Origin of the sequence: Streptomyces sp. TLI_55, assembly GCF_900206255.1 — a bacterium.
In the GTDB taxonomy this organism is placed as follows: domain Bacteria; phylum Actinomycetota; class Actinomycetes; order Streptomycetales; family Streptomycetaceae; genus Streptomyces; species Streptomyces aquilus.
In genome coordinates this window covers 1-54,443 of record NZ_OAOJ01000003.1, presented here as the reverse complement: position 1 = coordinate 54,443, position 54,443 = coordinate 1, and the positions used below count along the sequence as shown (strand labels likewise).

At 68.5% G+C, this 54,443-nt stretch carries 61 protein-coding genes and 6 pseudogenes (1 of these 67 running past the window's edge); 39 read left to right on the top strand and 28 right to left on the bottom strand.

The features are described from left to right. The 3 genes from CRP56_RS45190 to CRP56_RS49190 all read left to right on the top strand — a co-directional run. On the top strand, positions 1 to 212 hold the 3' end of the coding sequence (locus CRP56_RS45190) for a toll/interleukin-1 receptor domain-containing protein (protein WP_179851410.1). 685 nt of this gene lie to the left of the window's left edge; 212 of the gene's 897 nt are visible here — the last part of the coding sequence; its start codon lies beyond the left edge, outside the window; it ends in the stop codon at positions 210 to 212. Between the two features lie 250 nt (positions 213 to 462). Then, positions 463 to 594 (top strand): hypothetical protein, encoded by a 132-nt coding sequence (locus tag CRP56_RS48915; protein ID WP_257042379.1) that lies wholly within the window; start codon positions 463 to 465, stop codon positions 592 to 594. A gap of 80 nt (positions 595 to 674) precedes the next feature. Continuing rightward, the gene (locus CRP56_RS49190) at positions 675 to 1,619 is read left to right on the top strand and encodes a tetratricopeptide repeat protein (RefSeq protein ID WP_097275890.1); all 945 of its coding nucleotides are present in this window, start codon (positions 675 to 677) and stop codon (positions 1,617 to 1,619) included. Positions 1,620 to 1,641: 22 nt separating this feature from the next. Here the strand turns inward: CRP56_RS49190 and CRP56_RS45180 are convergent, their stop codons facing one another. Both CRP56_RS45180 and CRP56_RS45175 read right to left on the bottom strand, forming a co-directional pair. Then, on the bottom strand, positions 1,642 to 1,770 hold the full coding sequence (locus CRP56_RS45180) for a helicase associated domain-containing protein (RefSeq protein WP_257042377.1): 129 nt from the start codon (positions 1,768 to 1,770) through the stop codon (positions 1,642 to 1,644). A 19-nt stretch (positions 1,771 to 1,789) separates the two neighbouring features. Then, the gene (locus CRP56_RS45175) at positions 1,790 to 2,242 is read right to left on the bottom strand and encodes a hypothetical protein (RefSeq protein WP_097276054.1); all 453 of its coding nucleotides are present in this window, start codon (positions 2,240 to 2,242) and stop codon (positions 1,790 to 1,792) included. Between the two features lie 191 nt (positions 2,243 to 2,433). On the opposite strand from CRP56_RS45175, the gene CRP56_RS45170 reads away from it, so the two are divergent. Continuing rightward, the gene (locus CRP56_RS45170; protein ID WP_097275888.1) at positions 2,434 to 2,967 is read left to right on the top strand and encodes a CbrC family protein; all 534 of its coding nucleotides are present in this window, start codon (positions 2,434 to 2,436) and stop codon (positions 2,965 to 2,967) included. Here CRP56_RS45170 and CRP56_RS45165 read toward each other — a convergent pair. Beyond that, positions 2,964 to 3,775: pseudogene (locus CRP56_RS45165) on the bottom strand (IS5 family transposase). The gene CRP56_RS45170 and the pseudogene CRP56_RS45165 sit on opposite strands and share 4 nt — an antisense overlap. 52 nt (positions 3,776 to 3,827) lie before the next feature. Beyond that, positions 3,828 to 4,376 carry a TetR/AcrR family transcriptional regulator gene (locus tag CRP56_RS45160; protein ID WP_306459484.1) on the bottom strand — a complete coding sequence of 183 codons (549 nt, stop codon included), beginning with the start codon at positions 4,374 to 4,376 and terminating at the stop codon, positions 3,828 to 3,830. Between the two features lie 117 nt (positions 4,377 to 4,493). On the opposite strand from CRP56_RS45160, the gene CRP56_RS45155 reads away from it, so the two are divergent. Next, positions 4,494 to 4,907, top strand: a complete 414-nt coding sequence (locus CRP56_RS45155; protein ID WP_257042373.1) for a VOC family protein — start codon at positions 4,494 to 4,496, stop codon at positions 4,905 to 4,907. Positions 4,908 to 4,938: 31 nt separating this feature from the next. Here CRP56_RS45155 and CRP56_RS45150 read toward each other — a convergent pair whose 3' ends face one another. Further along, positions 4,939 to 5,874, bottom strand: coding sequence for a LysR family transcriptional regulator (locus CRP56_RS45150; protein ID WP_097275882.1), 936 nt, complete (start codon positions 5,872 to 5,874; stop codon positions 4,939 to 4,941). Positions 5,875 to 5,944: 70 nt separating this feature from the next. Here CRP56_RS45150 and CRP56_RS45145 point away from each other — a divergent pair, with 70 nt between their 5' ends. After that, on the top strand, positions 5,945 to 6,832 hold the full coding sequence (locus CRP56_RS45145) for an SDR family NAD(P)-dependent oxidoreductase (RefSeq protein ID WP_097275880.1): 888 nt from the start codon (positions 5,945 to 5,947) through the stop codon (positions 6,830 to 6,832). Between the two features lie 74 nt (positions 6,833 to 6,906). Continuing rightward, on the top strand, positions 6,907 to 7,836 hold the full coding sequence (locus CRP56_RS45140; protein ID WP_097275878.1) for an SDR family NAD(P)-dependent oxidoreductase: 930 nt from the start codon (positions 6,907 to 6,909) through the stop codon (positions 7,834 to 7,836). A 16-nt stretch (positions 7,837 to 7,852) separates the two neighbouring features. Here the strand turns inward: CRP56_RS45140 and CRP56_RS45135 are convergent, their stop codons facing one another. Continuing rightward, on the bottom strand, positions 7,853 to 8,185 hold the full coding sequence (locus CRP56_RS45135) for an EthD domain-containing protein (protein ID WP_097275876.1): 333 nt from the start codon (positions 8,183 to 8,185) through the stop codon (positions 7,853 to 7,855). A gap of 65 nt (positions 8,186 to 8,250) precedes the next feature. Between CRP56_RS45135 and CRP56_RS45130 the strand changes: the two genes are divergently transcribed. Together CRP56_RS45130 and CRP56_RS45125 are read left to right on the top strand one after the other, a co-directional pair. Next, entirely contained in the window at positions 8,251 to 8,874 is a 624-nt protein-coding gene (locus CRP56_RS45130) for a TetR/AcrR family transcriptional regulator (protein WP_143665027.1), read from the top strand. Beyond that, on the top strand, positions 8,871 to 9,242 hold the full coding sequence (locus CRP56_RS45125) for a winged helix-turn-helix transcriptional regulator (protein WP_097275872.1): 372 nt from the start codon (positions 8,871 to 8,873) through the stop codon (positions 9,240 to 9,242). The genes CRP56_RS45130 and CRP56_RS45125 overlap by 4 nt, the downstream gene beginning before the upstream one ends. Positions 9,243 to 9,251: 9 nt before the next feature. On the opposite strand, the gene CRP56_RS45120 is transcribed toward CRP56_RS45125, so the two are convergent. Then, entirely contained in the window at positions 9,252 to 9,761 is a 510-nt protein-coding gene (locus CRP56_RS45120; protein WP_097275870.1) for a nuclear transport factor 2 family protein, read from the bottom strand. An 86-nt stretch (positions 9,762 to 9,847) separates the two neighbouring features. Next, positions 9,848 to 10,473, bottom strand: a pseudogene (locus tag CRP56_RS45115) (TetR/AcrR family transcriptional regulator). 91 nt (positions 10,474 to 10,564) lie between these two features. Here CRP56_RS45115 and CRP56_RS45110 point away from each other — a divergent pair. Next, positions 10,565 to 11,530 carry a quinone oxidoreductase family protein gene (locus CRP56_RS45110; protein ID WP_097275868.1) on the top strand — a complete coding sequence of 322 codons (966 nt, stop codon included), beginning with the start codon at positions 10,565 to 10,567 and terminating at the stop codon, positions 11,528 to 11,530. A 622-nt stretch (positions 11,531 to 12,152) separates the two neighbouring features. Here CRP56_RS45110 and CRP56_RS45105 read toward each other — a convergent pair. The 6 genes from CRP56_RS45105 to CRP56_RS45080 form a co-directional block, all read right to left on the bottom strand. After that, positions 12,153 to 12,443: a barstar family protein gene (locus tag CRP56_RS45105; protein ID WP_097275866.1), complete on the bottom strand. Its 291-nt coding sequence runs from the start codon at positions 12,441 to 12,443 to the stop codon at positions 12,153 to 12,155. Between the two features lie 504 nt (positions 12,444 to 12,947). After that, positions 12,948 to 13,418, bottom strand: a complete 471-nt coding sequence (locus CRP56_RS45100) for a DIP1984 family protein (RefSeq protein WP_097276052.1) — start codon at positions 13,416 to 13,418, stop codon at positions 12,948 to 12,950. Between the two features lie 731 nt (positions 13,419 to 14,149). Further along, positions 14,150 to 14,860, bottom strand: a complete 711-nt coding sequence (locus CRP56_RS45095; protein WP_097275864.1) for a type 1 glutamine amidotransferase domain-containing protein — start codon at positions 14,858 to 14,860, stop codon at positions 14,150 to 14,152. 63 nt (positions 14,861 to 14,923) lie between these two features. Then, positions 14,924 to 16,510: a succinic semialdehyde dehydrogenase gene (locus CRP56_RS45090; RefSeq protein WP_097275862.1), complete on the bottom strand. Its 1,587-nt coding sequence runs from the start codon at positions 16,508 to 16,510 to the stop codon at positions 14,924 to 14,926. A 7-nt stretch (positions 16,511 to 16,517) separates the two neighbouring features. Continuing rightward, positions 16,518 to 17,444 carry an acetoacetate decarboxylase family protein gene (locus CRP56_RS45085; RefSeq protein ID WP_097275860.1) on the bottom strand — a complete coding sequence of 309 codons (927 nt, stop codon included), beginning with the start codon at positions 17,442 to 17,444 and terminating at the stop codon, positions 16,518 to 16,520. A 95-nt stretch (positions 17,445 to 17,539) separates the two neighbouring features. After that, the gene (locus tag CRP56_RS45080) at positions 17,540 to 18,115 is read right to left on the bottom strand and encodes a TetR/AcrR family transcriptional regulator (protein ID WP_097275858.1); all 576 of its coding nucleotides are present in this window, start codon (positions 18,113 to 18,115) and stop codon (positions 17,540 to 17,542) included. A gap of 60 nt (positions 18,116 to 18,175) precedes the next feature. Between CRP56_RS45080 and CRP56_RS45075 the strand changes: the two genes are divergently transcribed. Next, positions 18,176 to 18,448: a hypothetical protein gene (locus CRP56_RS45075; protein WP_097275856.1), complete on the top strand. Its 273-nt coding sequence runs from the start codon at positions 18,176 to 18,178 to the stop codon at positions 18,446 to 18,448. A gap of 41 nt (positions 18,449 to 18,489) precedes the next feature. Next, on the top strand, positions 18,490 to 19,410 hold the full coding sequence (locus CRP56_RS45070) for an NAD-dependent epimerase/dehydratase family protein (RefSeq protein ID WP_097275854.1): 921 nt from the start codon (positions 18,490 to 18,492) through the stop codon (positions 19,408 to 19,410). Here CRP56_RS45070 and CRP56_RS45065 read toward each other — a convergent pair. Both CRP56_RS45065 and CRP56_RS48105 read right to left on the bottom strand, forming a co-directional pair. Beyond that, positions 19,374 to 19,748 carry a helix-turn-helix transcriptional regulator gene (locus tag CRP56_RS45065; RefSeq protein WP_257042366.1) on the bottom strand — a complete coding sequence of 125 codons (375 nt, stop codon included), beginning with the start codon at positions 19,746 to 19,748 and terminating at the stop codon, positions 19,374 to 19,376. The two genes, CRP56_RS45070 and CRP56_RS45065, sit on opposite strands and share 37 nt — an antisense overlap. A 1,002-nt stretch (positions 19,749 to 20,750) precedes the next feature. Continuing rightward, positions 20,751 to 20,945, bottom strand: a complete 195-nt coding sequence (locus CRP56_RS48105; RefSeq protein ID WP_218878143.1) for a ubiquitin-like domain-containing protein — start codon at positions 20,943 to 20,945, stop codon at positions 20,751 to 20,753. A gap of 83 nt (positions 20,946 to 21,028) precedes the next feature. Here CRP56_RS48105 and CRP56_RS45045 point away from each other — a divergent pair. Further along, a pseudogene (locus CRP56_RS45045) lies at positions 21,029 to 21,223 on the top strand (ATP-binding protein); the annotation flags it as partial. On the opposite strand, the gene CRP56_RS45040 reads toward CRP56_RS45045, so the two are convergent. Then, complete coding sequence (locus CRP56_RS45040) at positions 21,201 to 21,617, bottom strand: pyridoxamine 5'-phosphate oxidase family protein (protein WP_097275846.1); 417 nt, start codon at positions 21,615 to 21,617, stop codon at positions 21,201 to 21,203. The pseudogene CRP56_RS45045 and the gene CRP56_RS45040 sit on opposite strands and share 23 nt — an antisense overlap. A gap of 265 nt (positions 21,618 to 21,882) precedes the next feature. Between CRP56_RS45040 and CRP56_RS47945 the strand changes: the two genes are divergently transcribed. After that, the gene (locus tag CRP56_RS47945) at positions 21,883 to 22,053 is read left to right on the top strand and encodes a hypothetical protein (RefSeq protein WP_179851409.1); all 171 of its coding nucleotides are present in this window, start codon (positions 21,883 to 21,885) and stop codon (positions 22,051 to 22,053) included. 26 nt (positions 22,054 to 22,079) lie between these two features. Here CRP56_RS47945 and CRP56_RS45035 read toward each other — a convergent pair whose 3' ends face one another. Then, positions 22,080 to 23,006, bottom strand: coding sequence for a hypothetical protein (locus tag CRP56_RS45035; RefSeq protein ID WP_143665026.1), 927 nt, complete (start codon positions 23,004 to 23,006; stop codon positions 22,080 to 22,082). A gap of 289 nt (positions 23,007 to 23,295) precedes the next feature. Between CRP56_RS45035 and CRP56_RS45030 the strand changes: the two genes are divergently transcribed. Then, on the top strand, positions 23,296 to 23,664 hold the full coding sequence (locus CRP56_RS45030) for a hypothetical protein (protein WP_179851408.1): 369 nt from the start codon (positions 23,296 to 23,298) through the stop codon (positions 23,662 to 23,664). Positions 23,665 to 23,846: 182 nt separating this feature from the next. On the opposite strand, the gene CRP56_RS47940 is transcribed toward CRP56_RS45030, so the two are convergent. From CRP56_RS47940 to CRP56_RS45015, 3 genes are all read right to left on the bottom strand, one after another. Beyond that, complete coding sequence (locus CRP56_RS47940; protein ID WP_097275842.1) at positions 23,847 to 24,032, bottom strand: TylF/MycF/NovP-related O-methyltransferase; 186 nt, start codon at positions 24,030 to 24,032, stop codon at positions 23,847 to 23,849. Between the two features lie 319 nt (positions 24,033 to 24,351). Further along, positions 24,352 to 25,041, bottom strand: a complete 690-nt coding sequence (locus CRP56_RS45020; protein WP_097275840.1) for an HAD family hydrolase — start codon at positions 25,039 to 25,041, stop codon at positions 24,352 to 24,354. Further along, positions 25,038 to 25,976: an FkbM family methyltransferase gene (locus CRP56_RS45015; protein ID WP_097275838.1), complete on the bottom strand. Its 939-nt coding sequence runs from the start codon at positions 25,974 to 25,976 to the stop codon at positions 25,038 to 25,040. Before CRP56_RS45015 ends, CRP56_RS45020 begins: the two co-directional genes overlap by 4 nt. A 391-nt stretch (positions 25,977 to 26,367) precedes the next feature. Here CRP56_RS45015 and CRP56_RS49425 point away from each other — a divergent pair, with 391 nt between their 5' ends. The 5 genes and pseudogenes from CRP56_RS49425 (at position 26,368) to CRP56_RS44985 (ending at position 30,486) form a co-directional block, all read left to right on the top strand. After that, complete coding sequence (locus CRP56_RS49425) at positions 26,368 to 27,015, top strand: helix-turn-helix domain-containing protein (RefSeq protein ID WP_373559791.1); 648 nt, start codon at positions 26,368 to 26,370, stop codon at positions 27,013 to 27,015. Between the two features lie 117 nt (positions 27,016 to 27,132). After that, a complete protein-coding gene (locus tag CRP56_RS47355; RefSeq protein ID WP_143665025.1) occupies positions 27,133 to 27,330 on the top strand; it encodes a hypothetical protein in 198 nt (65 codons plus the stop codon). A 514-nt stretch (positions 27,331 to 27,844) separates the two neighbouring features. Beyond that, positions 27,845 to 28,978, top strand: a complete 1,134-nt coding sequence (locus CRP56_RS44995) for a DUF6192 family protein (protein ID WP_097275832.1) — start codon at positions 27,845 to 27,847, stop codon at positions 28,976 to 28,978. Positions 28,979 to 28,982: 4 nt separating this feature from the next. Then, positions 28,983 to 29,411, top strand: a complete 429-nt coding sequence (locus tag CRP56_RS44990) for a RacP protein (protein WP_097275830.1) — start codon at positions 28,983 to 28,985, stop codon at positions 29,409 to 29,411. Between the two features lie 63 nt (positions 29,412 to 29,474). After that, a pseudogene (locus CRP56_RS44985) lies at positions 29,475 to 30,486 on the top strand (IS5 family transposase). Between the two features lie 204 nt (positions 30,487 to 30,690). On the opposite strand, the pseudogene CRP56_RS48900 reads toward CRP56_RS44985, so the two are convergent. Continuing rightward, positions 30,691 to 30,894, bottom strand: a pseudogene (locus CRP56_RS48900) (NF041680 family putative transposase); the annotation flags it as partial. Positions 30,895 to 31,746: 852 nt separating this feature from the next. Here CRP56_RS48900 and CRP56_RS44975 point away from each other — a divergent pair. The 5 genes from CRP56_RS44975 (at position 31,747) to CRP56_RS44955 (ending at position 36,813) form a co-directional block, all read left to right on the top strand. Further along, entirely contained in the window at positions 31,747 to 33,819 is a 2,073-nt protein-coding gene (locus tag CRP56_RS44975; protein WP_097275828.1) for a hypothetical protein, read from the top strand. A gap of 124 nt (positions 33,820 to 33,943) precedes the next feature. After that, a complete protein-coding gene (locus tag CRP56_RS44970; RefSeq protein ID WP_097275825.1) occupies positions 33,944 to 34,378 on the top strand; it encodes a hypothetical protein in 435 nt (144 codons plus the stop codon). A gap of 413 nt (positions 34,379 to 34,791) precedes the next feature. Continuing rightward, positions 34,792 to 35,625, top strand: a complete 834-nt coding sequence (locus tag CRP56_RS44965) for a hypothetical protein (RefSeq protein WP_143665024.1) — start codon at positions 34,792 to 34,794, stop codon at positions 35,623 to 35,625. A 12-nt stretch (positions 35,626 to 35,637) separates the two neighbouring features. After that, positions 35,638 to 35,829: a hypothetical protein gene (locus CRP56_RS44960; protein ID WP_079310428.1), complete on the top strand. Its 192-nt coding sequence runs from the start codon at positions 35,638 to 35,640 to the stop codon at positions 35,827 to 35,829. A 201-nt stretch (positions 35,830 to 36,030) separates the two neighbouring features. Further along, positions 36,031 to 36,813, top strand: coding sequence for a hypothetical protein (locus CRP56_RS44955; protein WP_097275822.1), 783 nt, complete (start codon positions 36,031 to 36,033; stop codon positions 36,811 to 36,813). Here CRP56_RS44955 and CRP56_RS44950 read toward each other — a convergent pair. Further along, positions 36,803 to 37,620, bottom strand: a protein-coding gene (locus CRP56_RS44950; RefSeq protein WP_097275821.1) for an IS5 family transposase whose coding sequence is annotated in 2 segments (ribosomal slippage) — positions 36,803 to 37,278 and positions 37,278 to 37,620 — 819 coding nt in all. Because the reading frame shifts where the segments join, the coding sequence is not laid out codon by codon here. The genes CRP56_RS44955 and CRP56_RS44950 overlap by 11 nt on opposite strands. A 264-nt stretch (positions 37,621 to 37,884) precedes the next feature. On the opposite strand from CRP56_RS44950, the gene CRP56_RS44945 reads away from it, so the two are divergent. Further along, entirely contained in the window at positions 37,885 to 38,724 is an 840-nt protein-coding gene (locus CRP56_RS44945) for an IS5 family transposase (protein ID WP_097275820.1), read from the top strand. A gap of 91 nt (positions 38,725 to 38,815) precedes the next feature. Continuing rightward, the gene (locus CRP56_RS44940) at positions 38,816 to 39,085 is read left to right on the top strand and encodes a GH32 C-terminal domain-containing protein (RefSeq protein ID WP_097275818.1); all 270 of its coding nucleotides are present in this window, start codon (positions 38,816 to 38,818) and stop codon (positions 39,083 to 39,085) included. A gap of 182 nt (positions 39,086 to 39,267) precedes the next feature. Here the strand turns inward: CRP56_RS44940 and CRP56_RS44935 are convergent, their stop codons facing one another. The 3 genes from CRP56_RS44935 to CRP56_RS44925 all read right to left on the bottom strand — a co-directional run bounded on the left by CRP56_RS44935 (position 39,268) and on the right by CRP56_RS44925 (position 42,041). Next, positions 39,268 to 40,548: an MFS transporter gene (locus tag CRP56_RS44935; RefSeq protein WP_179851407.1), complete on the bottom strand. Its 1,281-nt coding sequence runs from the start codon at positions 40,546 to 40,548 to the stop codon at positions 39,268 to 39,270. Continuing rightward, positions 40,545 to 41,777, bottom strand: a complete 1,233-nt coding sequence (locus CRP56_RS44930) for an ATP-grasp domain-containing protein (protein WP_097275815.1) — start codon at positions 41,775 to 41,777, stop codon at positions 40,545 to 40,547. The genes CRP56_RS44935 and CRP56_RS44930 overlap by 4 nt, the downstream gene beginning before the upstream one ends. Positions 41,778 to 41,846: 69 nt before the next feature. Then, positions 41,847 to 42,041, bottom strand: coding sequence for a hypothetical protein (locus tag CRP56_RS44925; RefSeq protein ID WP_097275813.1), 195 nt, complete (start codon positions 42,039 to 42,041; stop codon positions 41,847 to 41,849). 226 nt (positions 42,042 to 42,267) lie between these two features. On the opposite strand from CRP56_RS44925, the gene CRP56_RS47935 reads away from it, so the two are divergent. From CRP56_RS47935 to CRP56_RS44895, 9 genes are all read left to right on the top strand, one after another. After that, positions 42,268 to 42,420 (top strand): hypothetical protein, encoded by a 153-nt coding sequence (locus tag CRP56_RS47935; protein WP_179851406.1) that lies wholly within the window; start codon positions 42,268 to 42,270, stop codon positions 42,418 to 42,420. Between the two features lie 95 nt (positions 42,421 to 42,515). After that, a complete protein-coding gene (locus tag CRP56_RS44920) occupies positions 42,516 to 43,727 on the top strand; it encodes a helix-turn-helix domain-containing protein (protein ID WP_097275811.1) in 1,212 nt (403 codons plus the stop codon). Positions 43,728 to 44,034: 307 nt separating this feature from the next. Then, complete coding sequence (locus CRP56_RS47930; RefSeq protein WP_179851405.1) at positions 44,035 to 44,874, top strand: HalD/BesD family halogenase; 840 nt, start codon at positions 44,035 to 44,037, stop codon at positions 44,872 to 44,874. Between the two features lie 11 nt (positions 44,875 to 44,885). Beyond that, entirely contained in the window at positions 44,886 to 46,196 is a 1,311-nt protein-coding gene (locus tag CRP56_RS44915; RefSeq protein ID WP_179851404.1) for a hypothetical protein, read from the top strand. Next, positions 46,196 to 47,410, top strand: coding sequence for an ATP-grasp domain-containing protein (locus tag CRP56_RS44910; RefSeq protein WP_097275807.1), 1,215 nt, complete (start codon positions 46,196 to 46,198; stop codon positions 47,408 to 47,410). The genes CRP56_RS44915 and CRP56_RS44910 overlap by 1 nt, the downstream gene beginning before the upstream one ends. Further along, the gene (locus tag CRP56_RS47050; RefSeq protein ID WP_107484064.1) at positions 47,407 to 48,651 is read left to right on the top strand and encodes an ATP-grasp domain-containing protein; all 1,245 of its coding nucleotides are present in this window, start codon (positions 47,407 to 47,409) and stop codon (positions 48,649 to 48,651) included. Before CRP56_RS44910 ends, CRP56_RS47050 begins: the two co-directional genes overlap by 4 nt. A gap of 122 nt (positions 48,652 to 48,773) precedes the next feature. Further along, positions 48,774 to 50,321, top strand: coding sequence for a peptide ABC transporter substrate-binding protein (locus CRP56_RS47045; RefSeq protein ID WP_107484063.1), 1,548 nt, complete (start codon positions 48,774 to 48,776; stop codon positions 50,319 to 50,321). Further along, positions 50,315 to 51,595, top strand: coding sequence for a cation:proton antiporter domain-containing protein (locus CRP56_RS44900; RefSeq protein WP_097275805.1), 1,281 nt, complete (start codon positions 50,315 to 50,317; stop codon positions 51,593 to 51,595). The genes CRP56_RS47045 and CRP56_RS44900 overlap by 7 nt, the downstream gene beginning before the upstream one ends. Further along, positions 51,592 to 52,443 carry an aminoglycoside N(3)-acetyltransferase gene (locus tag CRP56_RS44895; protein ID WP_097275803.1) on the top strand — a complete coding sequence of 284 codons (852 nt, stop codon included), beginning with the start codon at positions 51,592 to 51,594 and terminating at the stop codon, positions 52,441 to 52,443. The genes CRP56_RS44900 and CRP56_RS44895 overlap by 4 nt, the downstream gene beginning before the upstream one ends. 197 nt (positions 52,444 to 52,640) lie before the next feature. Here the strand turns inward: CRP56_RS44895 and CRP56_RS44890 are convergent. Then, positions 52,641 to 53,054: pseudogene (locus CRP56_RS44890) on the bottom strand (transposase); the annotation flags it as partial. A gap of 172 nt (positions 53,055 to 53,226) precedes the next feature. On the opposite strand from CRP56_RS44890, the gene CRP56_RS47925 reads away from it, so the two are divergent. The 3 genes from CRP56_RS47925 (at position 53,227) to CRP56_RS48895 (ending at position 54,261) form a co-directional block, all read left to right on the top strand. Then, positions 53,227 to 53,409 carry a hypothetical protein gene (locus tag CRP56_RS47925; RefSeq protein ID WP_179851403.1) on the top strand — a complete coding sequence of 61 codons (183 nt, stop codon included), beginning with the start codon at positions 53,227 to 53,229 and terminating at the stop codon, positions 53,407 to 53,409. A 2-nt stretch (positions 53,410 to 53,411) separates the two neighbouring features. Beyond that, complete coding sequence (locus tag CRP56_RS47920; RefSeq protein WP_179851402.1) at positions 53,412 to 53,561, top strand: hypothetical protein; 150 nt, start codon at positions 53,412 to 53,414, stop codon at positions 53,559 to 53,561. Between the two features lie 196 nt (positions 53,562 to 53,757). Next, entirely contained in the window at positions 53,758 to 54,261 is a 504-nt protein-coding gene (locus CRP56_RS48895; RefSeq protein WP_257042356.1) for a hypothetical protein, read from the top strand. On the opposite strand, the gene CRP56_RS48100 is transcribed toward CRP56_RS48895, so the two are convergent. Beyond that, positions 54,244 to 54,443, bottom strand: a 200-nt coding sequence (locus tag CRP56_RS48100; RefSeq protein ID WP_218878141.1) for a hypothetical protein, incomplete at its 5' end; no start/stop codon positions are given. The genes CRP56_RS48895 and CRP56_RS48100 overlap by 18 nt on opposite strands.

Here is a 54,443-nt window from a genome sequence, read left to right as displayed (position 1 = left end):
TCGCCGCGGAGGATGCCGCTCTGATCCCTGACCAGCTGGCTGCGCTTGCCGCCCGCATGAATCTCGTGCCCCCAGGTGCCTCGCCGGCCGATGCGGTGGAGCTGCTGCTGGGCGAGTTGGGGCGATGTCGCGCTGGCTGCTGGTGTTCGACAACGCCGAAGACCCCGCCGCCCTGGCCCGGTTCCTGCCGGGCGGGCCGGGGCATGTGCTGATCACTTCCCGCAACCCGAACTGGCGCACCCGCGCCGTCCCCGTCGACACCCTCACCCGCACCGAATCGGTCGCCCTGCTGCGCGCACAGGGTGCGGTGGTGTCCGATACGGAAGCCGACCGCCTCGCCCACCTCCTGGACGATCTGCCGTTGGCTCTTGTCCAGGCGGCAGCTCTGCTCACGCGGGGTCTGTCGGCGGCGGACCTGGAGGCCGAGCTGGCCCGCAGCATGCGGGAGGTGCTGGCGGAGGGATGTCGGATGACTACCCGGTGTCGCTGGCCGCGCAGGTCCGCCTCACCACCACCCGCCTGGACACCGACCAGCCGGCCGCGGCCGCGGTCCTGCGGCGCTGGCGCTGCTGGCTCCCGAACCCTTCCCCCTGACCTCCTGCGCCGGCCGACTGCCCGAGCAGATCTCGCCGCTGCTGAAAGAAGCGCTGCCATCGCGGTTGGGCGCTGGTGGCGTGGTGGAGGCGATCGCCCGGCACAGCCTGGCCCGCACCCAAAACGGCACCGTGCAACTGCACCGCCTGACCCAGGCGGTCGTGGCCGACCAGCTCACCGCGCCCCAGCGCGAGGACGCGGTGCGCCATGCCGAAGCCCTCCTGACCGCTGCCTACCCCGGCACCCCGGGGGAGCCGCGGTGGTGGTCGGCCTGGGAGGTGCCGATCCCGCACGCCCTGGCCGTCGACCCCGCCTGCCTGACCACCAGCCGGGGCCGGGACGTGGTGCTTCATGCGTGCTGGTATCTGATGGACCGCGGGCAGCCCCTTCCGGCCCGGGAGCGGCTGCAACGGCTGTACGACGTCTGTCTGCAGCAGTTGGGCCCCGACCACGACGACACCCTGAAAGCCGCCAACGATCTGGCCCGCGCCTACAACGACACCCAGGACCACGAACGCGCCCGCGCCCTGGACGAGGACACCCTCGCCCGCCTCCGACGCCTTTACGGTGACGATCACCCCGACACCCTGGCCAGCGCCCACAACCTTGCCGTTGGGCTGAGGGCGCGGGGACGGCATGAGGAAGCCCTCGCCCTGGACGAGAAGACGCTGGAGGTGCAGCGCCGGGTGCTGAGGGTGGAGCATCCGGCCACGCTGACCGCGGCGTCGAACCTGGCCGCCGATCTGGCGGAGGTGGGTCGGGTGGAGGAGGCGGTGGTGTTGGGGCAGGAGACGTTGGAGGTGCGGCGTCGGGTGTTGGGGGTGGAGCATCCTGACACGCGGCTCACTGCGTCGAACCTGGCCGCCGATCTGGCGGAGGTGGGTCGAGTGGAGGAGGCGATGGTGTTAGCCCAGGAGACGCTGGAGGCGCGGCGTCGGGTGCTGGGTGAGGGACACCGGGACACGCTGACGTCTGTTGATGCGTTGGAGTGGTTGAAGGGGCTGCAGGACGGCGAGGAAGCCTGACCGTGCCGGTGCCCGCCCCCGTTCACCAGCGCATGCCGAGCTCATCGAGGGCTTCGCGTCGTTCGGGGCTGAGTTTGGACGCCCGGCGTCGGGTGTTGTCCAGGAACGACCCGAGCTTGATTTCCTCGCCGTCGAACCGCGACCTGCTCACCGGCTATCTCGCGGCGTCCTCAGCTGCTTGGACGCCACCGGAACCAGTAGTCCAGTCCATCGACCCGGTAGCGATCACCCGCGTCGAACCGCAGTTCGCCCACAAGCCGATGCGCGCCGTCTGGTGCCTGGCGGTGCGGGGCCAGTAGCAGTGTGAGTTCGTCGTAGCGGGCATCGATTCCCCCGTGACCCGGATGGCTCTGAGTGGTCACCGTCCCGGCCTCATAACGCTGGTTCCACCGGGCGTAGATCGCCCATTGCTCGCGCTCCAGTTTCACCGCGGCCTCGTTAGCGGGCCAAACACGGTACTCGTTGGCTTCGTCGGCGTGGCCGTAGTCGTCGTTCTGAAAGTAGTGAGGCTTGCCCTCTACGTCAGCGAGCCCGAAGCGGGGACCGTCGTACCACTCCAACTCGACGTACACACGCTCAAAGCCGTCCGCGATCAGCTGCGCTTCGTCCCAGGTCTCAGCCACGTAAAACAGACTACCGACGCGCAGCCTCCGTACCATGATCACGATCTATCGCTGGAGTACTAACAACCCGTCTCAATTGGCTGGGCCATGAGGAATCCTTCGCCGCGCTTGATCAGGGACCTGCTCGCGGACAGACTGCTCTCCATGGGATCAGTAGGCATGGCCACCAGGGCGCAGATCGGGAACCGGCGATGAGTGGCAGCCTGCCCTTCTTTCGCTATCACCCAGACCCCCTCGCAAGTGGATCCATCCGCGCGGCCGCCGAGACGTGCGCCTGCTGCAAGCGCAACAGGGGATGGATCTACACGGCCACCTTTTACACCGCCCAGGACGTCAGCGGACGGTTCTGCCCGTGGTGCATCGCAGACGGGAGCGCTGCTGAACGCTTCGCGGGTGAATTCACCGACTCTTACGGGCTCGACCGTGTCAGTGAAAGCGTCTTGCACGAGGTCACCCACCGCACCCCTGGCTTCCACGCCTGGCAGGACCCGCACTGGCTCGTCCACTGCCAGGACGCGGCCGCCTTCGTGGGCGAAGTCGGATACACCGAGCTGGCGGCGCATCCCGAAGCCCTCGAGCAGTTGCGGGCCGACATGCGCCTCGACGGCTGGCACGACGAGAACCAGCTTGAGCACTTCCTGACCCGCCTGGGCGACGGTGCGACCGCCATGCTCTTCCGCTGCACCGTCTGCGGCGTCCATCTCGCCTACGCCGACGCATCCTAGAAGTCGTCTGCTCGGGCGAGTCGTCGGTAGCAGATGAGGGTGCAGGCAATGCTGGTGAAGGCCAGGAAGTGGCTCGCCTTGCGTTCGTAGCGCCGGTGCAGACGACGGCATCCGGCGAGCCAGGCCATGGTGCGTTCGACGGTTCAGCGGTGCCGGCCCAGCCGCTGGCTGGAGTCAGTGCCCTTGCGTGCGATCCGAGGCGTGATCCCGCGGCTGCGTAACCATCGTCGCAAGTGGTTGTAGTCGTAGCCCTTGTCGCCATGGAGCTTGCCGGGTCGGCGTCGCCGTCGGCCGCGGAGGGACCTGATCGGCGGTATTCCCTGTACCAGCGAGATGAGGGCCTGGCTGTCATGTGTGTTCGCGCCGGAGATGCCGACAGACAGGGGCAGACCGGTCCGCTCAGTGATCAAGTGGATCTTCGAGCCGTACTTGCCTCGGTCCACAGGATTCGGGCCTGTCAGGTCCCCCTTTTCAGGGCTCGCATGTTCACGGAGTCGATTGCGCAGCGGGACCAGTCCAGCTCGCCGCGAGAGCCAAGCTCGTCGAGGACCAAGCGGTGGAGCTTCGCCCACACCCTGGCTTTCGACCACTCCGTGAAGCGCCGGTGAGCTGTCGCTCCCGACGGCCCGAACGAGGCGGAGGGCAGCTGCTGCCAGGTGCAGCCTGACGTGGCAACGAACACGATCGCAGCCAGCACCTCCTGGTCACCATGCCGACGTCGGCCTCCGCCCTGCGGTCGGGTCGGCGCCTCCGGCACCACCCGCTGGAACAACTCCCACAGCTCGTCCGGCACCAGTCGCTCAGCGATCCCCACCGCAGCAACCTAGCGAACACGCCAAATGAGATGGCCTGTTAGGCGATCACGAGCTGGCGCCCTGTCTCGCGATTGCCCGCGCCGTGCGGGCGGCCTTCTCCTCGGTCGCCGAGAGGGCGGCGTTTCCCACACCGAACAGGCCCTGCCGCAGGAAAACTGCCAGGCCGTGAGCGGCAGCGGCGATCCTGAGCAGCAGGTCGAACGCGGCGTCCGGGTCTGAGAGGAGCTGTCGGGCCACCGGCAGCAGGAGGCGGGCCACCTCGTCGCCTGCCGCGGCCAGTTCGGCGAACCTGGACTTGTCGAGGCCGGCATTGAAGGTCGCATCGAACAGAGCGGGTTCCTCGGCGGCGAATCTGACATATGACGCCGCGAAGGATGCCAGTTGTTCGACGGGGTCCTCGATGCCCTTCACGGCCGCGGCGAAGCGATGGCGTTGTTCGCGGTAGCCCTGTGTGGCGAGTTCAGCCAGCAGCGCGTCCCGGTCGGCGAAGTGCTTGTACGGCGCCGCGACACTCACTCCGGCCCGGCGGCTCGCCTCGGCCAGGGTAAAGCCGTGCGGACCTCGCTCGCCGACAAGCTCCAAGGATGCCCGCAGGAGGGAGTTGCGCAGGTCGCCGTGATGGTGGCCGACGGGACGTCGGGTAACTGGAGGGCCATGCCCGGTAGGTTAACATCGCTTACCAGGTAAATGGCATTAACCATGGGAGTCGTCATGTCCGTTGCCCGCATTCACCACGTGAGCCTCTCGGTCGCGGACCTTGCCGCGCAGGAAGCCTGGTACGCCGACGCGTTCGGGCTCACGCAGGTGGAAGAGCGCCTGGAGCTGCCTGAAGCGGGAGTCCGTACCGTCGTTCTGAGTGATGCGGCGGGCCTGCGGGTGGAGTTCGTCGAACGGTCCGGCTCGCGCCCCGTCTCGTACAACGATGCTTTTGCCGCCACCGCCGTGCAGACCTTCACTCACCTGGCACTTCAAGTCCCGGATCTCGACGACGCGTTCGCCCGCCTGACGCAGGACTGCGGGGCTGCCGCGGTCTCCCAACCCGGCCCCGGCGCCAGTGAAGGCATGCGCTACGCGTACGTCGCCGACCCGGAGGGCAATCTGTTGGAGCTGATCGAGACGTCCTGAGTGGTGCGGGTCGGGTCGGCGCAGCACGGCACTAACCAGCAGTGGGATGGGGAGTGTGAGCCTCGAGTGCCGTCGCGCGAAGGATGGCGACCGTCCGTGTCACGGCCGACGTTGGCGGGTCAGGCAGGCGGGCCAGGAGTAGGCGCCGCTGTTCTTGCGGGCCGCCGCGGACGGGGAGGACCCGCACGCCGGGCGGTACGGCGGAGACGAGTGAGGCGGGGAGGGTGGTCAGTCCGCACCCTGCGGCGACGAGGTGGAGTTTGGCCAGCCAGTCGCGGGCGGTGTGGGCGATCTCGGGGCGTTCGTCCAGGCCCGGCCACACGCCCATCAGGCGGTCCTCTCCTGATGAGGACCCGGCGATCCAGCGCTGTCCCCGCAGATCGGTCACGTCTACGTAGGTGCCGCGGGCGAGGGGGTGCGTGACGGGCACCGCGAGACGCAGCGGGCGTTCGGTGAGTGTCTGCAGTGCCAGTGGGGGCGACTCGGTGTCCGGCGCGCGGAACGGTGGTGCCGAGGCGAGCAGGGCCAGGTCCAGGCTGCCTGCCCGCAGCGCGCGGACCAGGGCCGGAGTGCCGCCCTCGCGGCCGACGACCTCCAGCCCTGGATCGCTTTCACGCAGTGCGGCAAGGGCTCGGGGTACCAGCACGGCACCGGCGCTGGGCACCCACCCCAGCCGGACCGTCCCGGTCTGCTCCGGCAGGCCCGACAGTTCCCTGGCGGTCGCGGCGATCTCGTCGAGCACGACCGTCGCGCGGCGCATGACGACGCGACCGGCGGGCGTGAGCCGGGCCCCGTCGCGCCGCCGCTCCAGCAGCTCCGCGCCTGCCGCGCGCTCGATCGCGGCGATCTGCCGGGAGACCGCGGACTGGGTGTAGCCGAGCGACGCCGCCGCCGCGGTGAAGGTTCCCTGTTCGGCCACGGCCCGCAGCACGCGCAATGCAGTCAGTGACACATCGGTGAAGTCCATGATGTTTACGCATGCTAGCTGTTCCAAACTTTCGTTGGACTCATGGATGACGGGTTCCTAGCGTGGAGGCATGACCACTTCACGCATCGCCCTCGTCACGGGCGCCAACCAGGGGCTCGGCCGGGCCTTCGCAGAGGGTCTTGCGGCCCGCATGGATCCGCAGGACCTGGTCCTGCTCACCGGTCGCAGTCAGCAGCGTGTGGCGGACGCCGCCCGGGACGTCGCCCAGCTGCCCGCCACCCGTGCCCGGGTCGAGGGGCGGGTCCTGGATGTGACGGACACCGACGCCATCGCCCGTCTCGCCGAGGACCTGTGGGCCCGCCACGGAGGGGTGGACGTCGTCATCTCCAACGCGGTCGCCCGCTTGCTCCCCGAGGAGTCGCAGTCCGAGCGGGCCGATGAGTTCATCGATGTCTCCAACACCGCCACGCACGCGATGCTGCGCTCCTTCGGCCCGGTATTGCGTCCCGGTGGGCGCCTGCTCGTCGTGGCCAGCAGCCTGGGGACGCTGGGCCACCTCGACGGCCGTCTGCACCACTTGTTCGACGGCGCGAGCCTGGACCAGGTCGAGTACGCCGTGGAGTCGTGGCGCAGCGCCATCCATCACAAGACCGCGCAGGAGGCCGGCTGGCCGCTGTGGCTGAACGTGCCCTCGAAGGTGGCCCAGGTCGCCGCCGTGCGAGCCGTCGCCACCGAACGCCGTGCCCGGGACCTGGCAGACGGCACGCTCGTCGCCGCTGTCTGCCCCGGCATGGTCGACACGGCGACCTCGCGCCCCTGGTTCAGCGACTACAGCCAGGCCCAGTCGCCCGCCAGGGCCGCCGAGGCCGTCCTCGATCTGGTCTTCGCCGAGCACGTCGACCCGGAGCTCTACGGCGAACTGGTGCGCTTCGGCAAGGTCCTGCCCTGGAGCGACGGCACGCCTCCGGCCGAGCAGGACGCGATGCTCGTGCCCTGACCGCGCCGGCTTCTGCCCGCCCGCAGCGCCCCTGGCCGCTTCACCATCCAGCCTTTTCAGCAAGGAGCCCCCTCATGAGTGCCCTCAGTACCCCGTTCGGTTTCGCCAGCACCGCCGGCGAGGTCGTGTCAGGTATCGATCTCTCCGGCCGCCGCGCGGTCGTCACCGGCGCCTCCTCCGGCATCGGGGCGGAGACGGCCCGCGCCCTGGCGGCCACCGGCGCGGCCGTCACCCTCGCCGTGCGGGACGTGGCGGCGGGTGAACGCGTCGCCAAGGGCATCACCGGATCGACCGGCAATGAGGACGTGCGGGCCGTGCGCCTCGACCTGACCGACCCCGCGTCCATCACGGCCTTCACCACCGCCTGGCAGGGCCCGCTGCACGTCCTGGTGAACAACGCGGGCGTCATGGCCTGCCCCGAGCAGTACACCGAGCAGGGCTGGGAATGGCAGTTCGCCACCAACCACCTCGGCCACTTCGCCCTCGCAGGCGGACTGCACGGCGCGCTGGCCGCCGACGGCAACGCCCGCATTGTGGTGGTGAGTTCCACTGGCCACCAGCAGTCACCGGTCGTGTGGGACGACGTCAACTTCGCCTTCCGCCCCTACGACCCGTGGCTCGCCTACGGACAGTCCAAGACGGCCAACGTCCTGTTCGCGGTGGAGGCGACCCGACGCTGGGCCGACGACAACATCACCGCCAACGCCCTGATGCCGGGCGCCATCTACACGAACCTGCAGCGGCACACCGGCGGCCGGGGCAGCGGCCGCGTCCCCGCCGAGCTGATCAAGACCGTCGAACAGGGCGCCGCCACGTCAGCGTTTCTGGCCACCTCGCCGCTGCTCGAAGGCGTCGGCGGACGCTACTTCGTCGACTGCAGCGAGACCGAGATCGTCGACCGGCGCTCCGGCACCCTGCACGGCGTGGCCCGCTACGCGCTCGACCCGGCGGGCGCGCGGCGCCTGTGGGACCTGTCGCAGGACCTGATCACCGGCGCCGCGTGACCGGGACACGTCCCGGCTAGACCAGCTGCACCTGCCGGTCCAGGACCGCCGAATGGATACCGGTGGACGCTTCCCGCATATACGCCCCGCGCAGCTTGTGAGCCCGCTGGTACTCCGGTGTCGCGAGCGCCTCGCGCATCGCCGACTGCGAGTCGAAGCTGATCCGCACGATGGCGTCGATGGGCTCCTCCACGCCGTCGCTCACCAGGTCGGTGAGGTAGTACTGCACGTACTCCCTCACCTGGGGCAGTGCCGCGTAGGTCGGTCCGTATTCGTGCTCCATGAAGCGGCGGAAGTCCTCCGTGGAGACCCCAGGCCGTTTCCGGATCACCGTCATCAGCGTGAGCATTGCCGTACCACCTTCCTGAACACCTGTTCATTGAAGCCTACAATGAACAGGTGTTCAATGGAGTGGTGAGCAGATCCCGAAAAGCAGCCACCGCCACAGACCGACGCGACCTGCGCGGCGAGCTCGTCGCCGCCGCGGTGGAGATGCTGGCGCAGCCGCAACCCGTCGCCGTGCCGTCCCTGCGCTCGATCGCGCGGGCCTGCCACGTCGCCCCGTCCGCGGTCTACTGGCACTTCCCCTCGGAGGCCGACCTGCGCTCGGCCGTGCTCGACGCCGAGTACACCTCCTTGATCAGCGCGGTCGAAGCGGCACTGGACGGTGCGCCCGACGGCGCCGACCGGCTCATCGTCGCGGGCGACGCGTACATCGCCTGGGCCCTGGACCACCCCGGCGCCTACCAGCTGCTGTTCGAGAGCGACGACGAGCTCCCGGCCACCCGCGCCGAACACGGGCCCCGCCTGCAGCAGCGCATCGTGGAACTCGCCCGCCGCGTCGACCCGCAGGTCCCCTTCGCCGCGGCGCTCCTGCTGTGGTCGGCCTGGCACGGTGTCGTCTCCCTGCGCCTGCACAAGACCGAGTGGGACTGGGGGATGACACCCCACGAGGCCAACCGGCGGCTGGTGGCCGCTCTGACGACTGTCCACTCCTCACAGGAAGCCCCTACCGGGAACGGTTCCCCAGCGCCATGACCCCTGACTCTCGCCCCACCACCTCACCGGCCTCGGCGTGCTCCATCAGCCGTGTCGAGCACACCCTGGGGATCCTGCGCGGCCGATGGAAACTGCTGATCATCCATCACCTGCTGATCCGCCAGCCGCGCCGCTTCTCCGACCTCGAGCGGGCCATCCCGGAGGTGACGCAGAAGATGCTCGTCCAGCAGCTGCGCGCGCTGGAGAGCGACGGCGTCGTGCGCCGCATCGTCTACGACGAGGTGCCGCCCCATGTGGAGTACGAACTGACCCCGGCCGGCGTGGAGTTGGCAACGGCGCTCTACGCCCTGCATGACTGGGCGGAACGGTCGTGCAGCGCCGCCCCCGAGGCTGAGGAGGCGGCCTGACGCGCCCCGTCACACCGTGGCGAAGGTGTCCATCCAGATGATCTCCAAGGTGCGGTGGGCGATGCGCCACCCCTCCGCACGCCGCTCCAGCCGGTCGACGAAGAAGCCCGTCTGGATGAGATTCCAGCCCTGTCCGCCGGTGTCGCCCTTGTGTGTGTGCAGGTGCTGGGTACGGGCAACCGCGCGGTCACCATCGATATCGACAGTGGAAAACCCTTGGAAGTGCTGCCACTTGAGCAGCCCGCTCATCGATCCGTCGGGTGCGCGCATCACCTCGACGAGGTCCCTGTAGGGGATGTCCTTCAGCTGCGCGCCGCCGGCCACCGAGTAGTCGACGCGGGCCTCGGGTGCGAACACCGAGTCCCACTGCTCCAGGACGTCGTTGTCGCCGTCTTCGTGCAGGTCCTGACCGAGGCCGTAGCGCACCATCAGGTCCTGGATCTCGATGCGGTCCTCCAGGTACTGAAGGCGCTGCTCAAGAGAGTGTCCGGCGTTCTGCCGGGTTGCGTTGTACGTCATGACCGCACCGTACGGCGGCGTGACTTGTCACTGGAAGTACTGACAAAAAAGTGCGTATAGGTATGAGAGACCTCTCACGCGTCGGGTCACTGCCGATCCTGACCACCGGCCCGCAACAGGGACAGCGTCGTGTCCAGAGCCGCTTCGAGGTGGGCGATGCCGCCGGTAGCCATCAGGATGGTCACCCGCCCTGTACCGCGGCGACGAGTGCGGCCGCCGTCCGGTCGGCATCCAGACGGCGGTCGATCTCGCCGGCCTCCTGCATGGCCTGGACGCCCTCGCGCAGGGCCGCCTGCCAGGTACTGATCAACTGGCCGGTCAGCTGTTGCGCGGCTGGAGTGGTGCGGCCCAGCTCGGTGATCAGCACCCCCAGCGGGCAGTTGACACCCTGCTGCTCATAACGCCGCAGCACGGCATCGCGCCAGTCCCGCCAGGCCGACCATGTGCGCAAGTCGGAGAGGTGGGGCTCCTGGTCCTCCAGGACGCGGTCCGCCTCGCGGGCGGCCACCGCGAGGAGCAGCTCCTCCTTCCCGCCGGGGAAGTAGTGGAAGATCTGGCTCTTGCTGGTCGCGGTTCGGGCGCGGATGTCGTCGAGGGTCGCACCGGCGGCACCCCGCTCGCGGATCTCCTCGGCCGCGCCCTCGACGATGCGCCGCCGGGTCTCCCTGCCCTTGCGGGTCAATCGCTCCGCTCCGTCTGCGCCGATGGTCACAGGTGCCTCCCGAGGCTCCAGGATTGGACTTGCTGGTCCATTTTATGCGAGGGACAGTGGACGGCATCCGAACGAAGGAAGGGTGCCCGACATGCGCGCCATCGTTGTGGAAGAACTCGGCGGACCCGAGCAGCTGCACTTCTCCCACCTCCCCACCCCCGAACCAGGACCGGGCGAGATCCGCGTGGACATCACCGCGGCCGGGGTGAACTTCATGGACACCGGCGCCCGCCGACTCGGCGCGGCCACCGGTGAACTCCCCTTCGTGCCCGGCGTGGAGGGCGCCGGCCGCGTCAGCGCGCTGGGCCCGGACGTGAACGAGTTCGCCGTCGGCGACCGGGTCGCCTGGGTGTACGCCTACGGTTCCTACGCCGAGCAGATCGTGCTGCCCGCGGCCGACGCCGTGCCAGTGCCCGACGACATCCCCGACGACGCGGCCGCGAGCCTGATGATGCAGGGCATCACCGCTCACCACTTCGTCACCGAGGCCGCCGACATCCAGCCCGGCCAGACCGCCGTGGTGCACGCGGCGGCCGGCGGGCTCGGGCAGAAACTGACCCAGCTCATCAAGGCCCGCGGCGGCACCGTCATCGGCATCGTGTCCGGCGCACAGAAGGCCGACACCGCCCGCCATGCTGGCGCCGACCACATAGTGCTGTCCACCGGCGCCGCGTTCGTGGAGCCGGTGCTGAACCTGACCGGCGGCGAGGGCGTCCATGTCGTCTTCGACGGCGGCGGCGAAACCACCTTCCGCGCGTCCATGAGCGTGCTCCGCCGCCACGGACTGCTGCTGTACTACGGGGCCGTCCTGGGCGCGGCCCCGGTCGTCAACCTGCGGGAGCTGCCGGGCAGCATCAAGATCTCCTATCCGGTCTTCCGGGACCACATCCCCACCCGCGAGGCACTCCTGCGTCACAGCGCCGACCTCTTCGACCTGGTGCGGAACAAGAACCTCGACCCTGGAATCGGCCTTCGCTACCCACTCGACGCCGCAGCCCAAGCCCATCGCGACATCGAGTCCCGTGCCACCACCGGCAAACTCCTGCTGATTCCCTGAACCGGGCACGACCTCGAGGTGCCAGCCGCCACGACATGCAAAGCGGCGGAACGCGCACGTCGGTAAGCACTCTTCCCCAGATGTCCTGACCTCGTTTGGCTATGGAGGTGTGAGCGGGCTCTGGTCCACTTCGTGTGGTCGCGTACGCAGGGTGACTGTTGATCTTCGTGTGATGTCGGTTGGGTTCGCCCGAAAATCGCCAGGCTGGAAGGTGGTGTGGTCGACAGTCCTTCGCCATGAACGAAGTGCTGCCGCAGCTGGATGAGCTCCTGTTCTCCTCAGCCGAGGGCGTGGTGGTGGAGTCGGTTGAGGTGACCGACACGGTCGTCCGGGTCGAGGCTCGGACGACCGTCAAGCGGGCGGCATGTCCGGGGTGCGGATGTTGGTCAGGCCGATTACAGCGAACAGGCTGACCGGGCAGTCTCACGTCGGTGGCCATTTGGCCACGGGCTGGCCATTCGCCCTGAGATTCGGCCACGGTATCTGAGATCCCACAGCTGACTGTAGGGTCTCGCGGCTCGTGTCGGACGCCGAGGCCCTGGCCTGCGGCCCCGTCCGCCGTCTCACGCTATGTCGGACGCACGTCGGAAGTCGCTGGCGGCGCCGGCCGCTGGACTCCACATCAGGTGAAACGCACGGTCAGCCTCTCGTCCGGCGCGTTCGACTCGTCTTCCGCGGCAGCTCGGACCAGGACGGACGCGATTGCCTCGAACGCTTCATCACCCATGCGGTCGCGACTGACTTCAGCGTTCTCCCAGACGATCTCGACTGGGCGCTCAACATCCCTGCTCAGACGGTCCCACAGGGCGCTCAGGTTGTACCCGTAGTACGGACCGAAGTCCAGAGGCCCGGCAAGAACCCGGTGCAGGTCCGCCTGGCTTCCGATCTGTGCCCCGTCAATGGCGACCCGCATGCTTTCTCCGCTCCTTCAGCCAGCCAAGCGACTCTACGAACCCCCGGCCCCCTGCAGGCACCGCGCCCCGCTGAACTGCGGTGTTCTGTGGCACTGCGTCTGGCGTTTGGTGGGTTGCTGACCAGTGCGGTTGCCAGGTCGTTTGAGACCGCCTGTGGCCAGAGTTCTCAAACGACCTGGCTTTCGCGGAAGTCTTGTTCGCGAAAGATGACAGGAGCGCCGCCGAGATCACCAACGGGATCTGCGGGAGATCGCCGTTCTCCATGGTGCTGCGATGTGGAAAACCCCGAACCCGCCCTCGCTGCCTCGGATCTGCACGTGGTGATGTGCTGTGCGATGTGCACCTTTACCTGTACGCGGTGCTGAGCTGCACTGTTGATGGGGAGTCGAACCCCCGCGTTGCTCTTCACGCGCCAGGAGTGGGCTGGAAAACCGCCAGCCCTCGGTGTGTGCACGCCTCCGAAGCTGCTACCTGCTCCACATCGTCCCGATCTGCTGGACTGCTCAGTCCAGCAGATCGACTTCCCAGTTCGTACGCTGGATCCGCACATCGACCTCGCGGATCTCCCGGGCGAGTGCGTCCGCCTGACCGCGTAGTTCCGCGACCGGGAGCGCGGAGAGCATCATCAGTTCGGACCGAAGCTGCCGGCCGTATCCCCGCTCGCCGCTACCTGCCGCTGCGTCCGCCGCTGCGGTGACCACGGAGTGACGCAGTCGCAGGACGTCCCGGCGTGCGAGGGCATCGGTGAGCGTGCCGTCCGGCACCATCTCCACGGTGGCATTGGTCCGGTTGATCCGCCGGATCAACGTTTCCAGAGAGTCCAGTACCTCACCCACCTCAGCCAACAGCTGAGCGGCATCCTCGGCGGGTGTCTCCCCTTCCTGGTACCGCGCACTGCCGACGACGCGTGCCCGCAGCTGTTCAACACGGCGCGTCGCCTCCGCACGTTCTGCCAGTGCCTCAGCAAGCTTCACTGTCTCCACCTCCCCCTCCATGAGATCGCACGAGTATACGAGTGTGAACCAGCTCGTACGCACCCGGTTTCTGATCCGCCGGCGCTCTGACCAGCTACTGGAGTGAGAGGGGGGCAGCCGTGCCAAGGGTCACGAAAGAGAATCCGACAGCACGAACGAGAACGAGTGAGAAACCGACAGTTTCAATGCGACAGGACATGCGGTGTCTCACGGTCGATGTCGGATCCGACTTCCATCCGACATCGACCGTGAGATTCCGACACGAAATTTGAGACCCTACAACTGACCTTGCGCGGGGCGTGCTGTGGAGGTGTGCCGTGCCCCGAACCAACTGGAGTGGCGCGATCAGCTTTGGCCTGGTCACTTCTCTGAACTAGGGTGTTCTCTCGACTCACTTGATCGCATGGCAGGCCGGGGGTGGTCTCGATCTCGCCGGGGCACCTGGTGAGGCGACGGGTGGAGGTAAGGGCGATCGCGACCTCATCCGAACAGGGTGATCCGAGCTGGGCGGCGTCGCAGCACGGTGTGCTGCATGTCCGTCCTCGGTGATGACCGGGGCCAGCCGCCGGCCTTGCGGTGAAAGGGGCAAGCACGGCGGGAGACTCGTGTCGATCCCCTTGAGGTGGGACAACGCTGCACGTCAAGGTGTCGCCGACCAAAGACGGTCCTGTCTCTGCTCCCGCAAGGAGACCAGGAGTCGAAACACCTATTTTCGAGGACTGCGTCTCGACTTAGCCTCGCTTCTTCGACGCGTGGGCCTCGATAGCGTCGACGACCTTCTTCGCTGTGGCCTTGGCCGAGCCCGGGTTCTGGCCGGTGACGAGGTTGCCGTCGGTTACGACGTAGGAAACGAACGGCAGTGCCGCCTTCTCGTAGAGCGCGCCGCGCTGCTTGGCTTGCTCCTCGGCGTTGTAGGGGACCAGCTTGTCGACGCGGGCGAGGACCTCCTCGGTCCAGGCGAACCCCGTCATCTTGCGGCCGGCGATGAGGTGAGAGCCGTCGGAGAGCCGGGTATTGAGCAGGCCGCAGTAGCCATGGCAGACCGAGGAGACGACGCCGCCGCGCTCGTAGATCTCGCGGGTGATGCGCTGCAGGCCCTCGCTGTCGGGGAAGTCGTACATCACCGCGTGACCGCCGGTGAAGTAGATCGCGTCGTACTCTGATGCGTCGATCAGGTCCGGGCTCGCCGTGTTCTCGAGCAGCGCCATCTTCCTGGGATCGGCGCGCCATGCCTTGGCGGTCTTGTCGTAGTTCGGGAACTTCAGCGCACGCGGCTCGAGAGGCACCGCGCCGCCGGCCGGGCTGACGAGCGTCTGCTCGTAGCCGTGTTCCTCGAAGACGTGCCAGGCGTGCGTGAGCTCGGAGAGCCACAGGCCGGTGGTGTGGGCGGGGTCGTCGTAGTGGCCGACGTTGGTGACGACGTTGAGGATGCGCTTGGTCATGACTGATCTTCCTTCATGCGGACCGGGCCGGCGAGGTGGCGGGCCGTCGTAGCCGGTGGTCTGTCAGCGGACGCCCAGGGCGCGCAGGGTCTTGAACGCCCGGGTCAGGATCCGCGCCCACTGCTCGTGCTCGACCCTGCGGGGCGGGGTGAAGCCCTGGAGGCGCTGGTGGGCGACGGTCTGGGCTTCGGTGTACTTGAGAAGCCCGTCGCCGCCGTGACGACGGCCGAGGCCTGAGTCGCCCATGCCGCCCATGGGGGCGTCGATGCTGCCCCAGGCGGCGGCGAAGGCCTCGTTGACGTTGACGGTGCCGGCGTGCAGCCGTCCCGCGACTTTGCGCGCCTCGGCGCCGTTGCGGCCCCAGACACTGCCGTTGAGGCCGTACGGCGTGGCGTTGGCCATCGCCACCGCCTCGTCGACCGACCGGTAACGGTAGATCGACGCCACGGGGCCGAAGGTCTCGTGGTCGAACAGCGTCATCTCCGGGGTCACATCGGCCAGGATCGTCGGCTCGTAGAATAGTGGTCCGAGGTCGGGTCGGGCCTTGCCTCCGGCCAGTACGGTCGCGCCTTTCGCCACCGCGTCATCGACGTGTGAGCTGACGGTCTCGAGCTGCGAGGGGGTGGTGAGCGAGCCCATGTCCATCGAGAAGTCGTAGGCCGCACCCAGGCGCATGGCCCGGACGCGTTCGACGAACGCGGTGACGAACGCGTCGTGGATCTCATCGGCGACGTAGAGCCGCTCGATGGACACGCACAGCTGCCCGGCCGAGGGGAAACAAGCGGCGACCGCGCCGGCGGCGGCCTTCTCGATGTCGGCGTCGGCGAGGACGACCATGGCGTTCTTGCCGCCGAGTTCCAGGGACGCGCCGATCAGCCGCTCACCCGCGTTGCGCGCGATCTGGCGCCCGCTGGCGGTGGAGCCGGTGAACATCATGTAGTCCCCGCCGGCCATGAGCGCGTCTCCGATGGAACTGCCACGGCCGACCACCATCTGCCAGACGTGGGTCGGCAGTCCGGCCTCGCGCATCAGGGCCAGTGCCCACAGCGCGGTCAGCGCGGTCTGGGTGTCGGGTTTTTGTACGACGGCGTTGCCGGCCATCAGGGCCGGGATGGCGTCGCCGGCGGCCATGCTGAGGGGGTAGTTCCAGGGCGAGATGACGGTGACGGCGCCCTTGGGGTGGCGCAGCTCGGTGGTGTGGGTCAGCACCGGGATCGCGCCTTTGCGGCGCTTGGGTGACAGCAGCCGCTGTGCGCTGCGTGCGTAGTAGCGTGCGGTGATCGCGATGTCGCTGACTTCGAGGAACGCGTCGCGACGGGTCTTGCCGCTCTCGGCCTGCATCAGGTCGAGGGCTTCCTCTTGCCGCTGGAGGACGAGGTCGTGGAAGCGCAACATGATGCGCTTGCGGTCGGCCACCGGGGTGGCGGCCCAGCCGGCCTGGGCAGCGCGTGCCCGGGCGAAGGCATCCTCGACGTCGCCGGGGGTGGAGACCGGCAGGTCCGCGAGGGGGGCGCCGGTGTACGGCGCGGTTGTGGTGACCCGCTGGGCGGGGGCACCGGCGGCCACCAGGGCGGCCAGGCGGGCGAGTCGGGCCGGGGTCAGCGATGTCGGGAGGGCGGCCGCGACGCGGCCGGTGGTCGTGGGGGTCATGTCGTCCTCAGCTCCGGTCCTGGATGGAGGTGGGTACCGGCATGTGCAGTGCCAGCTGGCCCTCGGTGGTGACGTCGAGCTGGATCGTCCGGATCGGCTTCAGCGAGCGCAGGTCGTCGCTCATCCGGCCCTCGCCGAGCCGCAGATCCAGGCCGCGGGGGAACCGCGTGGTGCCAGAGGAGAGCATGTTGATCTGGCTGGTCGTGGAGTGCCAGGCCCCGTCGATCGTGGTGTAGGAGGTCAGCGTCGAGACGTGTGCGCCGGTGGGCCGGGCGGTCTGCTTCGGGGTGGGCGCCGACAGGGCGAGGTCGAGGCCGCCGTGGTCGTTGGCGACCTTGGCGGAGGTGCGCTTGGTGTCGATGTCGACGTCGAGCTCGGTGACCCACTTGGGGAACCCGTAGCCGTCGTGGCCGCGCACCCGCGCGATCTCGGTGTTGACCGGGAGCGAGAGGACGTAGGAGTGCAGGGAGTCGTTCTTGAGTCCGGTGACCAGGTCGAGCAGGCCCAGCCCACCGTGCCGCGCCGGTTTCACGGCGATGCCGACCGCGGCCTCGGTGTAGAAGTCGATGTCGCACACGTCGTACCGAAAGGCCATCACGGAGACGATCCCGAGCCCCGGGGCGATCTCGAGCGGGTCCAGCTCCTGGGGCAGGCGGGCCCGGATCGCCTTGGTCGGCGAGAGCATGGTGAGCCGGGTCGTGGAGATGCGGTAGTAGAAGTTCGGCGTCAGTGTGGGCCCGATGCGGGAGTCCACGCGGCTCTTCGGCATCCGGCGGAAGAAGTCGATGCTGCTGACCCGCGGGTCCCGCTCGACCTCGTCGAGGTCGGTGTCCATGCGGAACCGGTCATAGAGGCCGCCTTGAGGGACGGTGACGAGACGCCCTCCGAGATCGACCTCTACGGTCCGGTCGGTCAGCTTGCCCGTTGGTGTCATGGACTCTCTCCTCCGATGTGAGCGGCGCTAACATCGAGGATTGCACGGCATGTGAGCACCGTCAACACTGGAAGGTGTGCGGCGCGCGGCGCGCGTCAGGGGCCCACCGACGTGATGGCGAGGAAGGCGCTGCGCACCCGGGCGGCGATTTCCTCGCCCGACGCGGCCTGTAGCTTGCCGTCGAGGTACAGACAGGCCAGCCCGTGGGCGAGCCCCCAGCCGGCCGTCGCCAGGGCTGAGGCGTCCGCGTCGGGGAAGACGCGATCGAGCGCGTCGGCCAGCAGCTGGTGCAGGGCGTCGGCGGCCTTGACTCGCTCGTCGTCGGCGTCATCGCACGGCTTGCCGAACATCACATGAAAGAGAGCCGGGCGCCGCAACGCGAAGGCGACGTAGGCGACGGCGAACTCGGCCAGGTCCGGGAGCGAGGCGGGCAGGCCGCGCCCGCCGTCCAGGTCGGCAAGCAGGTCCCGGAAACCCTCCACGGCCAGCGCGGACTCCAGGGCGTCGCGGTCCTTGAAGTGGCGATACGGCGCGGTCGGCGACACGCCGGCCTGGCGCGCGACAGCGCGCAGAGAGAAGGGCTCACCGCCCTCCAGCATCTCCATTGCGGTCGACAGCAGCGCCGCCCGCAGATCGCCATGGTGGTAGCCGCTCTTCTCTGATGTTGACATTGCTTACTTGCCCTCCTATGGTGTGTTAGCACTGTAAACATAGTGCAGGAATAGGTCGGCATGGTGCTCACCGGCCGACCGCCGTACGTGGTCGACCAGGAGATCACCACACCGGCCCTCGCCATCAGCCTGGGCGACGCCACGTTCTCGCCGGTCGGGGCCGTCGACGACCTCGTTCGTCGCCTCTTCTGGTCCACCTCGGTGACACGCCGGCGCCACACCGGCGACCAGGTGCCCGAGGGCTCGACCCGCGACCACATCGGCTGGGTCCACACCCCCGTCACGGTCGTCGACCGCATCGTCACGTGGTGGCACGGCACTCCTCGAAATTGAGCTGCCGTCGGCACCCGCACCATCCCCCTCAAGGAGACCCCATGCAGACCGTTCTCGGCGCCGGCGGACCGATCGCCGACGAGCTCGTGAACGAGCTCCACCGCAACCACACCAAGGACATCCGCCTTGTCAGCCGCAAGCCGGTGAGGGCGAACGACACCGACGAGCTCGTGGCCGCGGACCTCACCGACGCCGACGCCACCAGCCGTGCCGTCGCCGGCAGCGACATCGCCTACCTCACCGTCGGCCTGCCCCTGGACTCGGAGCTGTGGGAGCGACAGTTCCCCGTCATGATGCGCAACGTCATCGACGCCTGCGCCGAACACGGCACGAAGCTCGTCTTCTTCGACAACACGTACATGTATCCCGGAACGCCGACGCCTCAGACCGAGTCGACGGCATTCGCGCCGGGCGGACGCAAGGGACGAGTCCGCGGACAGATCACCACCACGCTGCTCGAGGCCATGCGGGCCGGACGGGTCGAAGCCCTGATCGGCCGCGCCCCCGAGTTCTACGGCCCAGGCCGGACGAAGAGCTACACGAACTCGTTGGTGTTCGACCGGATCAAGGCGGGCAAGCGGCCGTTCGTCCCGGTCGACGCCCATGCCAAGCGGTCCCTGATCTGGACCCCCGACGCGAGCCGCGCTCTCGCCCTGCTCGGCAACACGCCGGATGCCTACGGCCAGACGTGGCACCTGCCGGTCGCCCCGGACCAACAGTCCTACGCCCAGCTCATCGGGATCGCCGGCGAGGTCACCGGCCGCAGAATCGGCTACACAGTGCTGCCGATGCTCGCCTTCCGCCTCGGGCGCCGCTTCGTCAAACCGCTCGACGAGATGTACGAGCTGCTGGCCCGCTACCGCGACGACAACATCTTCGACAGCTCGAAGTTCGCGGCCCGCTTTCCCGAATTTCAGCTCACGAGCTATCGGGAGGGAGTGGAGCGGATCCTCGCCGGCTGACCCATCGACAGGTCCTCCTGTCGGCTGCTTCGTGCCGCGATGCCGAACCGGCTCCGGTACTCCGACGGCGTGACGCCTGTGGCGCGCTGGAAGAGCCGACGGAAGTGCGACACATCCGAGTAGCCGACGCTGCGGGAGATCTGGGCGACCGGCTCGTTGGTCAGCTCCAGCAGCTCGCGTGCCTTCGCGATGCGCGCCGCCTGAATGTATTCCGTCACCGTCACGCCCGTAGCCTCCTTGAACCGTCGCTGGAAGGTGCGCGGGTCCATGGCTGCTGTCTGCGCGAGGTGCTCGACGGAGTGGGGCTCGTGGAGGCAGGCGTGCAGTTGGGCCTGCACCTCGCGGATGTCGGTGTCGCCGTGTCGGAGTCGGGGGGTGAACTCCTGGTAGAGGGACTGCCGTCGGCGCTGCCTGCAGGGACGATCATTCGGCTGAAGCCCTGCAGAGCCTTTCGCCGCGTAGGCGACCGCCCTTCACCTCCACACTCTGCGTACGCGGCCCCGAGCGCCCCACTGCCCGGGGCCGCGGCGTTTTTCGGTGCAGTTCGGGCTGCAGGAGCGGTCTGTCAGTGCCTCCGGAGCTGGTGACACCACCCCCCAGGCCATGCACCCGACAAGGGGAGGTAGTCATGCCAACTCCGAGGGCCGGTAACCCCGTTGCGGGGCTACGAAGACGGAAATGGGGGGTGAAGAGCGCGGCGAGTGAGGTCGGGGCGGTTTCGGAGCGGTTGAAGCGGGCGATGCGGCGCAGGACGTAGCGGTGGCGGGCGGTGTCCTCGCTGATGCCCATGATGTTGCTGACGGTGGCCCATGTGATGCGGCGGTAGCGGGCCCGGCCGACCATGGCCGCGGTCAGTCCGTCCAGCTGCTCCTGGAGTTGGGCGATGCGCCGCAGGGGCTCTTCCCCGTCCATGGACGGCAGCAGGCGTGCGAGGTCGCGGGCCCCGTCCTGGATGTCCCGTGCGATCTCGGCAAGCAGTGCGTCCCCGGCCGCCCGCCCTACGGGGATGGTGCGCGGCGCCGCCGCGGGCGGGGGCTGTTCTGCTGTCTGGGATGAGGGCGCCGTGGTGGCGGCTTGGGCGGTGAGGCGGCGCCGGTGGGCGGCCTGGCGGCACAGGTCGGTGCAGTACTTGCGCGGCCGGCCCTTTCCCGGGCCTGAGCGCAGCGGGGTGCCGCAGTTCTCGCAGGTGTCAGTCGCTCGACGGCGGCCCGGGCCTTCCCGCGGTCCCGGCCCAGCGCAAGGCTCGACGCGAGTACGAGAGCCGGGTCAGCGCGCTCGCTCCGACCTCTTCATGATGACCGGTTTAGCGTTAGCCGCTGTACCGATGCCCCGAGGCCGGACTATTCGCCGGCCGCCATGATCGCGTTGATGAGGTCGCCGCCGCTCTCTTTCAAGGCCCTGACCGCCTTCGCTCTTGACGCACCAGTCTGCGCCATAACCAATTCGATGTCCTTGGGGTCAACCCCGGCCTCGTCGACGGGCTCGTCGACGGTGTCCTCGTACGGCTCAGGGACGTCTTCGAAATCTTCTGGCATGAAGTCCTCCAAGGGGCGAAGAAGTACCGCTCAGCCCTTCCACTGCTCAGACACTGTGAAACAGGTGCCCCGCGCCGTCACGGATCGCTTCCAACGAGGCGTTCACCGGCTGGAGCCGGACTTTCACCGATCCACGGCTCTGCGCGGCGATCGTGGATCGTCTCGCGTTCAACTCCACCATCATCGAGACCGGAACCGAGTCCTACTGCCTGGCCCGCACGAAGGCGCAGAAGCACGACGCCGCGAAGCACACCGTCACGATGCTGCGGAGTAGCTGAGGTCCGTCGCGGTGAGCGAGGCAGGTATCAAACGCAGCCACATGGTGCCTCGTTCGCCCGGATCATCGTGCAGGTAGTGCACGAACCGCTCGTCCCACAATGCCTCGTCCGCCCCCAGATAGCGGGCAAGTTTGCGCCGCCCCCTCGGCACATCGAAGGGCACGAGCTCGGCCTGGCCTCGAGCGATCACCTGCCGGACACGCCCCGTCGCAAGATCGCACTCGTCCACCACGAGGGCGACGTTCGGGTCACTCTTCACTCGGTCGAACAGCCGGGCCCACGGGCCCGTCAAGGTCCAGAAGGCTCGTTCTTCCCAGAGAAACCAGACAGGACGCACCGTCGGCCCGCTCGTCGCGATACGAGCGGTGAGCGGCTGCTGCAGGAAAGCGTCCACATCAAAACCAGAAGACTCCACATCGCCAATCTTCCGGTTCCGCCGATCACTTCACCACCGACCTACGACCTACGACCAAAGCCTCAGACGCCCCGAGCCCCCCGGAGAAGAGCCCGAAGAACCCCTCAAGTGGTCCTAGCGCAGGCCAATCCCCGGGGCCACTTGAAGACGTCCAGGAGGCACAGGATCTTCATCTACCGGGGCCGCTGGACAACGTCACAGCCAGCACTGGAGGGGGGCCGGCGCCGGGCGTGGTGATGGAGTTGTGCGGGGACTGCGATGGCGGCTGGCCGGCCTGATCCGCTGGAAGCGTGATCCGGCCCGGCGCGCGGTCGACCTGCCGCTGTTGTTCGCGATGTGGGAGACGGAGACCATGGAAGCCATGGGTTTCGTGTTCCACCCGGTCGGAGACGACCCGCTCGTGCAGAACGACTGACCCGAGCGTGTCTGCCCCTGCGCCTTCTACCAGGTGATGACGGCGTGGCCGTCGGCTCCCTTCAGCACGTACGCGTCGGCTCCGGGGGTGCCGTCGGTGCCGTCGGTCCCGTTCGGCGGGCTGCCGTACGTGGGACGGCCGCCTTTGCCGCCCTGGCCTCCCGCGCCCGCGCCGCCGCCGCCGTGACCGTTGAAGCCGGCTCCGCCGTCGCCGCCCCTACCGCCGTCGCCGCCCCGGCCCGGGCCGCCTACGAGTCCGAGGAAAGAGGACTTGCCGTCGGCGCCGTCGGCGCCATCGCCACCCGCTGTGCCGCTGCCCCCGTCCCGCGACTCGAGGCGGTCGGTGTCGATGCCGGCCGTGGATGTGCAGTTCGCACCGGGCCCGTGGTAGCCACCGTCCTTGCCTTTGCCCCCGAGACCGTGCTGGCGATCGACGGCATCCGTGCCTGCGGCGGGGGGCCCGGCGGCGCCGTGACCGCCCTTGGCCAAAACGATGGTGCGACCGGCGACGGTGACCCACGAATCCCCGCCGACGGTGGGAACCCAGTCACCGCCCTGCGGGCCGCCATCAGGAGTGGAGAAGTAGCCGCCTCGGCCGGTGTGGATCTCGAACCGGGTGTCCGGCGTGACTGCTGTCAGCCGGCATTTGACGTAGTAGCCGCTGCCCCCGCCACCCCCGCCAGCGCCACCGCCGCCACCGCCGCCCCAGGTGATGGCGCTCGTGCGACCGCCGGTGCCACTGGTGGCTCCGCCGCCGCCCGCCCCCCACAGTTCCACGGTGAAAGCGGTGACGTTGCCGGGCACGTCGAAGAAGCCGTCCTTCGCGAACTCCTCGATCCCCTCGCCAGGAGCGGCCGGGGTGGCCGGTGCGGTCAGCGCTGAGGTGTCCGCAGCGCCGGTCAGCAGGGCCAGGGCGGCCAGGGCGGTGACACTCGCCCCCCAGGTCTTCTTCACGTACACGATGCATCCTCCGTCGTCACCAGGGCGAGGCCCAGGCAGGCCCCCTCTCGGGGCACAACGACACCCCACTCGCACAGATGCGCCCATTCACCCCGACAGCCGACCGCCGGGCTGAACCGCCGCGACTGGTGCCGCAAGAACGCCCCCTGATCTGGACGGTCGAGGCGAATCACGGCCCGTGCGGCCCCCGGCCCATTCCAGGCCGAGCGCGGCCAGCTCGCCGCGGCGCTGCGCACTCAGCTTGCCGACCCGGCGCCGCGCGTTGTCCAGAAACGCACCGATCTTGCACGGCTCCCCGTCTACGAGCCGGTCCCACCCGGCCACTTGCCCCACGATCTACACACTGAACGCTGGGTCCTGGCTGTACTGCTTCGACAAGGTCGGCAACCTCACCTCCCAGGACGGCACCGCCTCCACCTGCCCCAGCAGCGCGGTCTTCACCTACAACGACGCCAGCCAGCTGACCGCCCAGACCGGCTCCCTCACGTCGTGGTCATACGACAGACTCGGCAACGAAACCGCCGGCGGACGCGTCGCCGCCACCGCGCGCACCGACGAGACCTGGACGGACTACAGCCAGCTGGCCGCCATCACCACCGGCAGCACGACCTACGACCTGGTCCACGCCGGCATCGGCAACTCCGAGCTCTGATCCCCGCAGGGGACGATGCGCACCACGTCGTCGTTCACGATGCTCTCCAACTGTCGAGGGCACCGAGGCGGCACCCAAGCCCATAGTCGCCAGCGCATCACGCCCGGCCATCCCGTCAGCACGAGAGAGGCCGCGCTTCACCCATATGAGGACTACCGAGTCCATGACGGGTGCACAGGAACCTAGAACACGCCGTAGTCGTCCAAGACCAGTAGGGCACCGGGGGCCAGCCGCGGTACGCAGTGCTCGAGGCCGGTGAGGATGGAGTCGTCGCGGTCGGAGTCGAGGTAGGCGAACGCGATCTGGTCGGGCAGCGACTTTGGCAGCGTCTGGGTGATCCAGCCGGCATGCACGAGCGGCCGTCGCAACCGAACTGGTCGTGGAGCACGTACACATCCTTTTCGGCGGCCGCGAACTCGCCCTCCTTGAGGTAGTTCCCGTCCTCCGGGCCTGGAGCGGGCAGTTCTGCAAAGGCGCCAAAAGGCGTGGACCGGCTGGCCACCTTCGGCGCCATCCAGCACCGCACGCATCCAGGCCGCATTGCACCGGCGAAGCAGCCCAGTTCCACCACTGCGCCCTCCACCCTGGTCTCGATCACTGTGGTGCCCGTCTTCGGCCGCGCGCCACGCACCAGGCTCGCCGTATTCACCCGTTCCGGTGCGCGGCCCGCTCGCCATGTCACCCCGCTCACCATCCGTCGAGCCAGCGGTGCAGCACCGGATCGTCGAGGCCGGGTACGTGCACGTGCACGTACGGCCCGCGGGTGAGGGTGCCCACCCCGAGGACGGTCATCCCGGCGGCATGAGCCGCGCGGGCGCCGACCGGGGAGTCCTCGACGGCCAGGGTGCTGCCGGGATCGACGCCGAGGGCTGCGCAGGCGGCGAGGTAACAGGCGGGATCCGGTTTGGGCTGGGCGACGTCGTCGCCCGAAACGGTGACCGGAAGCCAGTGGGACAGTCCGCCGTGGGCGAGCGACTTGTCCAGGAGGGCGCGTGGCCCGTTGCTGGCCACCGCGACCGGCACCCTGGCGGCGAGCCGTGCGACGACATCCGTTGCACCGGGCATCGGACGCGCCCCGTCGGCGACTGCGGCCAAGAGTTCCTGCGCCAGTTCCTCAGCCAATTGTGGTGCGCTTCCGCCGAGCAGGCGTGCCATCACCTCTCCGCCCTGAGCCATGGACAGACCGATCAGGGCTTCGCGGGCCCCATCGTCATAGGCGCGCCCCCGGCGGGCGAAGACCGCGCCGCGTGCGGCATCGGCACAGGGCTCGGTGTCCATGAGCGTGCCGTCGCAGTCGAACACCACCGCGGCGGGCGGCGTGACCTTCGCCAGTTCTGCCAGCTCGGCCACGGCTGCCGTCGTGCCGGGCTCGCTCATGACTTCACGTACAGCTCGACGGGGTTGAAGCCGGCCGGTTCCGGGACGCGCGGCGGCACCTGGCGGAATCCGGCCGTGCACATCGTCTTGCGCACGACATCCCCGTCGATGTACTTGTCGTGGACTTCCAGGACGATCCGCTCGACCCGGTCCATCCACGGCTCGACCTGGCGGAACACGTCGACTTCGCTGCCCTCGACGTCGACCTTGAGCAGGTCGATGTGGTCGATGTTGTGCTTGGCGAGCAGCTCGTCCACGGTGAGCGCGGGTACCCGTACGTTCGGTCGGGCCAGCACGTTCTCCAGCCGGTAGGGGCGGGTGCGGCGCAGGTCGGCGACGGCGGGCACGGCGGTGCAGGTGTCCCAGAACGCGCTGACGGTGAACTCCGCCATCCCGGACTCGCCGGTCACGGCTGCCGGTTCGATCTTCCAGTCCAGGCCGGACAGCACGGCGTTGTGCCGCAGCACGGCCAGGTTCTGCGGGATCGGCTCCACGCTCAGCAGGGTGCGGGGACGGTAGCGGGCGGTGAAGTAGGACGCGGCGAGGCCGGTGTTGCCGCCGAGGTCGACGATCGTGTCGAGGGTGTCGATGTCCTCCTCGAGACGGTAATGGACGCCGAGTTCGTAAAAGCGCTTCAGGAAGACCTGCCACAGGATGAGCAGGTCGCTCTGGTTCCTGCGGATGCGTACCCGGGCCGGCCGGCGAGGGGTGAGGAAACTCAACGAGAGCGGGGTGTCGTCGGCGAGTGGGCGGCCCGCCGCGCCGAGGAAGCGGCGGCCCATCCAGTAGGACGCGGTCATCTTGCTCGCCCCCTGCGCCGTGCGCAGCGCGAGGGCCATGTCCCTGCCGCATCCGGCCGCCTCCCGCGCCAGGACGCGGCCCATGCCGATGCCCATCGCCCGGTCCGCGTCCGAACGCAGGTATGCCAGTCCCATCCGTGCACCTTCTGATCGCTGTGAAACGACGCGCCGTCCTCGGCCGGGGCCGGCCGGACAGGGCGACGCATCGGTGGTGTGCCTGCCCCTGGTACCGCCGTGACGGGCAGACGTGATCCACAACGGCCCCGTCAGTGGAAGGACTTGGCTGTGTCGCGCACTTCACCGATTCGGCGCAAGGGCACGGTGTCGAGGGCTGCTCTCGTCGCCGGCAGCCGTGTTCACGGCATCTGCCGATGCCGCCGCGCCTCGAAGTTGGTGACCGTGAGTCAGGCCCTGAGCGGTTTTCCGAGGCGGGCGCAGGGATGCATGATCGGCCCGGTCCGCCGCTGCTGGGTACTGTGAACTTCGAGAATGGGCTGGCCAGTTCGGCACGGCGCGGCGAGCGGGAGTGGAGGGGGCGGGCAGTTTCGGTGCGGCTGCCCCGGTACCGGCTGGCGCAGAGCGTCGACGTATTCGAGGTCACGGGGCTGGGCGTGCGGCGGGCCGTCGAGGCAGCGAGTCCGACCGGGGCGATGCAGAAGCCGCAGTCGGCGGCCCGCCCCGGAATCCGCGTGCCGGATGTCACTGGTGCTGCTCAGCGAGGCAGGTTCGGACATGGCCGCCAGTGAAGTCATCTGGGTTCCGGCCTCCAGCCAGGTGGTCACCGCGGCGTCCCGGCGGCCTGAGGCTACGGCCGCAAGGCCCAGGTCGGCCCGACGTAGCCGCCGGACCGGAAGGTCGCCGGGCACTGGAACGCCTGGGGGAGCCGCTCACTGTGCCCCAGCTGTCCCGGCACGCCGGTATGTCCGAACGTTCGTTCATGCGCCGGTTCGCCGAGGAGACGGGCACGACGCCCCTGCAGTGGCTGATGCGCGCTCGGATGGGGCTGGCACGCGAACTGCTGGAGGCCACGGACCACTCCGTCGATGTGGTCGCCCGCGAATCGGGCCTGGGCTCGGCCGCCAACCTGCGGCTGCATTTCCGGCGCACACTCAACACCACGCCCACCGCGTACCGGCGGGCCTTCAGCCGCCGTGTTCCACCCGCCCGCACGTGACGGCCGCTCAGGACACAGGGGGAGAGTGGCGTAGCGGCGGCTTACAGCGTACGGAGACGCACGCCTCGGGGCGCACCAGCCCCGACAGGCTTGAACTGAAGCAGGCGCTGAGCGGCGATGCCGCGCGTGCGGCAGTGCCACATTCCGGCCAACATCACCGAAGGCGACGTTGGCACCGGGTTGCGGCGAGATTCCTCGGTGTCGCTCGAACCGGCCGGCGAGATTTTCGACTCACGCGAAGCCCGGATCGCTGGCCTCGAAGCGGAGAACACCAACTCAAGGATCGGCTCGCCCGATCTGAGTACCTGTTTCTAAGCCTCGGTTTTGGGTAGCTTTGGGCCCTACCCTGGCTGGGTGTCCGAGGACGCCAGGGAGGCCGCGGGGCGGGTGTGCGAGGGCTGTAGTGAACGGTTGAGGCCGGGTGCTCCAGCTCGTACGAGGTTCTGTTCGGCGGCTTGTCGGGCCAGGCAGTGGCGTCGGGACCTGCGGTTGCGCAAGCGGGTGGCCGCTGAGATCGGCGGCACCGGCCGGGCCAAGTGCTCGGAGTGCGGGGCGAGTTGGGTGGCCGGGGTGGACCGCCGTTCGAACGCGGTCTACTGCTCGCGGCGGTGCGTGACGAGGGCCTGGAGAGCTCGGAAGGATTCGTTCGGGGAACGGGCACAGTGACCGCATCGCGAACGCACCGAATCTCAATCTCCGTCGCATCCCGGTCATTTGCTGTCGTTCGTTGTGATCTTAGGATTATCGGTCTGGCTCTCGGGTTTTGAGAGGCGGGCCGTGTCCGTCACGGCCAACTGCCGTGCTCGGTCCGCGGGTTGGTGGTGAAACCATGCCCGGAGAGATAGAGGCGGCTGGCGAGACGGCCGAGGACAAGGTCGGCAGCGTCAGCGCGAACCGCTATGCGGAGATCGTGGCTGAGCTGCGGGAACTGGTCCGGACGGCCAGCGGAATCATGTTCCAGATCGGCGATTACGCGCTGGAGATCGAGCCGATGAGGGATCACGGCGGTTCGCCGTCGGCCGACGTCCTGTTCACGGTGAAGGACTCGCTGTTCCGTCTGGCCGAGGGCATCGGCATGTCCTACTACACGGTGAGGCAGGCCCGGCAGGTCGCGGGAAAGTGGCCGAAGGACCGCCGGATGTCGGACGTGTCCTACACCGTCCACAGCATTCTTGCGGCCATCGCTGACGACGAGGAACGGTTCGCGGCCATCCTCACGCCTCCGCCGGGCAAGCCGCGGTGGACCCCGGACGAGGCCAGGCGCCGCACGGGTCGTCAGGTCGCCAAGCCGGTCACGTCGCAGGAGAAGGTTAGCGCCATCCACACCCTCGCCCAGGACGAGGAGGTCGCGGCGACGGTGACCGGGGACCTGCTGCGGCGTCCGGACGTGGTTGCCCAGGTCGCGCCGGCCGACAAGGTGCGGGTTGTGGAGGAGCTGTCCCGCGAGGACGACGTCGCCGCGGCCATCGCCCCGGACATCCTGCGCCGTCCCGCGGTCGTCGCGAAGGTCACAGCCGAGGACAAGGTCAGGGTCGTCGAGGAGCTGACCAGGGACGAGAGCGTCGCGACCGAGGTGACGACGGGCCTGCTGCGGCGCCCGGACGTCGCGTTCAAGGCGATGGGCGACGACACCGCCCGCCACCAGGTCAACCGAGCCCAGGTCGAACGCGGCCAGCAGGCCCGCGAGGACTTCGAGCGCAACAGCCCCGTCGCCCCGGCGATCCGCGCGATCGACCGGTCGGTTCAGTTCCTCGACTTGGTCACCGCCTGCCACGCGTTCGTCGCGGCGTCCGGCCGCGTCGTCCCGGGCCTGCGCGATCGCCAGCTCGGCGACGACGAACGCGTCATCATCCACGAGAACGTCGCCCGTGTCCGCGCCACCCTCGACTGGATCGAGACGGCTGTGGACACCGGGAAGGTCGACGTCGACGGCGAGCTGGCCCGCCTCCTGCAAAGCGAGTAGAGGGGTGCCCCGCGCCTCCGAGCGCAGATCGGCGGCGTCCCAGCGGCACGCCAACACCGTCCGGTTCGTGCTCTTCGAAGCCCGGCCGGCCGGGCTGACCTTCGTCCAGCTCATCCGTTCCAGCGAGCTGACACCCAGCCAGGCCCGCGCGGGCCTGGCCTGCCTGCGCGACATCATCGCCGAACGCAGCTGGCCTCCTCTGATCTGGACAAGGAAGGACGGCTACCGGTTCTGCACCGACACCGCCGAACTCCAGGCCTACGAGATCGCGATCGTGAGGGAGAAGCTCACCGAGATCCGCCGCTTCATCACGGCTGTTGTCGGCCCGCACGCGGCCCTGCAGCCGAAGGGACGGTGGATCAAGCACCTCAACACCCAGCTCGGCTCTGTCGAGTCGACGCTCGACATCATCGCCGACTTCATCGACGCCTGACCTGGTTGGGGCCGGCCGTGAAACGGCCGGCCCCAACCTCCGTTCCCCGAGGGGCGGTTCACGTTGCCGCGGCACCGCTGCTATCCGTCCGACACCTTCGACGACGAATGGGCGCTCATCGAGCCCCTGCTGCCGCCCCCGGCCTGCGAGACCCCCAAGGGGGGACGTCCGGAGAAGCACCCCCGCCGCGAGATCGTTGACGCGATCCGCTACGTCGTCGACACCGGCTGCAAGTGGAGGGCCCTGCCCAAGGACTTCCCGCCCTGGCGGACCTGCTACGGCTTCATGGCCCGCTGGGCAGCGGCCGGGACCGTCGGGAAGCTCCGTGACCAGCTCCGCAAGCGCATCCGCCGCGAGATGGGCCGATCCTCCCGGCGCGGTCGCCACAGTGATCGACTCGCAGTCGGTGAAGGCCGCGGAGACCGTCGGCAAGGACAGTCGGGGCTACGACGGCGCGAAGAAGATCAACGGCCGCAAGCGGCACCTGGTCGTGGATACCAAGGGCCTGCCGCTGTTCGTCATGGTCACTCCGGCCGACACGACTGATCGCGACGCGGCGAAGGAAGTCCTGTTGCGGCTGCGGCTGATGCACCCCGAGATCACGATTGTCTGGGCCGACTCCGCCTACGCCGGGAAGCTCGTGACCTGGGCGAAGGTCCACCTCGGCCTCACGGTCAAGACCGTCAGCCGCCCGAAGGACGCGACCGGGTTTGTCGTCCTGCCCCGCCGCTGGGTGGTGGAGCGGTCGCTCGCCTGGATCATGCACGCTCGCCGTCACGCGCGCGACTACGAGCGACTCATCCAGCACTCGGAATCGCTGATCACCTGGGCCGCGATCACCCTGATGACCAGGCGCATCACCCGCAGAAGCAGGGCAACCAGCATCTCGCGAAGCCGACCGGTACTGATCGTTCTCAAGGACAGGACCATCACCTTGCCCGCTCGCGCAAGGCAGCACCTGGCTATTCGTCGGCCTGAGCCCGCAGACCAGCGCGCTTTGTCTTCCGGCGTCGCCGCCGGCGGTCACCAAGCTCACCCGAGACGATCGCAAACGCAGCAAACGCAGCGGACGTAACGACGCCCATGGGCTGATCCATGACCTTGCCGAGCAGCCAAAAGGCGACAGTGGCAACCGCCCACCACGCCATCCACGCGCCGATCGCAGACCAACGGGCTCTCTTCACAGCGTCACGATACGTCGCCGTTGCTCGCTCGGGGTCAGAAAGAACAGGGCTCACCAAGATCCCCGACAGCGTTAGAACACTTAAGAACCGGTCTTCGCTCGCAGGCTCCTGAACCCCCGCCGATCCCGGGCGGGCGTCAGTCTGTTCGGCTCGGCCGGCTTCTCCCAGGGACGCCGTAGATCGGCGGCGAGCGGCTGGGCGAGCCGGAGCTGCGTGTAGGCGGCGATCACCAGCCATGTCCACCGGTCTGCCGCCTCCGGGCTGCGGAGCCGGGGCTTGGTCCATCCGAGCGTCCGCTTGATCCCAAGAGCCGAACCTGTCCCACACCACGGAGGCAGCAGGCAGGAGATGGCCATGTACATCCGCGTAGTCGCTGGCGACGGAGAGGCGGGCGTCCCACGTGGAGGCGTGCACGGGCCACACCATGCTCGGGTCCTCCAGTTCACTGACCCGCTTGGCTGCAGGGTTCCGGTCAGAGTTCCGGCCGCGTGTACTGGCGCTGATCGGTGATGAACGGCTCCCAGGGGTTCGCACCTCCTGGTGTCGCGGGTGTTGGCCGACAGGATGGCTACAACTCATATCGATCCTCCCGCCTCTCCGGCGGAGCACCTGCTGGCGATACCAGAAGTCCGCCCGGCGCGACGTGCCGCAAGAGTTCCTTGGCTGGTGAAATCGCAGGTCAACGCATGGTTCTACTTGCCCGGAAGGTCACGAGTAGACAACTGATGATCTTCGGAAAGATCTCAGGACAGGCAAGGCACGGTAAAGTCGCAGACGCGTAACCTCAAGGGAAGCTCAGGGGGACCCTGTCCGGGACCGGGCTTTCGTGATTTGAGTGGGCGCTTCGGACAGTAAACGGAATATGGGAATCCGATTGTCTGGTACATGACTCTGGGTGGCGTGATTTCATTCCTCGCGTCACGGGGGCTTCACCCCGGGACCACGGGATTGACCATCCTGTGTGAACGTTGGGGGAGTGCATGGCGCTTCGCGCTACAAGAAAAGTGACTCACGGGATATGCCTGACGGCGCTGCTTGCCGGGTCTATCGCCGTACCTGCGGTGCTGGCTCCTGCCACTGCGGTGGCCGCTGACTCGTGTCCGTCCGGTGTTGCCACGTACGTACTGGAGCGCAAGCCGGGCCTTCTCAGCGTGACGCCGCGGACCCTGCGCAAGTACGTCGACTCGGACCCGAAGGGCGCAGACGCGGACGGGACGGTCTTCGACACCGGCTTCACCGGCACGATCGGCGCACAGAGCAGGGTCTTCGCCGGCGGCAATGGAGTGATCTACGAGATCCTCTCGGACGGGCGGGTGAAGTCCTACAAGGACAACACCGCGACTGGTGGACAGCTGCTGACGGCCGCACGCACGTACGACGTCAACTGGACCACGCGGAAGCGGGTCTGGGCGAGCGGTGACCGGATCTTCTCCGTCCACGAAGGTGGCAAGCTGGAGGTCTTCAAGCAGGGCGACCCGCTGACAGGCAAGGGCGAGCTGACGCTCGTCGGCACTCTTCCCGTGGACCGGCCGGCCGTGGTCGCGTTCACGAACGCCGACGACGTGTGGGCCGTCGGCAGGACGATCTACACGCTCAAGGACGGCGAGATTCGCTCCTGGGCGTATACGGAGTCCGGCACCGCCCCCGTCCTGCCGACGGCCGGAACCGTTGTGGCCACCGGCCTCACCGCCGCGGTCCAGGCATGGAGCCCCGGTCCCGGCACCGTCTACACGGCTTCCAAGACGACCTCCGCTGACAACCCGACCACCGTCAAGGGTTACACCGGCACGCCGTTGGCCCTGGTCAACGCAGAGGTACGAACCGGCATCGAGGGTGAGTTCCTGCCCGACACCGCTTCCTGCCTTACAGCCTCCGACCCTGAGGTGAAGCCGCACTTCGGGGCCGCGCCGGACTCGACGGGCGTCTCGACCGCGCCGGCGGAATCCGACCCCGATCAGGTCACCGACGGGCCGGCCGTAGTGTCCGGCAAGTTCACTCTCGGCGACGGCAATCCGGCACCCGGCCTGCCGGTCCTTATCGAGGCCGTGAACACCGGCGAGGAGACGGAGGGCGAAACCAAGCCACCCGTCCTCGGCCAGACCACCACGGCCAGTGACGGCAGCTGGTCATTCACTCTTCCGGACACGCTGCCTGCCGACGTCCAGGCGGCCGTGGATCAGAACGGTGGCGCTCTGAACGTGAGCGCCACCGCAGCAGGCAAGACCTCCTCCGGTGTGCCGCTCGTCGGCCTGGACCACCCCGTCGCCGCCCCCAAGACTCCCGCCACCGGCAAGATCACGGCCTTCGCGGCCGCGGCGAGCAGCGAACCGACCCACACCGTCGCCCTGATCCCGGCCCTGCCGGCCGGTGCCACCGACCCCGGCGCTACGGATCCGACACCGGAGCAGGCGGCGACGACCTATGCGGCCCTGCGCGAGAGCGGCGCGGTCGACCCCGACGAACCCACGCCGCTGTGGCAGAGCGACCGGAGCCTGCTGAGCGAGGACTTCAACCCGTACCTGGTGAACGGTAGCGACATCTCCGCGCAGAAGGTCACGCCGTACGGCAGTGAAAACTGCTACACGCTGCAGTTCGAGATCGGCTCCACGCACGCCTATACGGTCGTGGGTGAAGCTCACGCGTACTGGGATGCCAAGGCCTCCCTGGACTACGACACCAAGATGTCGAGCACCGTCGACGTCGCCGTCTCCTCAGGGTCGAATTGGAAGCTCGGCGGCGGGGTCACGCTCGGGGGCAGCGCCGGGAGCGCCACAGGCTTCTCCAAGCAAGGGCCGTACTTCGGCAGGCAGTTCAAGGTGCCGATCAAGTACACCAAGTACAGGTACACGTACTACTGCGGCGGTGTCGCCCGCAGCTCCTGGAAGAAGATCATCGCCGGGAAGTACGACATCCCGAACGGCAAAGAGGCAAGCCGTATGGGCAGTTCCAAGGTGGCGAAGAACGACGGCCCGATGCCTTACGCCAATTCCCCCAGGGCCAACCGAGGCATCGTCGAGCGCAACACCTACTTCCAGTTGTCCTCGGGCAAGAGCACGAAGTGGAGCGGCGCCGCCACGGCATTCAAGGTCGCTCTGGGCGCCTCGACCCAGTACGACCGCGATCACAAGCAGCGGATCGACGCGGGGAGCAAGAACGGTGAGCACACCATCTGGGGGAAGAATGGCCGCCTCTCCGGCAAGCCGGGCATCTTCTACTCGTACTGAGCCCCCCGCGGGTCGCGGGACAGGTCGGCTCCTCGGCCTGATCGCCTCCGCTCTGCTGCTGATTGGCTGCACGCCCGCTTCCCACAACGGGGGGCGGGCCCCCGGAAATGCCCTGGACGGCGGCATGCAGTCCGCGGGAACCCTGGGCAACGACCACGCCAGGGCGGGACAGCAATGGTGGGCTGCGCTCCCCTTGCCGTACAACAAGTCCAACAAGCCCATTGAGATCACGGGGGCGAAGTTCACCCGGGTGCCCAAGGGGCTGGAGGTCGTCGGATACGGCGCCTACGCTCGCGACGACTCCGAAGGGGTCGTCATGCTCATGGAGCACGGCTCGCCCGGCATGCCCAGACTCGACAAGCTCAAAGACCACTTCCGCGACGCGAACCAAGTGAAAGCGAAGACGGAGAGCAGCATCTACTACGGGGCATGGCTGAAGGTGACCGGGCGTATCACCGGAAACCTCGGCGGATGCAAGTTCGAGTACCGACAGAGTGGAAGCGACTTCGACCAGACATTGGACTGCGACATCGCGTTGCGGGTCGAGAAGAAGAGCTGACACGAGGGCTCACAGCATCCGCATCTGCTCGCCAACCCCCGGCCGTTGCGGGGACCGCGACTCTCGATGCCGCAACGACGTCAGCCTCGGTCGCCCATGAGTCCCCGTCAACATACCGGCGGGGACTCTGCCATACCCAGGGCGCGGACAGACCACCAAAAAGTCCACGCGAGTGGGGCCCGGACCGTGGTGGTCCGGGCCCCACTCGCGCCCTTATATGTGGGTTATGTCGTAATCCCGGTTGTATGTGACGCCGGGGCGGTCATCTTTTACCAGCGCATCCCCAAGGCGGTTGGTGCATCGCGTCGCTCGGGGCTGAGTTTGTCCGCGCTCCTTCGGGCGTTGGAGATGAACGATCCCAAGCCCACAAGCTCCCCATCAAGGTCCTCGCGGTGCTGCCGAGGCACATTAACGTGTCCTTCGCGGCCGGGAACTGGCGGGCAGCGCAGGAGGTCGCCGACGCCGAGGCGCAACAGTCTCGGGCCCAACAGCGAGTCAGGTCGGCAGGCCGGGAACTCGTCCACATCGTCAAGGACATCCTCGGCATCAACGCCGCGATGGACTGCATATCCAGCGGTGATCTGGGTGCCTGCGGCGAAACATTGCTTAACATCGCGGGCAGTTTCGCCGGAGGCATCGCCGGCAAACTCCTGGCGAAATACGGCATGCCCTGGAACATCGGCAAGGGCATCAAGCTCGCCAAACGCGTCACCGGTCTGCTGAAGGACCTCTTCGGCGGCCTGAAGGCCATGTCGAAGGCGTCCGAGCGCCTCAACAGCGCGCGGGCCGCACTGACCAAGGCGCGCGAGAAGGCCCTGGCCGCCGTTGACAAGATCAAGGGCTCGGTCGGCGGCAGGGACGCTGGCGGCCCTCCCCCCGGCTACAAACCACAGGATCATAATCCAGTGGTGTCGTGGCAAGAGGGCAGCAATGCGGCTGGCGGGAGAGTTTTTACCTCAAACAAAGTCATCGCGCAGAATGACTTCGTCAGCATCGTGAACGACGCCCGTAAGCGTGGGGATGACATCCATATCCTCACTGGGGCGCATGGTAGTTCGGATGGTATCATGACGGCGGAACGCCGCTTTTACGCTGAAGACATTAGCCGTTTTGGGGACTTTCCTGGTGTTACGGTTCACCATGTCCCGTCCATGTCGCCGGAGGATATTAGTGGCGTTCTGCAAAGCCCCGGGACTATTATCGGAGCTTTCTGTCATAGCGCGACTTGCCTCAATCCCTATAGGTAATCCACGGGAGACATGATGAACGCCGAGCTGGGAGAGCCGAAGCGCGAGTACGTCGGCCTTATTGAGATCGCTGGCCAGCCGGAAATTCAATTGCGGCTGATGGCTTCGTCGTTGAGTGAAGCCCGAGCAATCGTCATCGAGCAGTATGGTGAGGGGCACGTGATCTCGATATGGAACGAAGAAGACGCCAGTCGTCCCAGGTAGAGCCGCATCGACTTATCCGAGGTTCTCTCGATGGCGCGACTGAACGGCTCCGGCAGAGTAGCTGGGCGAAATGCTAAGCGCCGCTTGATGCTCTCACCGCTTGAATTCGCCGCCATGGACGGTCGGGTCCATAGCGTTGAGGTGGTCGGTGAGGACGCATTTATCGAGGCGGTTCTTCGGCGCGCGTCGGCGCGTGGCTGAATGGCTCGTGACATCTCGGGGTGGAACGAGCTGCTGATCAAGGAAGCCGAAGACACCGGGCTGAAGCCGCAGATGGAGCCGCTCACTCCGCTTGAGTTCTTCCGTGTGGAGTTGGGCCTGTACTTCCTGACCGAGTACATGCCCAGCCAGTCGGTCACGGTACTGCGCAAGGTGCTGGACGGCTATCTGAGCGCGGCGGGGCCGGAGAGCGCACCGCTCGTACGCAATCTCCGCCACCGCATGGGGCCCACGGCCCGAGGCGGCGAATGGAAGGTGCGGCTGAACGAGTACTGCAAAATCCCCGCCCATCTGCGCATGTTCGAGCTGGAGACCCCGGACTCCCGCCGAGTGGTGCACGGCAGCGTCTTCCGCCCACGCGGCAGTGCCGTGCTTCCCGGCCGGGCCAAGGCGTACCGAGCCGCACTGCACGACCCCGTGCCGTACGAGATGCGCCGTGTACGTGATCCGGCTCCGGCCGGTGCGCTCCTCTGGTTCAAACGTCATGACCGGATAAAGGAACGCCTGCGCGTGCCCGACTGGGTCGCTGTGGCGGCGAAGGCATCTCTGCTACAGCCGAAGGAACAGCGCAACCGCGCCCCGTTCCCGCCCGTGACCGACGACGACATGAAGCAGGCGGCCAAGGAGATGGACCGCCTGCTCGAAGATGATCCGCGCTACTGCAGCGAGAACTTCTCCGGCCGACTGGAGAACATGGTTTTCGCCAGTGTGGATTCCTCGGCCGGTGAACTCCGTGACGGACTAAGACCGTGTCCTACGTGGTGAGGCGGACGAGGCGCTTGTAGCAGCACAGGGCGGCGGCGAGTCCGAGAAACGCCAGGTAGTTGCGGGGATGACGCTCGTATCGGGGGCTGAGTCTGCGGTAGCCGGAGAGCCAGGACATGGTCCGCTCGATGACCCAACGACGGCGCCCTAATCGTTCGCTGGACTCGATCCCTTTGCGGGCGATGCGTACTCCGATCCGCTTCCACCGCAGCCATCTGCGCAGGTCGGCACGGTCGTAGGCTTTGTCCGCGTGCAGGCGCTGGGGCTTGAAGTACCGGCCGCGATCGGGGTCGTGTCTCGTTTGGTGACCCTGGATCATGGGCTTGAGCCCTTCGCTGTCGTGGGTGTTGCCGGCTGAGACGCCGACGAGGAGGGGCAGTCCGTTCGCGTCCGACAGGATGTGCATCTTGGAACCCGGCTTGCCGCGGTCCACGGGGCTCGGACCTGTGTGTTCGCCCCCTTTTTAGCCCTGACGTGCGCGGTGTCGAGCATTACGCGAGTGACGTCGAGGAGGCCGGCGTCGTCGAGCCGGTGCAGCACAGCCTCGTGCAGGCGGCCCCAGACACCGGCCCTCGACCAGATCAGGAACCGGCGGTGAGCAGTCGACTTTGATATGCCGAAGCACGGCGGAAGTTGGCGCCATGCGCAGCCGCTGACCAGGACGTAGATGATGGCGGCGAACAGCGTCTCGTCAGGCGTGTTCGATGTTCCGCCGCCCTGCGGCCGTGCTTGTTGCTCTGGGATCAGCGGTCTCGCGATCTCCCACAAGCCGTCTGGCACGATCCAACTCCACGTTCCCTGCCCCATGACAAGTCAACGTCCGCCTCACCACGTAGGACACGGTCTAAGTGGGCGTTCACATAGCGTTTTTTCGGTATGCGGGTTTTGCTCATGTCCTGCTTTGGGCGCCTTCGCCGGGTAGGAGCTATTCGCGCTCTGCAAGGTCGAGCACTCGACTGTCCGTCTCACGCGGCTTCATACCCGAAAACCCGTCTAATTTGAGAACACCCCAGAATCGCCCGAGTTTCAGCGGAACCCGCCCCTCCGTCGTACTCATGATCACGCTGCGCCGTGAGCGAGCGCAAGCCGTACCCCAGCGACCTGTCCGACGCCCGATGGACCCTGATTGAGCCGACGTTGACGGCCTGGAGAAAGGCCCGCCTCGAACGCCGGCCGACGGGACAGCCGGCCAAAGTCGAACTGCGCGACGTATTCGACGCAATCCTCTACATCAACCGCACCAGAATCCCCTGGAAGTACCTCCCGCACGACTTCCCGGGCCACGGAACCGTCGACTTCTACTACGCCGCCTGGCGCGACGAGGGAATCCTCGCCCAGCTCAACTACGACCTGACCGGACTGGCCCGCGTCAAGGACGGCCGCAAGCCCGAACCGACCGCCTCCGTGATCGACACCCAGAGCGTGAAGACCTCCACCAACATACCCCTGACTAGCCAGGGAACCGACGCCGCCAAGAAGATCGTCGGCAGGAAACGCGGCATCCTCACCGACACCATCGGCCTCATCCTCGCCGTGACCGTCACCGCCGCCAGCCTCTCGGAAAACGCCCTGGGAATACGCCTCCTCGACCAGGCGAAGGAGGAGTACCCAACCATCTCCAAGAGCTGGGTCGACACCGGCTTCAAAAATGCCGTCATCGAACACGGCGCCCGCCTCGGAATCGACGTCGAAGTAGTCAACAGAAACCCGGATAAGCGCGGATTTCACGTCGTGAAGAGGCGCTGGGTAGTAGAGCGAAGTATTGGTTGGATCATGATGCACCGCCGTCTCACCCGCGACTACGAGACCCTCTCCGCCAGTTCCGAAGCCATGATCCACATTGCCTCGATCGACAACCTCGCCAAACGCATAACGGACGAGACCATGCCAACCTGGCGAGGAACCTACTAGGGCATACAGGGCAATACGCCTAGATCAAATGCCCTCTAAGAGGCGCAAGTTGCCGATACGAAAGTGCGTGGACATAGCGGGGCCAGGCCGAATGGTCGAGGCCGGATCCGGTATCGACCCCACCTTCTCCGGCGTCCAGCGCGCCCCCCTCGACCTGCACGGCGGCGGGCTGAGCCTGCACGTCCTCGTCGACGCCTCCTCCGTCGAGGTCTACGCCCAGAACACCCGCGGCGAACAGGTGATCCTCACCGACCAGGTCTTCCCGGACGCCTCCAGCACCGGCGTCGACGCCTTCGCCGAAGGCGGCAGCGCCACCCTCGACCACATGCAGGCGTGGCAGCTGAGCTCCATCTGGCCGTGACATGGCTCAGGTCCGTGCGCCGGACGGCCAGGAGCGGGGGACTGCTGCAGGGGAGTAACACGGTTCTGTGCAACCTGGGCCGCTGTTGTCGGAGTGTGAGGGGGGATGCGACATCTGCCAGGGGGAGACAGTGCGTAAAGCCGTACTCGGCTTGTTCGTGGGGGCGTCACGGTGTTCCGCGTTCATGCCGTGGTTGGCCCCACCAGTGGGGGCGGTTGTTTTCTTGTCTCCTCTGCGTGGCGGGTGAACCGGGCTGTCGGGAGGGCCGCGCCCAGCATCAGCAGGCCGAGTAGCACCCAGCCGGTGGAGCCCAGGTCCAGGCACAGGTAGGTGACGACGGAGGCGGAGACGACTCGTCCCAGTTGTGTTCCCGTCGTGTACACGCCGAGGTATTCGCCTTGGGCCTCGGGCGGTGCCAGGTTCAGGCTGAGCTCGTAGCTGGCCGTTCCTTGGAGGATCTCGCCGACGGTGTAGAGCACCACGGCCGCCACGAGGAGGAGCGCGCCGAGCCAGGCGGGTATGCGCCCGATCACGGCGATCAGGGCGAAGCCGGCGAGGAATGCTGTTCCGGCGCGCGGCATCAGGCGGGCCGCGCTGCGGTTGTCGTTGACCCCGCGGGCGAACCGCACCTGGAGTGCCGCGACCATGAGGGTGTTGACGGGCAGGGTGACCGCGACCAGCCAGTGGGGCAGCGAGGTGTGCTGGGTGATCCACAGCGGCAGGGCCAGGGAAAGCACCGGGTACTGGAGCATCATCACAGCGGTGATGCCGGTCAGGGCCAGGTAGGGCAGGTCGCGGACGGCGCGGAGCGGTCCGGATCTGGCGGCCTCCTTCTGGGCGGTCGAGCGGCTGGTAGCTGGCAGCCGGGCGGCCAGCAGGGCGCACAGGACGAAGGACAGGGCGTTGCCGATGACGAGGAGCGGGTACAGGGACGGCCTGTTGATCGCGATCACGACACCGCCGACGGTCCCGCCCACGGTGATGCCCAGGTTGGCGACGGATCGCAGGTGGGCCCGCAGCACGGTGGCCCCGTCCGGGGCGGCCGCCCGGATGAGGGGTCCGCGGGCGACATTGGTCGAGGTGGCCGCGAGTCCGGCGATCGTGGTCGTCACCGCGAACGCCCAGAAGGTGTGGACGAAGACCAGGGCCAGCATCGCCGCGCCCTCGCACAGCAGGGACACCACATACAGGGTGCGCGGGTCCTGCCGGTCGGCCAGGCGTCCGACGGGCAGGCCGGCGAGCAGTCCGATGACTCCGCCCAGGGTCAGGCCGAGCCCCACCGAGGCGGCGCTCAGGCCGACGCAGGCGACGAAGAAGAGGGCGCTGCTGGTGAAGTACAGGCCGGTGCCGACGGTGCTGACGAAGGTTGCGGCGTAAAGGACGCGGCCTGGCCCGGGTTCGGGGATCGCCCGGGCGAGGCGGCGCGAGAGGGGCGCTGTGGGGCTCGTCGGGCCGGCGCTCACGCGTCCACCAGCGGCGCGGAGGAGCAGGCGGTACGGAACCAGTCGAAGACCTCGCGCAGGCGCCGGGCGACCTCGTCCTCGTCGGCCCCGGTCATCAGGGCCCAGCCGAGGCGGATGTTGGAGCTGCGGGACGGCTCGGGCAGGGGGCCGTCGCCGGGGCGGTGGTCGATACCGGCGTCAGCGCAGCCGGGCCGGGCGAGCAGTTCGGCGCGGTCGGGCACCCGGAGGGGGCCGTCGGCCGGGCCCGTCAGGTGGATCCAGCCGTAGGACTGGGCGGACTGCCGCGGTGTTCCTGCGGGCAGATCCAGGACGGCCCGGGCCCACTCGTCGAGCAGGTCGATGCCGAGGCCGGCTTTCACGCATTCGCGGACCGCGCCGCCGCCGACCCGTCCGCCGCACTCGCTGAAGACCAGGCCGTCGGGCTGCTCGAAGGCCTCCAGGTGGAAAATGCCGTCCCGCAGGCCCAGGGCCGCGAGGGCGCCGGTGGCCAGTTCGCGGGCCTCGGCGTGCAGCGCGGCGTGTGCGCCGGGGTGCAGGGCGACGGAGCCGACCACACCGCCGTGCTTGATGTCGATGACGTTGTCGAGGTAGCGCGATACCGAGAAGAAGACGATCCGGCCTTCGCGCACGATGCCGTCCATGTGCAGTTCGCGTCCCGGTACGAACTCCTCCGCCAGCCACGGGCCGGTTCCCAGGGTGGGCAGGAGCGTGGCGAGGTCTGCGGCGGTGTGTGTCAGGTGGGTGTCGCGGCTGCCGGCTCCGGCCAGCGGCTTGAGCACGAGGGGGAAGGACGGTGCCGCTTCCTGCTCGTCCAGCAGGTCGGCTGCGCGGTCGGCGACGCGGCTGTCGGCCGTCGGCAGGCCGGCGGCCCGCACCAGCCGTTTCTGCACGTACTTGTCCCGCAGGGCGACGGCGGTGTGCACCGGCATGCCGCATACCCGGCCCAGTTCGGCCAGCACGCCGGCACACACCACGGAGAACTCGCGCATGCTGAGCACGGCGTCGAAGGAGTCCAGGCGGTGGCCCTCGCGGGCCAGTCCCGACAGCACGTCCTCGGGGCTGGTCATGTCGCCCACCACGACGAGATCGGAGCGCGGGACGTGGCGCAGCCGGCCCAGGTCGCCGGGGGTGACGACGTTGACGACGCGGCGGCCCTGCGCCTGGAGCGCCTCCACCGCCTTCAGGTACCGGCCGACCAGCAGGACGTCCCCGCTCGTGGCATGCGGCATGGTTTCCACCTCTCAAGCAGGCGCCGCAGCGGGTGACGGCTGTGGCGCGGAAGGACTGAATCGGGTTTCTCAGCGCAGCCGCGGGAAGCGCGCGGCCCACTGGGCGATGACCTCCTGGCGGTCCGCGGCGGCTGCCAGGTCCGCGCGGAAGGCGCTGATCTGCTCCTCGGACCGCACCACCGCCACCGGCCGGCAGCGGTGGGTGAGGACCATCGCTCCCTCGGCGGTCTCGTGAAAGCCGAAGAACGGCGTCTTGCGCTTCAAGGCACTCCTCTGCCGTGGACCGAGGTGGCGCTCCGGCCGTTGATGACCGGGTTGACCTCCGTGAAGTTAGAAGCGATTGCCAAGTGTTGTCAACAGTTGCCAAACATGTCCGAGGGGCCTACTGTCCTTCCTGTCGGGCCCCCATCCGGGCGTCCCGACCTGATCAAACCGAACCAGCCCCCGCGGCCACACGCCGGCCGCGCCCTGAGCAAGGACATGCACACTCATGCGCAACTGGTCCCGTATAGCCCTGTCGGCCCTGGCTGCCTGCGCGGCCCTCGCCTTCGTTGCCGTCGCCTCACCGGCCGGCACCCATCCCCGGCCGGACCGGGCCGTCGAGGCCGGCTCGGTCAATCCCGACACCATCGAATGGCCGTGAATTCTCCATTCCGCTACCCCAAGTTGACTAGTTAGGCAAATCTTTGCCAAGGTTGGCGGAGTACCTTCGACACCTATGCAAGTTGGGGCGAACCGATGCTGACTCAGCCACTGTTCGGCCGCCGCCTACGGCAACTAAGGCAGCAGCAGGGAATGACCCGCGCGGACCTCATCGGTCCGGGCATGTCCCCCGCCTATCTGTCACGCCTGGAGTCCGGAGCCCGGCCGCCCACCGAACGGGCGGTCCGTCTGCTCGCCGAACGTCTCCAGGTGCCGGCCTCGGCTTTCGACGTGTCGGACCCCTCCGACCTGGTCGACGTCCTCGCCGCCGCGATGGCCGCGGAGAGCGCGTCGATGAGCGGCGAACTCGAGCACCGGCTCGAAGAGGCACTGGAGTCGGAGAAGGAAGCCGATCGTGCCCTGCGCTGGCAGGCGTACTCGCAGCTCGCCCGCATTCGGGGCGACGGCGGGGACCGCCCGGCCGAACAGCAGGCGCTGACAGAACTCGTGCGCCTCGGCGACGAGTTGGGCTATGCGCAGCTGCGGATCCACTCCCGGCTGCGCCTGGCCCGATGCCAGCGGGCTCTCGGTGCGATCGAGGAGGCTCGCGTCACGGCGCGGGCCGGACTCGACATCGGCGAGGGCCTGTCGCTCACCGATCCCGACACGCTGCGGTGCCGACTCCTTCTGATCTCCGTCACGGCCGAGATCGGCGACCTGGCCGAGGCGGGACGACTGAGCACACAGGCATGTGCGGCACTCGGCGAGGACGCCCGCGGCGCCACGGCCGCGGAAACCCTGTGGACCGCGGCGACGCTGTCCACCCGGCTGGGCAATCACGACCAGTCGGCGAAGCTGCTGCACCGGGCGATCGGCGCGCTCGACAGCAGGGAGAACCTGACCCTGTGGATGCGGTTGCGGCTTGCCGGCGCCGACCTGGTGATGCAGGCGGAACCGGTGGACGTGGCCCAGGCCCGAACCTATCTCGAGGAGGTGGAGCCCGCGGTCGGCCTCGTGGGAAACCGGCTGCACGAACAGGAACACGCGTTCCTCGAGGCGCGGCTGGCCCACCTCGAAGGCGACCTGCCCACCGCGGCCCGACTGTGCGCGAAAGCGTCCCAGGGACTTGAACACATGTCATTCCGCGACCGGGTGCGCCTGGAACTGCTCACCGAGCAGATCCGCCTGGCGCAGGGCGGTACGCGGGACGACGGCAAACTGCGCCAACTGGCCCTGGATGCACAGCACCGGGGCATGCTCGACCTCACTACCCAGATCTGGCGGGCGATCGCCGAGATCCGCGACTGACCTCGGCCTTCAGTGTGAGCTTCCGGTCGGCGAACCGCCCGACCGGAAGCCCGTCGGCATGCGCGCAAAACCAGAGAGAACCCCAAGGGAATTCTCCCGAGGAATAGCCAAGAAAGCCGTTGACGGCACCGCCGGAAAATGATTAATTGAATCCGGCGAAGAAATCTCGCAGTAAATTCTGAACTGCATTTCTCGCATTACCGGCTGGCCGCCGTATTTCCCGCTTGAAATCTATTCACGGGACCGGCCTGCCTTCCCCGAGCCTTTTACGGCGCCATTCATCGCATCCTGAGAACGAGGACCTCGCATGACCGTCACCGAAACCCCCCTCGACACCGTCGCCGCCACCCGCAACGCGGCCCGCGCCCTGCTGGAGGCCGGCAACACCCGCGGCGACTACGTGGACACCACCCGAATCGCCCGCATCAATCAGATCCTCGCCGACAGCGGCCAGCACACCGGCAACGCCCTGGACGAGGCCCGCAAGCAGTACTCGGCCGAGCACTACGCCCGCACCACCGCCCTGCTGCCCGCAGAACTCGTCGACCTCCTGCGCGCCGAGGCCCGCAAGCTCGCCGACCTCAACACCCGCCGCATCGACATCACCGTCCCGGTGACCGGCAACACCCCGCGCAAGCTCGGCAGCCTGCCCAACTCGCTCTTCCAGGAGAACAGCGAGTGGTACACGGCCCTCTATCACTCCACCGAGTTCCGCAAGCTGCTCTCCGCGGTCGTCGGCACCCCGATCCTGAACGCCACCTACGAGGACGAGGCGATCACTGGCACCCACCAGAACCGCGTCGGCGACACCCACGGCTGGCACTGGGGCGACCATGAGTTCGCCTTCATCTTCATCGCCGAGGCCCCCGCCATCGAGCACGGCGGCATGCTCCAGTCCTGCCCGCACACCCTGTGGGACAAGCAGAACCCCGCGGTCCACCAGAAGCTGGCCGAGGGCACGGTCCGCACCTACCACCACAACGCCGGCGAGTCCTACATCTTCAAGACGGACACCAGCCTGCACCGCACGGTCCCGATCCAGACGGAGGGCGTGGAGCGCATCATCATCAACCTCACCTTCGCCAGCCTCCGCGACTGGCTGGAGGAGAAGTCGTACGAGACCACCGCCGCCGTCTACACCGACTGACGGGATTGGCCGTGACAACCGTTCTGTTCGCCAAAGAAAGCGACTGCGAGGAAAACCCGGGCGGCCTGGACCTGCGGGCCACCCTGGTCCCCGAGGACGTGCCTGCCTACCTGGCCAGCGGCTATGACGTCGTTGTCCAGCAGGGACTGGGCGAGAACATCGGGTTCCTCGACGTCCAGTACGAGATGGCGGGGGCCCGGATCGAGCCCTACCCCTCCTGCTACGCGGGCAAGGATCTCGTCGTCAAGCTCAAGGGCCCCTCGGCCACCGAGATCGCCCAGCTGACCCCGGGCACGACCCTGTTCTCCATGGGGCACCTGTACTGCTTTCCGGAGCGCAGGAAACTCCTTGAGGAAAAGGCCGTACGGCTGATCGGCATGGAGACCGTCTCCGAGCCGCAGCAGCTGCCCGCCGCCTACCTCGCGGGGATCCGGGCCGGTGCCCGGCTGAACCCCGACCTGCTGGGCGAAGCCCCGCTCGTCGAGGTCCATCCCTCCGCCGACCAGGACTACCTCAACGGCCTGCTGCGTGCCGCGATGCGCTTCGGCCGCCGCCCGCTCCGGGTCACTCACCCCGACCAGGAAACGGACGGTCCGGCACAGACCGGGGTGCGCGTGGTGGTCACCTCCGCAGGCAGCACCCTCCTCGCCGGAAACCTCGCCCCCGTGCTGCTGGAAGAGGGCGAGGAGACCGAGGAGGCAGCGAAACTCGTGGCCGAGGAACTCGGCCGTCCCGCCCGGGTGATCGGGCAGATCCGCGAGGTCGGCATCGGCGGGGCCAAGTACGGCCTCGACCTGTACCACCGCCTGCACGACGGGGCCGATCCGGCCGTGCTCGTGCTCGGCTACGGCAACACCTCCATGGGCGCCTTCGAGCACCTGCGGGCCGAGCGGATCCCGTTCACGGTGCTCGGCCGTGACCAGACCAGCCGGACGGAGCTCCCGGCCTGGCTCCGCGGCGCCGGACTGGTGATCAACGGCGCAGAGACGCCGGGCGGCACCGAGTACATCCTCACCACCGAGCAGGCGCACACCGACGTGCCCCGCGGCGCTGTCGTCATCGACCTGATCGGGGGCTCGCCCGCCAAGCGCTCGCCCGTCGAGCCCTTCGAGTGGACGACCTTCCTGACTCAGATCCACTTCGAGTCACAGGGCCGCTACTTCGCCGGGCTGTGGGGGTGGGACATGTACTACTCCATGCACGACACAGCCAAGGAGTACAGCCGCAGGGTCAGCTCGGTGCTCAACCGGACACCGGCGTATGCCGCCTCGCTGGACACCTTCGCCGACGACTACGCCTACGCGCGCCAGTTGGGTGCGTGATGGGAAACGTCGTCGTCCTGTGCCGCCACCCCCTGGGCCAGTTTTCCTACCGGTCCCTGGCGGAGAGCACCGACGTGTGGCTGCTGTGCCACCCCGACAAGAGCCAGATCGCGCTCGGGGGGCACGGCGTGCCCCCCGAGCGGGTCCTGCTCTTCGACGGGTACGACACCAACAGCGCCGTCGAGTACGAGGCGGCCCGCATCATCGAGTCCGGCCCCTGCGACGCGATCATCGCCCTGTCGGAAGTGGACGTCCTGCGCGCCGCGCAGCTGCGCACCCACTACGGCATCCCGGGCCTGGACACCGACACCGCCGTGCTCTTCCGCGACAAGGTAGCCATGAAGCGGAAGCTGGCCGCGGCCGGTATCCGCGTGCCCCGCTTCACTGTCGCCGAGACCGGCCTGGACCTGCGCCGGGCGGCCGCGGAGTTCGGCTACCCCCTGGTGGTCAAACCCCGCACCGGCGGCGGCTCCGTCGGCACCCGGGTGATCCGGGACGAAGCCGCACTGCTGGAGCTGCTGCGGGCCGGACTGCCGCCCAACTTCCACACCCCGGCCCACCTGGAGGCGGAGGAGTTCATCGAAGGCGAGATCTGCCAGGTCGACGGACTCGTCATCGACGGACACATCTACCTGAAGACCGTCAGCCGACACCGTTCGGACATCCTCGACTTCTCCGCGCCCACCTGGAGCCGGATGATCGACCAGGACTCGGCACAGGCACAGCGGCTGTCCCAGTACACACAGCAGGTGCTGGACACCCTGGGGCTGCTGCGGCCCGGCTCGCACAGTTACTTCCACTGCGAGGTCTTCGACACCCCGGGCGGACCGGTACTGTGCGAGGTGGCCGCCCGGCCCGGCGGTCTCGGCATCGTCGACCAGCTCGACGCCTACTTCGGGGTGGACACCTTCGCCCTGCTCTTGGACGCCACACTCGGCCGGGAGCTGCCGCCCCCGCCGACCGCGCCTCGCGGCGAGGGACTGGTCGGCTGGGTCGCCATCCCCCGGGCCTGCACGCCGGACCGGGCCCGCGCCCTGATTCCCGCCGCCAACCGGGTAGGCGAACGGGTCTACGCCACCCGCCCCGAACCCGGACAGCGGCTCTCCTCCGCGGACTTCGACGGCGTGGTCGTGGTCCGCGGCGCGAACGAGGCAGTCCTGGACGCACTGCTCAGCTCAGCGGCACAAGGACTCACGCCGGCGGTGGCGTCATGACCAAACCGACCGTCCTGGTGCTCATGGGATACGACCTCGCCGCAATCCCCGTGGTGCGCTGGTTGGCCGACGACTTCCAGGTGCTGCTCGTCGCCGCCCGCAACGCCACCAACCAGCGCCACTCCGACGCCTTCGCCACGGCATGCGCTGCAGCCGCCGAATGGCGCTGGATCGACGCGCTGTTCGACGACTGGCAGACCGTCGAGACGGCGCTCACCTGGCACCGCACCTACGGCATCGACCACGTCGTCTGCCTCGACGAGAAAGGACTGATCATCGCGGCCCGGCTGCGTGCCCTGCTGGGTGTGCGGACCGGGCAGGGCGTGGCGTCGGCGCACGCCTACCGCTACAAGGACCGCATGTACCGGGCGGCCGGACAGGCCGTTGCCGTACCGCGGTTCGTCGTGGCGGCCTCCTCCTTCGAAGTCGCCGACGCCGCGGAGCGGCTCGGACTGCCGGTCGTCGTCAAGCCCGTGGACGGCTCCGGCTCCCGCGACACCCACGTACTGCGCGATTCCGCGGAACTGCTCGCCTGGCTGCGCGGCCGGCCGATCCGCCGCCCCGAACCCGTGCTGGTCCAGCGGTTCGTCGACGGGGACATGTACCACGTCGACGGGGTCGTCGCCGGCGGCCGCACCCACGGCGTCAGGGTGTCCCGCTACGGCGGCAGCACCCTGGGCTACAAGGACTCCCAGGCGCTGACCTCGACCATGGTCGACACCGGCGGCAAGGAGTTCGCGGTGCTGTCCGAACAGGTCGCCCGCACCGTGGCGGCCCTGCCGGACCCCGCGGACAGCGTCTTCCACGCCGAGTTCTTCCTCACCGCAGCCGGCGACGCCTACCTGTGCGAGATCGCCGCCCGGGCAGGCGGCGGCGCGATCGCACCCGCCTACGCACTGTCCACCGGCGTGGACCTGTTTTGGGCCCACGCACTCCTGCAGTGCGGTCTTGTCGACGAGGTACTGGCTGCGTACGACGCGCCCGGCACCCGAGGCGGCCGCTACGGCTTCCTGCTGGAGAACACCCCAGCAGGCCGGCTGCTGTGGGCCTCCAGCGACTGCGAACTGCCCGGCGTCGTGCGGTGCGACCTGCTCGCCCGGCCCGGCCAGGTCTACGAAGGACCCGCCTCCAGCGCGGACCTGCTGCGCCAGTTCGTGATCGAGGTGCACGACGACCAGGACACCGCGGACCTCTACCGCCGCATCGACACCTGGTGCCACCACAACCGGGCCGTGGCCTGACCCCACCGCCCCGCCCCCGGCCGTGGCCTGACCCCACCGCCCCGCCCCCGGCCGCGGCGTGGCACCCCCGGCCACGCCGCGGCCCCCACCTCCCCTGCCCGGCGCCCGCCGAGAGGAAAGCCATGGCTGCACCCCGGCCCGGACCCATCACGGTCAACACGGGCCGCCCCCAGCGGGGCCTGATCCCCACCGACACCATCGAGGGCTACGGCGGCCGGATCGTCGATCTGCTCTTCACCGGCCTGTACGAGTACGACGCCGACGGTCGCCCCTGCCCGGCCCTGGCCGACACCCTGTCGACCCCCGACAACCAGCACTTCACCATCACCCTCCAACCCGGCCGCACCTTCACCGACGGCACCCCGGTCACCGCACACGACTTCGTCGACACCTGGAACTTCGGCGCGCTGTCCACCAACGGCCAGCTCCTGCGCAGCTTCTACGCGCCGATCGACGGCTACGACGACGTCGCCGCCGAGATACCGCGCGCCACCACCCTGTCCGGCCTGCGGGCCGTGGACGACCTCACACTCACCATCCGGCTGTGCCGCCCCAGCGCCGACTTCGCCACCCGGCTCGGCTTCCTGCCCTTCAAGCCGCTCCCACGCGCCTTCTTCACCTCCGACCGCTCCGCCTTCGGCGCGCTTCCCACGGGCAACGGCCCCTACCGGCTCGCCGGCCCTATCACCCCCGGCAGCCGCCGCATCGACCTGCTGCCCAACCCCGGCTACCGCGGCCCCCACTCGGCTCGCAACGAGGGCATCTCCTTCCTCCTCTACGACGACCTGGACGAGGCCTACGCCGCCCTCCTCGACGGCCGTCTCGACGTCCTCGACGCCGTCCCCGACAGCAGACTCGGCACCTACCGCCGAGACCTGGGCGATCGGGCGGTGGAGAAACCCATCGCTCTGAACAAATCCCTGGCGATCCCGCACGACCTGCCGCACTTCAGCGGCGAGGAGGGCCGGCTCCGACGCGCGGCCCTCTCCCATGCCATCAACCGCGAACGCATCACCCACCAGCTGTTCCACAACACCCGCAGCCCCGCCCGCGACTTCACCGCCCGCTCCCTCCCGGGCTTCAACCCCGACCTGCCCGGCGCCGACGTGCTGCTGCACCGTCCACGCCAGGCGGCCGAACTATGGGCCAAGGCCGACGAACTCGCGCCGTGGAGCGGGACACTCACCCTCGCCTACAACCACGACGGCGGCCACCAGGAATGGATCGACGCCGTCGCACGGGACATCACCGACGCGCTCGGCATCGACGCCCGCGGCCTGGCGCTGCCCACCTTCAAGGAAGTGCGGGACCGCGTACTGGACGGCACCCTTGGCAGCTGCTTCCGCAAGGGCTGGCGGGGCGACTACCCGTCCATGATCAGCTTCCTGGAGCCGCTCTTCGCCCAGGACGCCGGGGCCAACGACACCGGCTACCACAACGCCGAGTTCGAACAGTGGCTGACGGCCGCGAACACCGCCGCCACCCGGCAGGCAGAGAAGTTCCTGGCGCGTGCTCAGACCGTGCTGCTGCACGACCTGCCAGTGATCCCGCTGTGGGACTACCTCGCCGTCGGCGGCCACGGCGCCTCGATCACGGCGCCCTTCCGATGGAACGGCCTGCCCGACTACACCCAGCTCGTCCGCACCCCACCCGGAGACCCCTCGTGCTGAACCCCGCCATCCTCGTCCTGGCCGACCTGGCCCTGGTCCTGGCCCTCGGCTCCCTGCTCAAACCGCTGCTGCGCCGACTGCGCCAACCCCCGGTCATCGCCGAGATCGTCGCGGGCCTCGCGCTCGGCCCCAGCCTGCTCGGCCTCTTCCCCGGCAACCCCACCGAGGTGCTGTTCCCGCAAACGGTGCGCACCGACCTCGCCGCCATCGCCCAAGTCGGCATCCTGCTCTTCATGTTCCTGATCGGCTGGGAGATGAACCTCAACCAGCTGCGCCGCCAGCCCGGCGAGGTCCTCGGCGTTTCCTTGTCCGCGATCGCCCTGCCCTTCGTGGGCGGCATCGCCCTCGCCGCCTGGCTCTACACCCGCCACGCGGAGGTCGGCGGCCACAAGGTCGACTCACTGGCTTTTCTGCTCTTCGTCGGAGCGGCCATGGCCATCACCGCGTTCCCGGTACTCGCCCGCATCGTCACGGACTGCGGGCTGCGCGACAAGCGCGTGGGCGCCCTCGCCCTCGCCTCCGCCGCGGTCGGCGACCTGATCGCCTGGTGCCTCCTCGTCGTCGTGTCGGTGATCGCCGCCGCAGGAGGCCCGGGACGGCTCGTCCAGGTCGCCGCGCTGAGCGCCGTACACGCCGCGGTCCTGATCCTTCTCGTACGGCCCCTGCTGCGCCGCCTGCTCCAGCCCCGCGATGGCCGGCTGCCCGGACACGCCCTGCCGCTGCTCGCGGCCGGTGTCCTGGCCTCGGGCTACGCTGCCGCGGCGATCGGCCTGGACGGCATCTTCGGCGCCTTCGCCTTCGGCCTGGTCATGCCACGCGACCTCGGACACGAACTGAGCGAGCAGATCGCCGCTCCGGTCCGGCAGATCACCGCGCTGCTCATGCCGGTCTTCTTCGTCACCACGGGTCTGTCGGTCGACATCACCCGCATCACCGGCGGCGCCCTGCTCGAACTCGCGGGAATCCTCGCGGTGGCGTGTCTGGGCAAGATGGTCGCTGCCTATGCGAGTGGCCGGCTGATCGGGCTGTCGCGGCCGGACTCGCGGCTGCTGGGCTTCCTGATGAACACCCGGGGCTTGACCGAGCTGGTCATCCTGAACGCCGGGGTGACCCTGGGAGTCCTCGACCCGTCCATGTTCGCCATGATGGTGATCATGGCACTCGTGACCACCGGCATGGCCGGCTTCGTCCTTCCCGCCGCCGCACCCGAGCGGCTCGGCACCTCCACACCCGCCGCACCGGCCCGGGCCGTACCGACGGGGAGCGCCGCATGATCCAGGACGCCGTCCCTCACCGCGAGCAGCTGCCCCTCACCGGCGAGGACCTGCGCGCCGGATTCAAGGAACTCGGGCTGCCCGCCTCGGCAGTGGTGATCGTGCACGCGTCCCTGTCCGCCTTCGGCCACATCGACGGCGGCCCCGCGACCCTCCTGGGGGCCCTGCGCGACCACCTCGGACCGTACGGCACTGTGGTCGTACCCGCGTTCACCGGCGACGCGGTACGCGATCCCCACCCGGGCGCGGGACCCGATGCGGGGGCGCACGTCGACGCGGACCGGGCGGCCGTCCCTCTCTTCCACGACAAACAGCCCACTCTCATGGGCGCGTTGCCCACAGCCCTGCTCGCTGATCCGGACCGGCTGCGCAGCACCCACCCCCAGGCCTCCGTCGCAGCGGTCGGAGCCCGCGCGCGGGAGATCACCGAACGGCAGCCCTTCGCCTACGCGGTGGGACGCCACTCGCCGTTCGACCGGATGCACGACCTCGGCGCCCACATCCTGCTGCTCGGAGTCGGCCACAACCGCAACTCCTTCCTGCACTATGCCGAGTCGCTGATCCCGAATCACCGGCGCAAGCTGCGCAGGTTCCCGTATGTCATCGACGGCCAGCGGGTCTGGGTGGAGGTACCGGACGTGGGCGACGACAACGGCCGGCACTTCCCCGGCGTCGGCGCGGAGGCAGAGCAGGAAGGCCTGGTGCGGATCGGCCGGATCGGCGGCGCCGAGTGCCGGCTGATGGCGAGCGGGCCCTTCATCGAGTTCGCCCGCCGACGCCTCCAGGAACGGCTGGCGGAGGAGGGACGCCATTCCGCGACGGCCGCTCAACCCCCAGCGAGATCCTGACCGAGACCTTCGAATTCAACGACAGGACCGGCATCGGGAATCCTCGGGACGCCTGAGAGACCAGCGGCCGCACCCCGCTCTAGTAGTGCTTCGTCAGGTTCTGTTTCTGCCTGCGGTGAGGGGGCGGCCGCAGGTGGTGCAGGTGCCGTTCCAGCACCGCGGGACGTCCTGTAACGCGTCGAGGACTTGGTAGAGGCTCAGGCTGTCGTGAGGGCTTTTGGGTCGTAGCGTCGCAGGGTGAGGAAGGCTTGTGCGGCGGTGACGAGGGTGACGTGGTGGTGCCAGCCGCGCCAGGTGCGGCGTTCGAAGTGGTCCAGGCCCAGGCCGTGTTTGAGTTCGCGGTAGTTGTGCTCGATGCGCCAGCGCATCTTCGCCCACCGCGCCAGTTCGGCGATGGGGGTGGTGGCGGGCAGGTGGGACGTCCAGTAGTTGGTGGGCTCGTCGGCCTCTTCGGGCTGTTCGACCAGCAGCGTCTGCAGCGGCAGCACCCAGTCCCATTGGTTGCGTCCACCGGCTTGTTCCTGCGCGCCGCGGGTGGCTTCCTTGCCCGACGGCCGCACCTGGAGGACCGCGAAGCGTGAGGTCATCGACCCTTTGCTGCCCTGGCGCCACACGGTCCCGCTCCCACTCACTGCCCTGGACGTCCCGCTCAGCCAGGTAGACCGGCCAGCCTGCACCGTCCATCAGCGCCGCAACCCGCTGCCACTCGCCATGCCGGGCCGCCCACTGTTCAGCGAGCCGTACCGGATCCTCCGCCACCAGTTCCCCGCCCCTCACGGGCGCGTGCAGCTGCTGCCGGGTCTCCCGTACCCGCCGTGCGGCTTCAGCGACCTTGCCCGCGATCTGCCCAACATCCAGCCCCGGCGCCTGCCTGCGCACCGTGGCCCGCGCGACGTCCTCACGCTGTCGTCTGTGGTGGTGTTGGAGTGGTTGAAGGGGCTGCAGGCCGACGGCGAGGAAGCCTGACCGTGCCGGTGCCCGCCCCCGACGAGTTCACCGTCCAGCTGACGGGCACTCAGTCCGGCGAGCGCGTGCAGGGCGGCTTGACGGTGGAGGTCACTTCGTCGGACGCCAACCGTGGCACGTCCGGCGACATCTTCGCCATCACCTGTACCTGACCCTCGCTACGTCGGCGGAGGGGCCAGTTCACTGCGCACGACGGAGGGGCTGGTGTCACACTGGCTGTGTGCCCGTCAGGCTCCCCCGTCTTGGCGGGCACAGCCGCGCTCTGGCCTTTGCGCCGTACGTGTGGCCGTGCCGATACGGCCATCCTGGACAGTGGATCAAGTAGGCGCCAGGGCGGAGGACTGCAGAGTGAGCGACGCTGTCGAGTGGGGGAACGGCCTCGTCCCCGTTGAGCACCACCAGTTCGACATCAGCGACGAGGACGGGCCCGCCGGCGACGGCCTGGACCGCGGCCACAACGGCCTCGTCCGTGTCACCGACGGTGCCATCACCGTGATGACCGGCATTCACACCGGCGACGTCGACGTCACGGTCACCCTCCACCACACCGAGCCCGCACCCGACCGGGGCGGCTGGCAGGAGATCGTCGAGATCTCGGCCGACTCGGCGTCCGGTGAACTCATGGTCCGCGGCATCATGGACGACTTGGACGAGGAACTGCCCGCCCTGTCGTTCAACGGCCCCGGCAGCTACCGGCTGCGGATTCACGCGCGAGGCCGGGACACCGCCATCGACCAGGCCCCCGACGAGGTCACCGAGTGGTACCTCATCCAGGCCTGGCCGGCACCCGCCCACGAAGTGACGGTGATCCGCCAGACCGACACGTACGGAGCATCAGTGCGCACGCACTGACCGCAGGTGGTGGCACGAGACCCCGGCCTTGTCATGGCCGGTGGCCGGGGTCTTGCGGTGCACTTCGCTGACCATCCGGTTCAACGAGGGCTCGACGGCTGACGTCACGCCGTACGCGCCGCGGGAGCGCGGGCCGGCCGACACGGTGGGCCCGCGCCGACGGCGTGCGACGCGGACCCACC

Coding starts and splice junctions, on each gene's coding strand:
- CRP56_RS48915 (WP_257042379.1), top strand. CDS start 463: ATGTCGGATGACTACCCGGTGTCGCTGGCCGCGCAGGTCCGCCTCACC.
- CRP56_RS45170 (WP_097275888.1), top strand. CDS start 2,434: ATGAGTGGCAGCCTGCCCTTCTTTCGCTATCACCCAGACCCCCTCGCA.
- CRP56_RS45155 (WP_257042373.1), top strand. CDS start 4,494: ATGTCCGTTGCCCGCATTCACCACGTGAGCCTCTCGGTCGCGGACCTT.
- CRP56_RS45150 (WP_097275882.1), bottom strand. CDS start 5,874: ATGGACTTCACCGATGTGTCACTGACTGCATTGCGCGTGCTGCGGGCC.
- CRP56_RS45145 (WP_097275880.1), top strand. CDS start 5,945: ATGACCACTTCACGCATCGCCCTCGTCACGGGCGCCAACCAGGGGCTC.
- CRP56_RS45140 (WP_097275878.1), top strand. CDS start 6,907: ATGAGTGCCCTCAGTACCCCGTTCGGTTTCGCCAGCACCGCCGGCGAG.
- CRP56_RS45135 (WP_097275876.1), bottom strand. CDS start 8,185: ATGCTCACGCTGATGACGGTGATCCGGAAACGGCCTGGGGTCTCCACG.
- CRP56_RS45125 (WP_097275872.1), top strand. CDS start 8,871: ATGACCCCTGACTCTCGCCCCACCACCTCACCGGCCTCGGCGTGCTCC.
- CRP56_RS45120 (WP_097275870.1), bottom strand. CDS start 9,761: ATGACGTACAACGCAACCCGGCAGAACGCCGGACACTCTCTTGAGCAG.
- CRP56_RS45110 (WP_097275868.1), top strand. CDS start 10,565: ATGCGCGCCATCGTTGTGGAAGAACTCGGCGGACCCGAGCAGCTGCAC.
- CRP56_RS45105 (WP_097275866.1), bottom strand. CDS start 12,443: ATGCGGGTCGCCATTGACGGGGCACAGATCGGAAGCCAGGCGGACCTG.
- CRP56_RS45095 (WP_097275864.1), bottom strand. CDS start 14,860: ATGACCAAGCGCATCCTCAACGTCGTCACCAACGTCGGCCACTACGAC.
- CRP56_RS45090 (WP_097275862.1), bottom strand. CDS start 16,510: ATGACCCCCACGACCACCGGCCGCGTCGCGGCCGCCCTCCCGACATCG.
- CRP56_RS45085 (WP_097275860.1), bottom strand. CDS start 17,444: ATGACACCAACGGGCAAGCTGACCGACCGGACCGTAGAGGTCGATCTC.
- CRP56_RS45080 (WP_097275858.1), bottom strand. CDS start 18,115: ATGTCAACATCAGAGAAGAGCGGCTACCACCATGGCGATCTGCGGGCG.
- CRP56_RS45075 (WP_097275856.1), top strand. CDS start 18,176: ATGGTGCTCACCGGCCGACCGCCGTACGTGGTCGACCAGGAGATCACC.
- CRP56_RS45070 (WP_097275854.1), top strand. CDS start 18,490: ATGCAGACCGTTCTCGGCGCCGGCGGACCGATCGCCGACGAGCTCGTG.
- CRP56_RS48105 (WP_218878143.1), bottom strand. CDS start 20,945: ATGCCAGAAGATTTCGAAGACGTCCCTGAGCCGTACGAGGACACCGTC.
- CRP56_RS45020 (WP_097275840.1), bottom strand. CDS start 25,041: ATGAGCGAGCCCGGCACGACGGCAGCCGTGGCCGAGCTGGCAGAACTG.
- CRP56_RS45015 (WP_097275838.1), bottom strand. CDS start 25,976: ATGGGACTGGCATACCTGCGTTCGGACGCGGACCGGGCGATGGGCATC.
- CRP56_RS47355 (WP_143665025.1), top strand. CDS start 27,133: ATGCCGCGCGTGCGGCAGTGCCACATTCCGGCCAACATCACCGAAGGC.
- CRP56_RS44995 (WP_097275832.1), top strand. CDS start 27,845: ATGCCCGGAGAGATAGAGGCGGCTGGCGAGACGGCCGAGGACAAGGTC.
- CRP56_RS44970 (WP_097275825.1), top strand. CDS start 33,944: ATGCAGTCCGCGGGAACCCTGGGCAACGACCACGCCAGGGCGGGACAG.
- CRP56_RS44960 (WP_079310428.1), top strand. CDS start 35,638: ATGATGAACGCCGAGCTGGGAGAGCCGAAGCGCGAGTACGTCGGCCTT.
- CRP56_RS44955 (WP_097275822.1), top strand. CDS start 36,031: ATGGCTCGTGACATCTCGGGGTGGAACGAGCTGCTGATCAAGGAAGCC.
- CRP56_RS44940 (WP_097275818.1), top strand. CDS start 38,816: ATGGTCGAGGCCGGATCCGGTATCGACCCCACCTTCTCCGGCGTCCAG.
- CRP56_RS44930 (WP_097275815.1), bottom strand. CDS start 41,777: ATGCCGCATGCCACGAGCGGGGACGTCCTGCTGGTCGGCCGGTACCTG.
- CRP56_RS47935 (WP_179851406.1), top strand. CDS start 42,268: ATGCGCAACTGGTCCCGTATAGCCCTGTCGGCCCTGGCTGCCTGCGCG.
- CRP56_RS44920 (WP_097275811.1), top strand. CDS start 42,516: ATGCTGACTCAGCCACTGTTCGGCCGCCGCCTACGGCAACTAAGGCAG.
- CRP56_RS47930 (WP_179851405.1), top strand. CDS start 44,035: ATGACCGTCACCGAAACCCCCCTCGACACCGTCGCCGCCACCCGCAAC.
- CRP56_RS44910 (WP_097275807.1), top strand. CDS start 46,196: ATGGGAAACGTCGTCGTCCTGTGCCGCCACCCCCTGGGCCAGTTTTCC.
- CRP56_RS47050 (WP_107484064.1), top strand. CDS start 47,407: ATGACCAAACCGACCGTCCTGGTGCTCATGGGATACGACCTCGCCGCA.
- CRP56_RS47045 (WP_107484063.1), top strand. CDS start 48,774: ATGGCTGCACCCCGGCCCGGACCCATCACGGTCAACACGGGCCGCCCC.
- CRP56_RS44895 (WP_097275803.1), top strand. CDS start 51,592: ATGATCCAGGACGCCGTCCCTCACCGCGAGCAGCTGCCCCTCACCGGC.